The organism is Uruburuella suis, assembly GCF_004341385.1.
Lineage (GTDB): Bacteria > Pseudomonadota > Gammaproteobacteria > Burkholderiales > Neisseriaceae > Neisseria > Neisseria suis.
The window spans coordinates 1-42,923 of record NZ_SLXE01000024.1; the positions used below are offsets into that span (position 1 = coordinate 1).

A 42,923-nucleotide genomic window follows, 5' to 3' on the forward strand; every position below is an offset into this window, starting at 1 on the left:
GATAAGTATGTTTTGCTTGGCGACAAAAATTTTAACTTATCTGCCTTTCTTTTATCTGATTATTTTTATGACAAGTAATTGTCAGGACGCCCTAGGGAGAGGGCAACAAGCCAAAGGCTTGTTTGCCGGCATCTGAAAATGTTCAATATTTAATTGCCGAATCAATAGTTGATTTATGGATAGAAACAGCACGCTTTCCACAAGCCGGGTTTTATCCGCATTTATCTTTTCAGACGGCCTGTTTCCCTACCCGCAGCACCTGCGCCAACGTTTGCCAGCCGCGCCCGTTCACGGTAAAATTACGGATTCCAACCGAGGCAAACATCATGACCAAGTTTATCTTCGTAACCGGCGGCGTTGTATCTTCATTAGGTAAAGGTATCGCCGCCGCTTCTATGGCGACCATACTCGAATCAAGAGGCTTGAACGTTACCATGCTCAAGCTCGATCCCTATATCAATGTCGACCCCGGCACCATGAGCCCGTTTCAGCACGGCGAAGTGTTTGTCACCGAAGACGGCGCCGAAACTGACCTCGATCTCGGCCACTACGAGCGCTTTATCAATTCCACCATGCTCAAGCGCAACAACTTCACCTCAGGCCAAGTATACGAAGCCGTGATTGCCAAAGAGCGCCGCGGCGATTATCTGGGCGGCACCGTGCAGGTGATTCCGCACATCACCGATGAAATCAAGCGCAAAGTGCACGAAGGCGCGGCCGGCCATGATGTGGCCATCGTGGAAATCGGCGGCACCGTGGGCGACATCGAATCGCTGCCTTTTCTCGAAGCCATCCGCCAAATGCGCAGCCAGCTCGGCCGCAGCAATACTTTATTTGTGCATTTGAGCTATGTGCCCTATATCGCCGCTGCCGGTGAAATCAAAACCAAGCCCACCCAGCACTCGGTGAAAGAATTGCGCGAAATCGGCATTCAGCCCGATGTGTTGATCTGCCGCATGGATCGCCTGCTGCCCGAAGATGAAAAGCGCAAAATCGCCCTTTTCTGCAACGTGGAAGAGCGCGCCGTAATCGGCTGCTACGATTCCGACAGCATCTATAAAATCCCCCAAATGCTGCATGAGCAAGGCATCGACAACATTATCTGCGAGCAATTGCAGCTCAACATCCAGCAAGCCGACCTCACCGAGTGGAAAAAAATCGTTTATGCGATTGAAAACCCGAAACACACGGTGAAAATCGCCATGGTGGGCAAATATGTCGACCTCACCGAATCGTATAAATCACTCACCGAAGCCTTGAAACACGCCGGCATCCACACCGACACCGACGTGCAGATCACCTATGTCGACAGCGAAGCCATCGAAAAAGAAGGCATCGAAAGCCTGGCAGACAAAGACGCCATTCTGGTGCCCGGCGGCTTCGGCGTGCGCGGTGTGGAAGGCAAAATCGCCGCTGTGAAATATGCGCGCGAAAATAACATTCCCTATCTGGGCATCTGCTTGGGCATGCAAATCGCCCTGATTGAATATGCGCGCGATGTGGCCGGCCTGAAAAATGCCAATTCCACCGAATTCGACCTCAAAACGCCTTATCCCGTGGTCGGCCTGATTGATGAATGGCAAACGGCCGACGGCAGTGTGGAAATCCGCGATGCCGGCGCCGATTTGGGCGGCACCATGCGCCTGGGCGCGCAAGAAGTGGAATTGAAAGCCGGCAGCCTGGCCGCCAAAATCTACGGCAGCAACGAAATCAAAGAGCGCCACCGCCATCGCTACGAAGTGAACAACCATTTCCTGCCCGAGCTGGAGCAGGCAGGCTTGGTGATCGGCGGCGTGTCGGCCGGCCGCGAGCGGTTGGTGGAAACCATCGAGCTGCCGCAGCACCCGTGGTTTTTCGCCTGCCAGTTTCACCCCGAATTCACTTCAACGCCGCGCAAAGGCCATCCGCTGTTTACCGCTTATATCAAAGCTGCGTTGGCGAATAAAAAAGCCTGAGCCAAGGCCGTCTGAAAGCATACAGCCCGTTGCAATGCAGCGGGCTTTTTTATGCCCTATATAGCGGAATACATAAAAAAAGTGATACGGCGGATAGCTTGGGTTGCAAACCCAACAAATCCACAGGCCGTCTGAAACCTTGGATTTATCAACCCAGCCTACGCCATTACAGAAAGCGGTTTTGTGTCATTTTTTCTTGCATTTCACTTTAAGCCATGCATTTCCAACAATCCGCCCACACCGCCGCTTTCAGACGGCCTCTGATTTTTTATACCCGTTTTACAACACCATGGCCGCAACGGATGACAACATTCTTGCCACGGGGTAACATAAGCCTTTCCCCAACATCACCATCCCACCATGACCGCAATCGCCCCACCCAATGTGCTGGCCTCTGTTGATTTAGGCTCCAACAGCTTCCGTTTGCAAGTGTGTGAAAACATCAACGGCCAGCTCAAAATCATCGATTCTTTCAAACAAATGGTGCGCTTTGCCGCCGGCCTTGATGAACACAAAAACCTTGATCAGGCTTCGCAAGAGCGCGCGCTCAACTGCCTGGAAAAATTCGGCGAGCGGCTGCGCAAATTTCCGCCCGAGCAAGTGCGCGTGGTGGCCACCAACACCTTCCGCGTGGCGAAAAACATCAACGAATTCATCCCCAAAGCCGAAGCAGCGCTGGGCTTTCCCATCGAAGTGATCGCCGGGCGCGAAGAAGCGCGCCTGATTTACACCGGCGTGGTACACACGCTGCCGCCCAACGGCGACAAAATGCTGGTAATCGATATCGGCGGCGGTTCCACCGAATTTGTGATCGGCTCCGATTTGCAGCCCACCGACACCGAAAGCCTACCCTTGGGCTGCGTGACCTACAGCATGCGCTTTTTCCAGGGCAAAATAGGCCAAAAAGATTTTCAGGCCGCCACCACCGCCGCGCGCAACGAAATCCAGCGCATCAGCAAATTATTGAAACGCACCGGCTGGGATTTTGCCGTGGGCACCTCCGGCTCGGCCAAATCCATCCGCGATGTGATTGCCGCCGAATATGGTGATGACGAAGAAATCACCTATGCCGGCATGCAGAAAATCGCCGCACGCATTATTGAAGCGGGCGGCACCAAAAAAGCGCGCTTCGAAGGGCTCAAGCCCGACCGCATCGAGGTGTTTGCCGGCGGGCTGGCGGTGATGATGGCCGCATTTGAAGAGCTGGACATCAAAAAAATGATGGTTACCGATGCCGCTTTGCGCGATGGCGTGTTTTACGATTTTATCGGCCGCCAGCTCAATGAAGACATGCGCGACCAAACCACCGCGCAATTTCAGCAACGCTATCATGTCAGCCTCAACCAGGCCCGCCGCGTGGCCGACACCGCCCGCCAATTTATGGAAAGCATCTGCCTGGCGCACAACACACCGGTGCAGGAATTGGCTTATTGGCAGCAATATGTGAATTGGGCGGGGCTTTTGCACGAAATCGGCGTGGATATCGCCCACACCAGCTACCACAAGCATTCAGCCTATATTCTCGAAAATGCCGACATGCCGGGCTTTTCGCGCAAAGAGCAAACCATTTTGTCGCAGCTCGTGCTCGGCCATCGCGGCGATGTGCGCAAAATGAGCGAAATCATCGGCAATAATCAAATGATGTGGTTTGCCGTTTTATCGCTGCGCCTGGCCGCCCTTTTCTGCCGCGCGCGCCTGCCGGTCACGCTGCCGCCCTTCACCCGCCTGCGCCTCGAGCCGGGCAACAAAGGCTTTTCTTTGTGCATCAGCCAAAGCTGGCTCGATGAGCACCCCTTGGTGGCCGGCGCGCTCGAATACGAAAGCGAGCAATGGCAGAAAATCAATATGCCTTTTACCGTGGTGCCGCAATAAAATGATTTTCAAAGAGGCCGTCTGAAAAGGTTTCAGACGGCCTGTGTTTGTTTCCGCCCACATCAGCGATATTTTTCATGAACCAACCTGCCTCCGCCCATCCCGTTATCGAGCCTTTGCATGCCGGTGATTATGCCGCCCCGCGCAGCGACACCAGCAAAGTGCCCAAACAGGCCGTGCACCAAACGGTGTACACCGCCGACCACTATACCGAAGCCGATTATCTGTCCGCAGAAAACGGCATGCTCTATAACGCGGCCGATGGTGCAAACACGCCGCTTTCTCCGGCGCTGCTGCCGCGGCCTGAGGGTGAAAAAATCAACTGGCTGCATTTTGTCGGCATCAACGATGCCGATTTGCTCAAGGCCGCGCTTTCGCCCTATCACATTCACGAATTGGTGCTGGAAGATATTCTGAGCCGCAAACAGCGCCCGAAAATCGAAGATTACGACAGCTATCTTTTTATCGCCGCCCGCGTTTACCAATATGTTGACAACAAATTGCAGGCCGATCAGGTGTATTTGATTGTGGGCAGCAATTTCGTGCTCACTTTTCAGCAGCGGCCTTTGGGGCTTTTCAGCAAAATACGCGCCCACATGCGCCATGAGCGCTATGATGTGCGCAGCCAAGATGCCGCTTTTCTCGCTTATCGGATTGTCGACCGTTTGGTAGACGATTATTTCCTCACCCTCGACCAATACAACAACCGCGTAGAATTTATCGACAAAACGCTGTTTGCCGACAGCGCCGACAATAGCGACCTGCTCGGCCGCATCCACCGCCTCAAACGCGACGGCGTGCGCCTGCGCCGTACATTGCAGCCATTGCGCGATGTGCTCTCACAGCTGGTGCGCGGTGAATTCACCACGTTTCACGGCAAATCGCACGTTTATCTGCGCGACACCTACGACCACACCATGCAGCTGCTCGAATCGCTCGATGCCTCACGCGATATGGTGGTGAGCATGATGGATATTCATTTATCGTTTCAATCCAACCGCCTCAACCAGCAAATGCGCCGGCTCACCGCCATCACCATTCTGTTTATGCCGCTCACCGTCATCACCGGCATTTACGGCATGAATTTCGACTATATGCCCGAATTGCACTGGCATTACGGCTATTTCATGGTGCTCGGCCTGATGGCGCTGATTATCATCAGCCTGTTGTTGGCGTTTAACCGGCGCAAATGGCTTTAAGCGCCGCCATTTATCCATGCTTTCAGACGGCCTCCAAATTGAGGCCGTCTGAAAGCCCACCCGTCCATTTTTATAACAAGCGATTATGAACAATCTCAACAACCCCACACTCACCGATGCGCTGCCGCAACACGAATTGCAGATGTCGGTATTAATGACGCCCGACATGGCCAATTTCAGCGGCAATGTGCACGGCGGCGATTTATTGAAGCTGCTCGACCAAGTGGCCTATGCCTGCGCCAGCCGCTACAGCGGCCATTATGCCGTTACTCTCTCGGTGGACCAGGTGATTTTCAAAGAGCCGATACACGTTGGTGAATTGGTGACTTTTCTGGCCAGCATCAACCATGTCGGCCGCACCTCGATGGAAGTGGGCATACGCGTGGAAGCGCAAAACATCCGCCAACGCAGCGTGCGCCACACCAACAGCTGCTATTTCACCATGGTGGCGATAGACAACGGCAAACCCGCCGCCGTGCCGCCGCTGCCGCTCAACACCGACATGCAGCGCTGCCGCTTTGCCGCCGCAGAGCAGCGCAAAGCCCAACGCCTGCAAGCCGTGCACACACACCGCTGTGAAGCAGACGATAATAGTCAGAACTAGCGCCGGAAAAACGTTCAGTGCGTAGCGTGTGTGGCGCAAGCCACGCACGCGGTTTAAACGGTTTCTGCGTGTATGGCTTGCTACATACCACTTTTCATTCCATTATATATAGCGCCGGAAAAGCCTTCAGACGGCATCCGGCCGCACAGGCCGTCTGAACGCCTGCCGCAAAAATGCTACAATAACCCTCTTTTTTCCCATAAGGCTTGCCCATGTTTACCGGCATCGTACAAGGCATCGGTCGCATCAGCGCCGTGCATGCCCCCGCGCCCGATTTCCGCACCCACATCGTTGAATTGCCCGAAGCCATGGCGCATCAACTGCAAATCGGCGCATCGGTTTCCAACAACGGCTGCTGCCTCACCATCACCCGCATCAACGGGCGCGAAGTGGCTTTCGACCTGATGGCCGAAACGCTGGCCAAAACCAACCTCGGCGCCTTGCAGGCGGGCGACGAAGTCAACCTCGAGCGTGCCGCCCGCTTCGGCGACGAAATCGGCGGCCACCTGATGAGCGGCCACATCATCGCCACCACCACCATCACCCGCATTGATGAAAGCGCACACAACCGCACGCTTTGGTTTGCCCTGCCCGAAGCGCTCAAACCCTATATCCTCACCAAAGGCTTTGTCGGCCTAGATGGTTGCAGCCTCACCATCGGCGAAGTGAGCGCGAATGAATTCAATGTGCACCTGATTCCCGAAACCCTCGAGCGCACCTTGTTTGGCACACGTAAAGCCGGCGACATCATCAATATCGAAATCGACCCGCAAACCCAAGCCGTGGTCGACACCGTGGCGCGCGTGCTCTCGCAGCAGGCTTCCGCATAAAGCATAGCCGAAAGGCCGTCTGAAAAAGCTTTCAGACGGCCTTATAACCAAACCATCTTTGCATACAACCAAGCATTCTTTCCCTTTTTCAGACGGCATCGATAAAGTAGCGTATCTCATTTATTTCAGGATACCGCCATGCCTGCCCACCGCCTGCACCCCATCGCCGCCCTCGGCATCGCCGCCGCCCTAGCCGCCTGCTCGCCGCAAACCGATAAACATGCCGCCGCCTCTGCCGCCACGCCCGCCACAAACGGGCAAACCGTGAAGCTGCTCAATGTATCTTACGATGTGGCACGCGATTTCTATAAAGATTACAACCCCTTGTTTGAAAAAGAATATGCCGCCAAACATCCCGGCAGCAGCATTGAAATCCAGCAATCCCACGGCGGCTCCAGCAAGCAGGCGCTGGCCGTGGCCAACGGCTTGCAGGCCGATGTGGTCACCATGAACCAGCTCTCCGACATCGAATTGCTGGCCGATAAAGGCTTGGTGGCACAAAACTGGGCCGAACGCCTGCCCGATCACGCCGTGCCCTTCACCAGCACCACCGTGTTTCTCGTGCGCAAAGGCAACCCCCAGCAAGTGCGCGACTGGGCAGATCTCACCAAAGAAAACCTGAAAATCGTGATTGCCAACCCGAAAACCACCGGCAACGGCCGCTATGCCTTTCTCGGCGCCTACGGCTACGCGCTCAAAGCCAATAATGGCGATGAAACACGCGCCAACGATTTCACCCGCAAGCTTCTGGCTAACGTGCCCGTGTATGAAAACGGCGGCCGTGCCGCCACCACCACCTTCACCCAGCGCAACATCGGCGATGTGTTGATCACCTTTGAAAACGAAGCCAACTACGTCAGCCGCGTGCTCTCGCCCGACCAATTCGAAATTGTGTATCCCGGCTACACCATCTTGTCGGAAAGCCCCGTTGCCGTGGTGGATAGCGTGGTGGAGAAAAAAGCCACCCGCGAAGCAGCCACCGAATATCTCGAATATTTATGGAGCGAGCCCGCGCAAGAATTAGCCGCCAAGCTTTATCTGCGCCCGCGCAATGCCGAAGTGCTCGCCGCACACGCCGCCGATTTCCCTAAAATCGACACCTTCCGCCCCAACGATATTTTCGGCAGCTGGCCGGAAATCATGAAGAAATACTTCGCCGACGGCGGCCTGGTAGACCAGCTCTCACCCAAAAAATAACCGTGCATCCATAACAAAGGCCGTCTGAAAAGTTTTCAGACGGCCTTTGTTATGGATAATTGAATCAAGCCCGCACCGCATTTTTAGCACCACATCTTTAAAAAAAAAGTATCCCGCCACGGTAGTAGAGGATGGTGTTATCAATCTTGCTTATATCCTGCCATCAGGCCGTCTGAAACCCCAATCGGGTTTCAGACGGCCTTTTCTAAGCATGAAATCATGGAAAACGGCAATTTCAAATCCATAAAATGCTTAATGACTGTTTTATACCAATTCAAAAAAGTAAGCTAACAAGGCGGCGAGCCGCAGACAGTACAACTAGTACGGCAAGGCGAGACAACGAAGTTAGGTTATTTTTTTGGATTGGTATTACTCATCTGCCGTACTTTCCCATGCTTTTTATGTCCCTATTGTTTTTTGCATTTTTCTGAAATTTTATGTTATTTATAAAGATATGTTTTCATTAAAATTTATATTTTTGATGCAGTAGAGGTATAAAATTTTCTACACAGACACATTGAACCGCCTATAACGGTTTATGTATACTGTCATTTTTCTGTAATTTGCCGTAATAAAAATGCAAAGGGATCGGGCGTGAAAAAAATCGGAATATTGCATAATGAGTTGGCGCAAATGGTGGCTTCCATGGGGCACGGCGATCAATTGGTGATTGGTGATGCAGGTTTGCCCGTACCTCAAGGCGTGCCTTGCATTGATTTGGCCGTCACTTTCGGCACGCCGACGCTGCAAACGGTATTGGATACGGTGTTGGCAGAATTATGCGTTGAACGTGTCACGCTCGCGGTGCAAACGGAACATGCCAATGCGGCATTGTGGCAATCGGTTCGGCAATATGCCGATACTGAAAACTGGGCGGTAGATGTTTGCAGCCATGATGAATTCAAGCACCGCACACGAAATGCCTGCGCGGTGGTGCGCACGGGCGACAATATGCCTTACACCAATATCATTTTACATTCCGGAGTGCCCTTTTAATGAATAACGGGCGTGCCTTGGTTGATATGCGCGGTGTCAGTATTTCGTTTGGCCCCGTGAAAGTGTTGAATGGCGTGAATTTTGATATACGTGCCGGTGAGGTGCATGCGCTGATGGGTGAAAATGGCGCGGGCAAATCCACCTTGATGAAAATTCTGACCGGTATTTACCGTGCTGACAACGGCATACTGGAAATCGACGGCCGGCCGGCTGAAGTAAAATCACCGACAGATGCACAAAAACTAGGCATTGCCATCATCCATCAGGAATTGAATCTGCTGCCTGAAATGACGGTGGCCGAGAACTTTTTCCTTGGACGGGAATGGGTAAAAGGCGGTGTGCTGCAAAAAAATGCCATGCAAGATGCCGCCAACAAGCATTTACAGGCCTTGCAGGCGAATTTTACAGCGAATGACTACATCAAAGATTTATCGGTGGGCCAACAGCAATTGGTGGAAATCGCGCGGGCGCTGTCTGCTGATGCAAAAGTCATTATTATGGATGAGCCGACGGCTGCCTTAACCGAACCGGAAATCCAGCGTTTGTTTGTATTGGTGCGGCAACTGGCGACAAAAGGTGTCGGCCTGGTTTATGTGTCGCACCGCATGGAAGAAATTTTTCAGATTTGCCAAAGAATTACCGTATTGCGCGACGGCGTATCGGTGGGCACCGAAAATGTGGCCGATATTCACTTCAATGATGTCGTGCGCATGATGGTCGGCCGCGAGCTGACCGAACGCTTTCCCAAGCGCAAGGTGAAGCCCGGCGAAGTGAAATTGTCGGTAAATGATTTATCGGATGGCCATAAAATCCGGCATGTTTCATTTCAGGTGCGCTCAGGCGAAGTGCTGGCGTTTGCCGGCCTGATTGGTTCGGGGCGCACTGAAATTGCCAATGCATTATTCGGATTGTCGCGCAAAAGCAGTGGCGAAGTGCGTTTAAACGGTGAAGTATTGAACATCCGCTCCCCGAGCGATGCCATTGCCGCGAAAATCGCTTATGTTACCGAAGATCGCAAAGCCAAAGGTTTGATTTTGGATATGAGTGTGCGCCACAACAGCACACTGGTTCATTTGCCTTCTAAACACGGTGTGATTCAGGAATCGGCCGAAAAAAATTATATCCGCAGCGCTGTGGAGAAATTGAAAATCAAAGTGGCGGATACCGAAGACGCGGTGCGGCGTTTGTCAGGCGGCAATCAGCAGAAGGTGGTGCTGGCCAAATGGTTGAAAGAAATGCCTGAAGTGTTGATTTTGGATGAGCCGACGCGCGGTGTAGACGTGGGCGGGAAAGCGGAAATTTACCGCATCATCAATGAATTGGCCGGCGAAGACGTGGCAATTATCATGATTTCGTCTGAGTTGCCGGAAGTGCTGGGGGTATCCGACCGGATAGCGGTGATGTGCGAAGGCACTTTGATGGATATTTTGGATACGGCTGAAGCCACTCAGGAAAACATTATGGCTTTGGCCTCGGGAACGAATGAGAAATGAAAGGGATTTTTATGGGCGCCAGCCTGAAAAAAATGGGGCCGTTGTTTGGCTTGGTATTGTTGTCGATAGGCTTGAGTATTGCTTCCCCCAATTTTCTGACGCCTTCCAATTTGTTTAGCGTGTTGCGCCAAGTGAGTTATAGCGGCCTGATTGCTTTTGGCATGACGTTTATTATTTTGATAGGCGGCATTGATTTGTCGGTCGGCGCGATTTTGGCTTTAGTGGGCATCGTTACCGCCAGCCTGATTCAAGCGGGCATGGATCCGATATTGGCTTCATGTATCGGTCTGCTGCTTGGCGCCGCCTGCGGAGCGATAAACGGCTTGTTGGTGTCTTTCGGCCGTATCGCCCCGTTTATCGCCACGCTGGCCACCATGATTTTATTTCGCGGCATCGCGCAGGAATATTCTCAATCCAAACCGATAAGCATCAATGTGGATGGTTTTTTCAATGAAATCGGCTCGGGTTATTTGTTTGATACGATTCCCGTTCCGGTCGTTTTGATGCTGCTGGTGTATTTTATGTTGTGGTTTGTATTGAAGAAAACCCGCTTCGGCCGCCATGTTTATGCCTTGGGCGGTAGCGAAGATGTTGCCCGCATTTCAGGCTTGAAAGTGCGCAGTTTGAAATTGTGGGTTTACACTTTGTCGGGCTTGATGTCCGGTTTGGCGGCATTGGTCGTGACCAGCCGTTTATCATCAGCCAGCCCGAATGCGGGGGCGATGTATGAATTGGATGCCATTGCGGCTGTGGTATTGGGCGGCACCAGCCTTTCCGGCGGGCGCGGCTGGATTTTCGGCACTCTGGTCGGGGTGGTGTTGCTCGGCATATTGAGTAATGGTTTGAATTTATTGAATGTATCATCCAATTATCAATTGATTATCAAAGGCGTGGTCATTTTGTTTGCAGTGTTGCTTGATCGCAAAAACAGTTAAAATCTCACCCAACCCATTGTTATATTTATAATTCATTGTCACTCAGGAGAACACCATGACACTTATACGCAAAGCATCTGCTTTACTTGTCGGCAGCATGATTTTGGCCGCCTGCGGCCAACAACAGGCGCAAGCACCTGCCAACGCTTCAGGCAGCACCGCCGCCGCAACAGGCGATACCCTTGGCTTGGCGATTTCCACCCAAAACAATCCGTTTTTCGTCAGCCTGAAACAAGGTGCAGAATCGGAGGCGGAAAAATTGGGCTTGAAACTGGTGGTGGTCGATGCCGCCGATGATTCCGGCAAACAAGCGGCCGGTGTCGACGATTTGCTGCAGCAGAAAGTGAAAGTGCTGCTGATTAACCCGACCGACTCGGAAGCCGCAGCGGCTTCCGTAAACCGTGCCGCCAAAGCCGGGATTCCCGTGATTTCGATTGACCGCTCCGTACAAGGTGCGAAAGTGGCAGCGCATGTGGCTTCCGATAATGTTGCCGGCGGCCGTATGGCGGCCGAATTCATTGTCAAGCAGCTGGCCGGAGGCGGTGAAATGGTTGAGTTGGAAGGGATTCCAGGCTCTTCTGCAGCACGGGAACGCGGCCAAGGTTTCCATGAAGTGATGGACGCACAGCAAGCCGTGAAAATCGTAGCAAAACAACCTGCCGATTTCGATCGCACCAAGGGACTTACCGTGATGGAAAACATTCTGCAAAGCCATCCTAATGTCAAAGCCGTATTTGCGCACAACGATGAAATGGCTTTAGGTGCCGTTAGGGCTTTACAGGCGGCCAATAAAAAAGACGTTATCGTTGTTGGGTTTGATGCGACCGATGACGCACAAGCGGCCGTAAAAGCCGGCACAATGGCAGCTACCATTGCCCAAAAACCCGTTAAAATCGGTGAATTGGGGGTAGATACTGCATACAAAATCATCAACGGTGAAAAGGTTGAAGAAAATATTCCTGTTGAGCTGGAGTTGATCACGCAATAATGCGCGAATGATGCCGAAAAAGCTGCCCGATACCCATCCAAAAAAATAACCTGACTTCGTTGGATCGCCATCTTGTCAGCCTACTTTCTTTGAATGGGTATTATACCAATCCAAAAAAATAACCTAACTTCGTTGTCTCGCCTTGCCGTACTAGTTGTACTGTCTGCGGCTCGCCGCCTTGTTAGCTTACTTTTTTGAATGGGTATTATTTTGCCATACAGCAGAAAAGAAGGCCGTCTGAAAGATTTCTCAACATCAAAATCTTTCAGACGGCCTGTTTATCCACCATCATCGTAATTTATCCGATAACGGCTTGTTCCGTTTCAACCACAACCGGCTGTTTGGGCTTCAACACCGCATACAACACACCGGTGAGCAGGCTGTCCGCCGCAACCGCCAGTAAATTGAAGCAACCGACGATTTATTTTGAAGGCAGACTTACTGACGTAATCAAACTGTAGAATTTTGCATGGCACAGAATTTTGAACACCCTTCACACCAGCCCAAAGCGGCGTAATCGTACGCATGCCTTGCACACACAACATCCCCTTTGAATAAATGAGCAAACTTCTTGGCCGTCTGAAATCTTTCAGACGGCCTTTCATATAACCAAACCTAATTTAGTTACAACAAAGCATTCTTTCCCTTTTTCAGACGGCCTCGTTAAAGTAAGGCCACTTCATTTATCTTGCGTTGACATTATGCGATTGCTAAAAACCCCCAGCGTTTTGCCCGGCTTCAATCTCAGCCTGGGCCTCACTGTGTTGTGCTTGTCGCTGCTGGTGGTGCTGCCCTTTGCCATGATGGCTGCCAAGGCCGGTGAAATCGGTTGGGCGGCGTTTTGGCACACCATTTCGGAGCCTAATGTGCTTGCGGCGGTGTGGCTGAGCCTGCGTATGTCGTTTTATGCCATGCTCACCAATATCGTGTTCGGCACGCTGGTGGCGTGGGTGTTGGTGCGCTATGAGTTTCCGGGCAAAAATCTGGTCAATGCGCTGGTCGATCTGCCTTTTGCGCTGCCCACGGCGGTCACCGGCATTGCGCTGGCCACGCTTTATGCGCCCAATGGCTGGCTGGGGCGCTGGTTTGCGCCGTTTGACATCAAAATCGCTTTCACACCCATCGGCATCTGGATTGCGCTGGTGTTTGTGAGCCTGCCCTTTATCGTGCGCGCGGTGCAGCCGGTGCTGGAAGAATTGCCCGCCGAATATGAAGAAGCCGCCGCCACGCTGGGCGCCGGCCGCTTCACGGCGCTGCGCCGCGTGCTGCTGCCGGAAATCATGCCCGCGCTGCTCACCGGCTCGGGCATGATGTTTGCCCGCGCCACCGGCGAATATGGCTCGGTGATTTTTATTGCCGGCAATATCCCGATGGTGTCGGAAATTCTGCCGCTGATTATCACCGGCAAGCTCGAGCAATTCGATGTGCAGGGCGCATCGGCGGTGGCTTTATTTATGCTGATGATTTCTTTTGTGATTTTATTTGCACTCAATATCGGCCAATGGGCGCTGAGCAAACGGGCGGGAGCGAAAGCATGAGCCACAATATCAACCCCAATCTTGTTGAGCCGCGCTGGCTGCAAACCTTGCTGATTGCCGTGGCGCTGTTTTTTTTGCTGCTGATGCTGGTGATTCCGCTCACGGCGGTGTTTTACGAAGCCTTGCGCGGCGGCTGGCAGCTTTATCTGGCCTCGCTCAGCAGCGATGAAGCGCGCTCGGCCATCCGGCTCACGCTGCTCACTGCGGCGATTGTGGTGCCGGTAAACGCCGTGCTCGGCATCGCCATGGCCTGGCTGCTCACCCGCTTTGATTTTTACGGCAAGCAATTGCTCACCACACTTTTAGATTTACCTTTTTCGGTGTCGCCCGTGGTGGCCGGCCTGATGTTTGTGCTGCTTTTCGGTGCACACACCTTAATCGGCGGCTGGCTCGAAGCGCAAGGCATTCAGGTGATTTTTGCCATTCCGGGCATTATTTTGGCCACGCTGTTTGTGACCTTTCCTTTTGTGGCGCGCGAGCTGATTCCGCTGATGCAGGCGCAAGGCGACAGCGAAGAGCAGGCGGCGCTGATTTTGGGCGCTTCGGGCTGGCAGATGTTTTGCCGCATCACGCTGCCCAATATCAAATGGGCGCTGGTTTACGGTGTGATTCTCACCAATGCGCGCGCAATGGGCGAATTCGGCGCGGTGAGCGTGGTGAGCGGCCATATTCGCGGCGAAACCAACACCATTCCGCTATTGGTCGAAATTTTCTATAACGAATATAACTTTATCGGCGCTTTCGCCCTATCGAGCGTGTTGGCGCTGCTGGCGCTGGCCACGCTGGCGCTGCAAAACCTCATCACCCGCATTCAAGAGAAAAAACTCGCTGCCGCCGAAAGGAGCGCCGCATGAGCATCACCCTGCAACACCTCAACAAACATTTCGGCCATTTTCAGGCGCTGAGCAACATCAATCTGAATGTGCCCACCGGCAAGCTCACCTCGCTGTTGGGGCCTTCAGGTTGCGGCAAAACCACGCTTTTGCGCATCATCGCCGGGCTGGAGCATGCCGATAGCGGCACGATTTTATTCGACGGCCAAGATGTCACCACCAAGCATGTGCGCGAACGCAAAGTGGGCTTTGTGTTTCAACACTATGCCTTATTCCGCCACATGAATGTGTTTGACAACATCGCCTTCGGCCTTAGCGTGTTGCCCAAAGCCGAGCGCCCCGGCAAAGAGCAAATCCGCGCCAAAGTGGAAGAATTATTGAGTCTAGTGCAGCTTTCGCACCTGGCCAAATCTTATCCGCACCAACTCTCGGGCGGCCAGCGCCAGCGCATCGCCCTAGCGCGCGCGCTGGCGGTGTCACCCAAGCTTTTGCTGCTCGACGAGCCTTTCGGTGCGCTCGATGCCAAAGTGCGCAAAGAGCTGCGCACCTGGCTGCGCGACATCCACCACGAGCTGGGCATCACCAGCATTTTGGTGACACACGATCAGGAAGAAGCGCTGGAAGTGTCGGATGAAATTGTGGTGATGAACCACGGCAAAATCGAGCAAACCGGCAATGCCGACACGCTCTACCGCGCCCCCGCCAATGCTTTTGTTACCGAATTTTTGGGCGAAACCGATGCCTTCGAAGGCCGCATCGAAAAAGGCACCTGGCACTACAACGGCTTCAAATGGCCGCTGAGCCGCGCCCATGCCTGGCAGGAGCAAACCGCCACCGGCTATGTGCGCCCCCACGAATGGGCGCTCGCCGGCAGCGGCACGCCCATGCTCTTTGCACGCATCAGCAAAATCCATGCCGCAGGCCCCCTCACCCATTTGAGCGTGCAGCCGGGCAGCGGCAACGAAATTCATGTTACCTTTGCCGGCAGCGAAGCGGCGCAACACGGCTTTGCCATCGGCCAAAACATCGCCTTAAGCCCGAAGCAGATTTATATTTTTTCGCAAAACCAATTGATTGATTATGCCATTTAAGCTTCGTTGCAAAATCAGCATAATCAACAAGCAAGAGGCCGTCTGAAGCTTCAGACGGCCTTAAGCGTACAATCCGAGCCATAGCATTTTGTTTCAATACACACATCAATTAACAATACCTTTACACTTACAGCCGATTACATTTATACTGCCGAAATATTCCGCCGCTCAACTGCCGGAATATTTTTGACCCATCAACCCTATCACGATAACAAGGAGAGGCAATGACACGGAAAGACCAGCGCCCCGAAGATCCGCGCCCCGATAACGTCGAGCTGCTCAGCGCCCAATTACCGATCACCGATTTCAAAGGCTTGTTCATCACCCTGATAGCCGCCGTGCTCTGTTTCGGCATTTATCAGATTCTGCCCTACGACATCAATGCCAACAAAGGCATTGCCGTGTTGCTGTTTGTGGCCATTTTATGGTTTACCGAAGCCGTACACATTACCGTTACCGCGCTGATGGTGCCCGTGCTCGCCGCCGTAATCGGCATTCCCGAAATGAATGTCAAAACCGCGCTTTCCGGCTTTGCCGACCCGATTATCTATATTTTCTTCGGCGGCTTTGCGCTGGCCACCGCGCTGCACATGCAGCGGCTCGACCGCAAAATCGCGCTGTGGCTGATTTCGCTCTCGCGCGGCAACATGAAAATCGCCGTGCTGGCCATTTTCGGCGTAACCGCCTTTTTATCGATGTGGATCAGCAACACCGCCACCGCCGCCATGATGCTGCCGCTGGCCTTGGGTATGATGGATCACCTCGACCGTGAAAAAGAGCGCAAAACCTTTGTGTTTGTGCTTTTGGGCATTGCCTATTGCGCCAGCATCGGCGGCTTGGGCACCATCGTGGGCTCGCCGCCCAATGCCATCGCCGCCAAAGCGTTGGAGCTGGATTTTGTCGGCTGGATGAAAATGGGCTTGCCGATGATGCTGCTGATTCTGCCCCTGATGCTGCTTTCGCTCTACATTATTTTGCGCCCCAACTTAAGCGAGCGCGTGGAAGTGAAAGAAGAACACATTCCGTGGACGCTGCACCGCGTGTTGGCCATGCTGATTTTCCTGTGCGCCGTGGTGGCGTGGATTTTGGGCGATAAAATCAAAACCGTTTTCGGCATCACCAACCCCGACACCGTAGTGGCGCTGGCCGCTGCCGTGGCCGTGGTGGTGTTTGGCGTGACCCGTTGGAAAGAAATCGCCCGCAACACCGACTGGGGCGTGTTGCTGCTCTTCGGCGGCGGCATCGCCCTGAGCACCCTGCTGCAAAAATCGGGCGCTTCTTTGGCACTGGGCCAGCAGCTGGCCACCGCCTTTGTGTTGGCGCACCCGCTGATTGTGATTTTGGCCGTAGCCGCGTTTATCATCTTCCTCACCGAATTCACCAGCAACACCGCCTCTGCCGCCCTTTTAGTGCCGATTTTCGCCAGCATCGCCACCCAAATGGGGCTGCCCAAAGAAGTGTTGGTGTTTGTAATCGGCATCGGTGCCTCCTGCGCCTTTATGCTGCCCGTGGCCACCCCGCCCAATGCCATCGTGTTCGGCACAGGCTTGATCAAGCAGAGGGAAATGATGCGGGTGGGCATATTGCTCAATATTTTGTGTATTTTCCTGGTGGGCTTCTGGGCTTACGTGATGTTTGTTTAAACGCTCAAAGCCGGTTGGATTTGCAAAAATCCAACCGGCTTTTTTGCGCAATATCGTAGGTGCGCACGCTGCGTTTTTTGCAGCATAATCATCCGCATGAAACACAAATGCCGTCTGAAACCTTTTTTCAGACGGCATGGTTTTGCCCATTCAAGTAAGCCGCAGCTGCGATTAGCTTTACCCAAGCAAAGCGTCATCATGTGCACGACATACAAAGGCCGTCTGAAACCTTTTTTCAGACGGCCTTTTAATGACAAACAACTTCTTACCCGTCCGCCGCCGTGCGGCACACATCCACCGCTTCCTGCAAACTGGCCACGCCGAAAATTTCCAACCCCGGATATTCTTTCGCATTGCGCGGCATATTGGCCTTGGGCACAATGGCGCGCTTGAAGCCCAGCTTTTCCGCTTCCTTCAGGCGCTCCTGCCCGCGCGCCACCGGGCGCACTTCGCCGCTCAGGCCGATTTCGCCGAAAGCCACCATTTTTTCCGGCAGCGGCCGGTTGCGGAAGCTGGAGAGCATGGCCAGAATAATCGCCAAATCGGCGGCCGGCTCGTTGATTTTCACCCCGCCCACCGCATTCAAAAACACATCCTGATCAAAGCAGGCAATGCCGGCATGGCGGTTGAGCACGGCCAAGAGCATGGCCAGGCGGTTTTGCTCCAGCCCCACCGTGAGCCGCTTGGGCGTGAAGCCGTGCGCATCGTCCACCAGTGCCTGAATTTCCACCAGCAGCGGCCTCGAGCCTTCTTGTGTGACCAACACGCACGAGCCGGGCACATCATCGCGATAGCTCGCCAAAAAAATCGCCGATGGGTTAGACACGCCTTTCAATCCCTGCTCGGTCATCGCAAACACGCCCAGCTCATTGGCCGCACCGAAGCGGTTTTTCATCGCCCGTATCATGCGGTAATTGGAATGCTGGTCGCCCTCGAAATAAAGCACCGTGTCCACCATATGCTCGAGCACGCGCGGGCCGGCAATCGCACCATCTTTGGTAACATGCCCCACCAAAATCATCGAAATGCCCATCTGCTTGGCCATGCGCGTGAGCTGCGCCGCACATTCGCGCACTTGCGACACCGAGCCCGGCGCGGACGTGATTTGGTCGGAATACATGGTTTGAATCGAATCGATCACCACCACCGCCGGCTCGTGCTGCTTTAAGGCCGCTTGGATTGCTTCCATGCGGATTTCCGCCAGCAAATTCACACCTTCGCTGTGCAAGCCCAAACGTTGCGCACGCAAAGCCACTTGCTGCGCCGATTCCTCGCCCGACACATACAAAACCTTGCGGCTTTGCGCCATCAGCGCGATGGTTTGCAGCAAAAGCGTGGATTTGCCGATGCCCGGATCGCCGCCGAGCAAAATCACCGCGCCATCCACCAGGCCGCCGCCGAGCACCCGATCAAGCTCGCCCATGCCCGTGGGGCTGCGCGGCACTTCCATAGCCGTGACTTTCGATAAATCCTGCACTTGCGACACATCCGCCGCCCACGATTGAAAACGCGCATTTTTCGGCTCCGGCACCGCCAGGCTTTCCTGCAAAGTGTTCCACTCGCCGCAATGCGGGCATTTGCCCTGCCACTTGGGCGAAGTGCCGCCGCATTCGCTGCATTGATAAACCGTTTTCGGCGCTTTTGCCATCATTTTCCCCGTGCGTAAACAGGCCGTCTGAAAAGGCAGATTGTAGCACAGCAAACCTTTCAGACGGCCTTTCACACACATCCGCCGTTTTGTCGCAAATAATCTGCAAATCATCCTATCCGGCGTTAAAAAACGCAATATCAAACAAACATACATGCAGGCATGTTGATAAATCCGGCGCATTTAAGCATGATAAGCCGCATCACTTGCCAAGAAAGCCCATATGAAAGCCCTCGCCCTACTTTTCAGCGCCGCCGCCCTTTCTAGCTGCGTGGTTTATGACGACACCTATCCCTACAGCAGCAGCAACGTTTATTACCAAACCGGCTATGGCCACAGCAGCCGCTACAACCACGACTACTACTACCGCAACAACGAAGCCTACCGCCGCATGAACGAGCACGAGCAAGCCCGTTATCTGCACGAACAACACATGCGCATGGATGCGCAAAACCGCCGCATGCGCACCAACGAAACCCGCATGCGCCATGAAGAAATGCACCGGCAGCAACAGCGCTATCAGCAGCAACAACAGCAGCGTCGGCAAGAATTCGAGCGCCAACAGCGCATGCAAGACCAGATGCGCCTAGACCAGCGCCGCCAAAACCAACAACGCATGCAACAGCCGGGCAACCTCAGCCCGCGCCACAGCGCCCAGCCCATATCCGCGCCCGCCGGCCGCCCCGGCTTAAGCACATCATCCCCGCGATAGCCGACAATCTCCCCCCGCGAAAGCCGCCGCCGAACGCTTTTCAGTCAACCGGTCGATTGCCATATGCAAACACGCTGAAAGAAAAGGCTGTCTGATACCCATTTAAAAAAATAATATACAAACAGGCAGCCTGTAGGTCGGATTCTCGAATCCGACACTTGTTCGCAGAACAAGGCACGCACATCGCTTTGGCCGTTGGCCAAACGTCGGATTCAAGAATCCGACCTACGCGAATGATGCTGCCGAACTGCTTTTATTTTGTAAGGTTATTTTTTCGAATGGGTATTACAGGCCGCCTGAAACCTTTCAGACGGCCTAAGCAAACAACAAAAGCAAAGCCCGCTGAATCATCAGCGGGCTTTGCTTTTGTTGGTGGCGGAGAATGAGGGATTCGAACCCTCGATGCAGGTTTAAGCCCACATGCACCCTTAGCAGGGGTGTGCCTTCAGCCTCTCAGCCAATTCTCCGTTCATCAAGAGATGCGAACTATACCAACCGCCCCAATGCCTGTCAAGCCTTTGTCGGCAGATTTTCAGGCTTTCAGACGGCCTCGGAAATAAGCCGATGAAATTATGTTTGATTTAATAAAGTGCCCGTATTTCATCGCAGGCTTTTTCGCAAGCTTCCTGCTTTTTGTGCCGGCCGGCATGCCGCTGTTTCAGCGCACGTCTGTTTTTAAGCCAAACAAAGTCACGGCCACCCACGCTGGGCCGATCAGCAAAAATTGAATATCCTGAAAAAACGACGGCTTTTTGCCCTCCAGCTTGTGGCCGACAAATTGCCCGATCCACGCCAACACAAAAATCACCCAATAAAGCGCATAGCCCGGCGGCAAAAGCCACACCAACGCCCAGCAAACCGCCATAAAAAGCACCATCGCCACAGCCAAAGCGGCCGACAACCGCCGGTAAAACAACACCACCGCCAGCGTCAGCACCCCGGCCAGAGCGGCGTTCAGATTAATCAGCAAGCCCATGATGCTGAAAAAAATCGCCGGCACACACAGCCAGTGCAGCGCTTTGTTTTGCGGATGGCGGTGGCTTTCGCTATATTCTGCCAACCATTGTGCAAGGTTTTTTGAAGCGACCATGTTTTGCTCCTGTGTTAGATGTCGGTATTGGTTTATAGTATCAAGTGGCGCAGAAAAATCAAAGGCCGTCTGAAACCTGATGTTTCAGACGGCCTTTGCCTATTAGCCAGCGGCTCAGTCTTCTAAAATATAACCGTCTTCATCCCACAGCGTGCGCTTAATCAGATTGTCGTTTTGATACACGGCTTCCGATTTTTTGGCGCCGCTTTCATACCAATCAATCACAATGCCGCTGCGCTTGCCGTTGTTGATGCTCAATTCAGAGAGCAGCTTGCCCTGCTCGTTCCAGCTCACAATGCTCACCGGCGTGTCGTTGACCATGCTCATTTCGGTTTTCGGGCTGCCGTCGGGATACCATTGCTTCCAAGTGCCATTGGCTTTGTCGTTTTTAAACTGGATTTCACTCTCTTTGTTGCCATTGCGATAAAAGCGCGCGCCCAAGCCTTCGCTTTGGCCGTTTACATAAGGCATCACCGCCGATTTGCGGCCGTTGGCATACCAGTTGGTCCATTCGCCGTCGGGCTTGCCGTTTTTATAGCTGCCTGCCATTTTTTTCTGGCCGTTGAAATACCATAAAGTGAGCGTGCCGTTTTGCAGCGTGGGCACAAATTTTCTGATTTGCGCGGCGGCAACCTGATAAGGATCGGAATATTTTTTCAACGAGGGATAATAAAAATCCTGCACCTGTGCCACGCCGTTTTGCACCTGATAGCGCCGCTCGTAAGCCACCGCCGACATGGTGGCGGTGAGCTGCCCCTGCTGGTTGAAATACACTTTTTGTGTTTCTGCCGCCACCGATGCCAAAGGCGCTGCCGCCACCATTGCCGACACGCCATACCGCCACAATATATTCATATTTATTTCTGCCAATAAGATTTGACGTTCACAAATTCATACAACCCGAATTCCGAGAGCTCGCGCCCGTAGCCGGAAGCCTTCACGCCGCCGAAAGGCAGGCGCAGATCGCTGCTGGTATGGCGGTTGATAAACACCGCGCCGGTTTGCAGCTGCTCGGCATAATGCCAGGCTTGCGCCGCATCGGCCGAATAAATGCTGGCACCCAAGCCAAACGGGTTATCGTTGGCCAGCTCAACGGCATGCGCCTCATCGCGCGCGCGCAAAAGCACCGCCACGGGGCCGAACACTTCTTCGTGATACACGCGGCAGGCCGGCGTAACTTTATCCAACACGGTGGCGGGATAAAACCAGCCGCTGCCCTCGGGCAATTCGCCGCCACACAAGGCTTTGGCGCCATGCGCAAGCGCATCCTGCACCTGCGCATGCACGCGCAAGCGCAAATCTTCGCGGTGCAAAGGCGCCAGCGTGGTGGCCGCATCCATCGGGTTGCCCATTTGCAGCTTGGCGCATTCAGCCAAAAACAGCGGCATAAATTCATCGGCCACCGCTTCGGCAACAATAATGCGCTTGGCTGCATTGCACGATTGGCCAGCATCGCGGAAACGCGAATAGCAGGCTTCTTTCGCCGCCGCAGCCAAATCGGCATCGGGCATCACGATAAAGGCATTGCTGCCGCCCAATTCGAGCACCGATTTTTTCAGATGCTGGCCGGCATGGGCAGCCAAGCGGCGGCCGGTGGCGGTGGAGCCGGTAAACGCCATCGCATCGGTGTGCTCGATGGCGCGCAGGGTATCGTCATGGTCGAGCCAGGCCGCCTGAAACGGCAGGTGTTCACCCACCAGCTCAAACAAAGCCGCCGTTACCCGCGCCACACTCGGCGCCGGCTTCACCAGGCAGGCATTGCCGGCGCACAAAGCCGGCACGGCAAAACGCAACACCTGCCACACCGGATAATTCCACGGCATCACCGCCAGCACCACGCCGATGGGCTCGAAGCGCACCTGGCTCAAACTCGCTTGCGTGGCGATGGTTTTGTGTGCCAGCAATTGGGGCGCCAAGCGCGCGTAATAGCGGATAAGCGCCACCGATTTATCCAGCTCGGCCTCACATTCGCGCAGGCAGCGTCCCACTTCTTCACACACCATTTCGGCCAGCCGGCTGCGCGCTTGGGCGAGCTTGTCGGCCAAGTCGTGCAAAAGCGCCGCGCGCTCGATTACCGGCCGCGCGGCAAAAGCCTGCTGCGCCCGGCGCAATGCTGCCAGTTGCCGCTCAAAATCCGGCCATGCTTGCGCTTCTTTGCTGTATAAAATCCGGCCGCTGAGCACATCTACGCTATGAAACACTTTTCGCTTTCTTCGTGAGGCTTCAGACAGCCTGTTATACCCATTCTAAAAAATAACCTTACAAAATAAAAGCAGTTCGGCAGCATCATCCGCGTAGGTCGGATTCTTGAATCCGACGTTTGGACATCGGCCAAAGCGATGTGCGTGCCTTGTTCTACGAACAAGTGTCGGATTCGAAAATCCGACCTACAGGCTACTTCGTGAGGCTTCAGACAGCCTGTTATCACGAAAGACCGTCTGAATAAACGTTGACATTATGACATTTTTAACGGCATTTGCCTCACCATCTGCAAAAAGCGCAGGCAAACTACCCAGCTGTGATTTTTTGGTGTTGTGAAAAAGCGAATGATTAATCAGGTAACTGATTTTTATGAAAAACACCCTGCCTGATAATCAGACAGGGTGTTTGAATTGGCACGCCCACGGGGAATCGAACCCCGGTTACCGCCGTGAAAGGGCGATGTCCTAACCGCTAGACGATGGGCGCGGATACTTGATGGCGCACCCGGAGCGATTCGAACGCCCGACCCTCTGGTTCGTAGCCAGATACTCTATCCAACTGAGCTACGGGTGCGTGTTTCACTACGCTTTGTTAAGTGCCGTGAATCAAGAGAAGCGAATAATATAGAAAGCGGCTTTTGTTGTCCAGCCTTTAGGCGGCTTTTTTTTGACGATTGTTTTAATCTTTTGAATTCAATCTGTATTTAATTTCAGACGGCCTGCATGAATGATGCAAAGGCCGTCTGAAAAGCTTACACCATGCCGATGCCCGACAATTCGCGCGCCATACGGGCGGCGGCGTTGTCGGTCATGCCGCCGACAAAATCGAGTATTTTCATATAAGCCTCGTAGAGCGTGTCGTTTGCGGTTACCGGATTGTCGTGGTTAAGCAATTCGAGCGCCAGCGATTGGCGCACGCTCACCTGCCCTTCTGTAATCAACGCATGTGCGGCGGGCACCAGCAAATCGAGTATCGAGCCCAAGCAGGGAAACGAGGCGATTTCGGTCATCAGCTTGCTTTGGTGGCGGAAAATGCGTGTGCGCGCCAATTCTTTGGCTTTCTCAAGCGTGTTGCGCACTTCGGGGCTGCACAAAGAAAGCAAATCTTTGCCTTGGAAGCGGCCGTTGAGCAAATCCGATTGGTGCGTCATAAAGGTTTGCGCCACATCATCAATAGCCCGGCCGATGGCGATGCCGCGCAACATGGCGCAGCGCTGGCGGCTCGATTGCGCATGCCAGGTGGTTTCCACAAAAGTGAGCTCGGCCAATATGCTTTCCACTTCGGCATCGCCCAGCAAGCCGATTTCCACCGCGTCTTCCAAATCGAGCAAGGCATAGCAGATATCGTCGGCCGCTTCCATTAAATAAGACAAAGGGTGGCGCGCCCAGCGGTCGGGCTCGAGCTCGGGCAGGCCCAATTCTTGCGCCACGCGGCGGATATAGGCCAGCTCGGTTTGATAAATATTGAATTTTTTGCGGCCGTTGGGCGCCAGCGTGGTCCACGGATATTTCAGCAGTGTGCCGATGGTGGCGGCGGTGAGGCGCATGCCGCCGCGGTTGCAATACATTTCCAGGCTGGCCAGCAGGCGCAGGCTGTGGGCGTTGCCTTCGTAAGTTTGCACATCGTTGCGCTCGGCTTCGCTCAGGCCGGCCAGATAGCAGGCATGCGCGGGTTTGCGAAACCAGTCGCGCAGCGCTTCTTCGCCGGTGTGGCCGAAAGGCGGGTTGCCCAAATCGTGCGCGAGGCAAGCCACTTGCACCACGGCGCCGATGTCGCTCGGCGTGCTGCCCAGCGGCAGAAATTCGCCTGTTTGCATCATCACGCCCACGCGGTTGCCCAAGCTGCGGCCGACGCTGGCCACTTCCACACTGTGGGTGAGGCGGTTGTGGGTGTGGTCGTGCTCGGCAAAGGGGTGCACCTGGGTTTTGCGCCCCAAGCGGCGGAACGCGCCGGAAAACACCACGCGGTCGTAATCGATATGAAAATCGGTGCGCAAGGCATCGGCACCCTCTTGCGTGGAAGGCGTGCTGGTGGGCATGATTTCGCCGTCTTTGGGGCGGAAGCGTTGGGTGCTGAGCAATTGCTGCCAGTTCATTTTCGTGCTCATGGGCGGGGTTTCTTTCATGTGAAAAAGGCCGTCTGAAAAGTTTCAGACGGCCTTGTGTTTGATTATTTGCCGCGCATCAATTCAAAAAAGTCGTTGTTGTCTTTGGAATTTTTGAGCTTGCCCACCAAAAATTCGGTGGCCTCGATGTCGTCCATCGGGTGCAGGAATTTGCGCAGCAGCCACATGCGCTGCAATTGGTCGTTGGGCACGAGCAATTCTTCGCGGCGGGTGCCGGATTTGTTGATGTTGATGGCGGGGAACACGCGTTTTTCGGCCAAGCGGCGGTCGAGGTGCAATTCCATATTGCCGGTGCCTTTGAATTCTTCGAAAATCACGTCGTCCATGCGGCTGCCGGTTTCCACCAGCGCAGTGGCGATGATGGTGAGCGAGCCGCCCTCTTCGATATTACGCGCGGCGCCGAAGAAGCGCTTCGGGCGGTGCAAGGCATTGGCATCCACGCCGCCGGTGAGGATTTTGCCTGATGCGGGCACCACGGTGTTGTAGGCGCGCGCCAGGCGGGTGATGGAATCGAGCAGAATCACCACGTCTTTTTTGTGCTCCACCATGCGCTTGGCTTTTTCAATCACCATTTCAGCCACTTGCACATGGCGCGTGGCCGGCTCGTCGAAAGTGGACGACACCACTTCGCCGCGCACGGAGCGGGTCATTTCGGTCACTTCTTCCGGGCGCTCATCGATCAGAAGCACAATCAGCTCTACTTCGGGATTGTTGGCGGTGATGGCGTGGGCGATGTTTTGCAGCATCACGGTTTTGCCGGATTTGGGCGGCGCCACCAGCAGGCCGCGCTGGCCCATGCCGATGGGCGACACCAAATCGATGGCGCGGCTGGTGATGTTTTCTTCGGCTTTGATGTCGCGCTCGAGCTTGAGCTGACGAGTGGGAAACAGCGGCGTGAGGTTTTCAAACAGAATTTTGTGTTTGCACACTTCGGGCGGATCGTCGTTGATTTTATCGAGCCGCACCAGCGCGAAATAGCGCTCGTTGTCTTTAGGCACGCGCACGCTGCCTTCGATGGTGTCGCCGGTGTGCAGGTTAAAGCGGCGGATTTGGTTGGGCGACACATAAATATCGTCGGGGCCGGCCAAATAAGAGGTGTCGGAGCTGCGCAAAAAGCCGAAGCCGTCGGGCAGAATTTCGAGCGTGCCCGAGCAGGTAAAGGCTTCGCCCTGCTTCATCATTTGGCGCACAATCGCAAAAACCAGGTCTTGCTTGCGCAGGCGGTTGGCATTTTCAATGCCGTGCTGTTCGGCCATTTCCAAAAGCTTGGAAATGTGCTGGGTTTGTAGTTCGGAAACGTGCATATTTTTCAGTTTTATATATGTATGAGTTAGGCGCAGACGCGCAAAAAGGCCGTCTGATATTATCGGGAATCTGTTGTGGCGATGGAGCGGGATGTTACGGCAGATGATGCCGGCATATAAGAACGACAAAGTGCTTGTCAGGCGCTGATTGTAGGCATTTGGCGCAGGATTGTCAACTTTTTGGACAAGCGCTGCGATAAAGCCGCCTTCTGGAAAAAGGCCGTCTGAAAACAATCTGCTTTCAGACGGCCTTTGTTGACTGCGCTACTCTTTCGCCTGCCAAGTGTCTTTCAAAGTAACTGTGCGGTTAAACACGGTGTTGTCCGGCGTGTGGTCGTGGCGGTCGGTCACGAAATAGCCCAGGCGCTCAAATTGATAATGGCTTTCAGGCGCCAGTGCGGCGGCGGCAGGCTCCACCCACGCGCTGATTTCGGTGACCGATTCGGGGTTGAGAAAATCGGTAAACGGCAGGTATTCGCCATCGGCGCCGCGCACGGCATCGGGGCGGGCTTCGGTAAAGAGGCGCTCGTATTGGCGCACGGTGGCGGGCACGGCATGCTCGGCCGAGAGCCAGTGAATCACGCCTTTTACTTTGCGCCCTTCCGGCTTTTTGCCCAAGGTGTCGTGATCGATGCTGCATTTGAGCGACACCACGCGCCCATCTGCATCTTGCACCACTTCTTCGCATTTGATCACATAGCTGTAGCGCAGACGCACTTCGCCGCCGGGGGTGAGGCGCTGCCAGCCTTTGGGCGGATCGACGGCAAAATCGTCTGCTTCGATATAGATGGTTTTCGCAATCGGCACTTCGCGCTCGCCGAATTCGGGATGATGCGGGTGGTAAGGCGCGCTGCGGCTTTGCGTGAGCGCCTCATCATAATTCACCAATTCGACTTTAATCGGGTTGAGCACGGCCATCATGCGCGGGGCGGAATCTTCCAGCACTTCGCGCACCGCACCTTCGAGCACGCTCATGTCCACCACGTTTTCGCTTTTGGAAATGCCCACGCGTTTGGCAAACAGGCGCAAGCCTTCGGGTGTGTAGCCGCGGCGGCGCATGCCGGAAATGGTGGGCAGGCGCGGGTCGTCCCAGCCTTTCACATGGCCTTCGCTCACCAATTGGTTGAGCTTGCGTTTGGAGGTGATGGAATAAAGCAGCTCCAGCCGCGAAAATTCGTATTGGCGCGGGTGGTTGTCGATGGGGATGTTGTCGAGCACCCAGTCATACAGCGGGCGGTGCGCTTCAAATTCGAGCGTGCACAGCGAATGGGTGATGTGTTCGATGGCATCGGAAATGGCGTGGGTGTAGTCATACATCGGGTAGATGCACCATTTGTCGCCGGTGTTGTGGTGATGCACGCGGCGGATGCGGTAAATCACCGGGTCGCGCATATTGATGTTGCCCGAGGCCATGTCGATTTTCAGGCGCAGGGTTTTGCTGCCGTCGGGAAATTCGCCGGCTTTCATGCGCATAAATAAATCGAGGTTTTCTTCGATGCTGCGCTCGCGATAAGGGCTGTTTTTGCCGGGCTCGGTGAGCGTGCCGCGGTATTCGCGCATTTCTTCGGCGTTTAAATCGTCCACATAAGCTTTACCGTCTTGAATCAGGCCCACGGCATAATCAAACAATTGGTCGAAATAATTCGATGCAAAACGCGGCTCGCCCAGCCATTCAAAGCCCAACCATTGCACGTCTTCTTTAATCGCACGCACATATTCGTCGGATTCTTTTTCGGGATTGGTGTCGTCGAAGCGCAAATTGCACACGCCGTCATAAGCATAAGCAAGGCCGAAATTGAGGCAGATGGATTTGGCGTGGCCGATGTGCAGATAGCCGTTGGGCTCGGGCGGAAAGCGGGTGTGGATGCTGCTGTGTTTGCCGCTGGCGAGGTCTTCGTCAATCACGTTGCGGATAAAGTGATTGTCGGCAAATTGTTCTTTGTTCATCATAATAAATGCGGGCCGTGTGGAAAGATTGGTGTTTCAGCGGGCTGATGGTGCAGGCCGTCTGAAAAAGAGAAAGCAAGATATGGTGTATTGTACCTGAAAATTCAAGTGCCGTTTCAGACGGCCTCTAAGAGCCTGTTTACACGCTTTTATTGTGCCGGTTTTATACCAATTCAAAAAAATAACCTTACAAAATAAAAGCAGTTCGACAGCACCATCTGCGTAGGTCGGATTCTTGAATCCGACGTTTGGCCATCGGCCAAAGCGGTGGCGTGCCTTGCTCTGCAAACACAGAGGCCGTCTGAACGATTCAGACGGCCCGGCTTTATCCGGCGTGCTTATTTGCTCTCGCCCGATGCGGCTTTTTGTTGCGCACCACCAAACCATTTATCATAAATTTTCTGGTAAGTGCCATCGGCTTTGATGGCGGCAATGCCGGCGTTGATTTTAGACAGCAATTCATCGCTGCGGCCTTTTTTCACGGCAAAGCCGTAGTATTCTTTTTCAAAAGCCGGGTCGCTGATGGTGTTGAGCTTCACACCAGGGTTGTTATTGACAAAGTTTTGAATCACACCGTTGTCGCCCACGGAAGCGTCCACGCCGCCGGTGAGCAGCTCTTTAAGCGCCAAGGGCATGGTGTCGAAGCGCTTGATGTTGGCGCTGGTGCCGCCCTGCTGCTTTTGCAGCACCAAATCGCCCGTAGTGCCGGTTTGCACGGAGGCGGTGTGGTTTTTCAAATCGGCGAATGATTGGATGCCGCTGCCTTTTTCGCCGGTAACAATCAATTGCGATGCTTCAAAATAGGGGTCGGAAAAATCCATCTGCCCTTTGCGCTCATCGGTGATGGTGACGCTGGAGGACACAATATCGCTGTCGCCCTTGCCCAGCGTGGCGAAAATGCCTTCCCACGGCGTGTTGGCAAAGTTGAATTTAATGCCTTGGTTGGCGGCAATCGCCTCTAAAATATCTTTGGAAAAGCCCACCACCTGATTATCGTCGAGGTATTCAAACGGCGCATAAGTGGCATCGGTGGCCACCACATAGGCTTTTTCGGCAGCCGGCGCAGAGGCGGCCGCTTGGCTGCTGTCGCTTTTGGAGCAAGCGCCCAGCATCAGGGCGGCGGCAATGGCGGCAGCCAACACGGTGGTTTTCTTCAACATACAGGTTTCCTTTAATATAGTTAGCTTGTGTAAATTACATTTACCGAATCATACACAAGTTCAGCCGCAAGCAGCAAAATTGTTAACAATAGCGTTTTTCGTGCCGACCATGCTTTTTCGGCGGCACAATATTTTTCATTGCTAAAATAATTTAAAACTTACGCAAACGAATCAGGCCGTCTGAAACATAATCTTTCAGACGGCCTGCAAGCAAATGGCATTTAAAATTTCACGCCTTTATGCAGCGCCACCACGCCGGCGCTCATATTGTGGTAATCCACGCTATCGAAGCCGGCATCGAGCATCATTTGCTTGAGCGTTTCCTGATCCGGATGCATGCGGATGGATTCGGCCAGATATTGATAGCTGTCGGCATCTTTGGCGATAAATTTGCCCATCAGCGGTAGCAGTTTAAACGAATACACATCGTAAACCGGTGCCAAAGGCTTGAACACTTTGGAAAATTCGAGCACCAGCAAAGTGCCGCCGGGCTTGAGCACGCGATACATTTCCTTGAGCGCCGCCTCTTTGTGGGTCATGTTGCGCAGGCCGAAAGCCACGGAAACAAGGTTGAAATAATTATCGGGAAAGGGCAGCTTTTCAGCATCGGCCAGCGACACCGGCAAAATCACGCCTTCGTTGAGCAGGCGGTCGCGCCCTACGCCGAGCATGGAAGAATTGATGTCGGTGAGCCACACCTCGCCGGTTTTGCCCACCCGCCGGGCCCAGCCGCGCGACAAATCGCCGGTGCCGCCGGCAATATCGAGCACTTTATCGCCCTTATTCAGGCGTGCGGTGTTGATGGTGAAATGTTTCCACACGCGGTGCAGGCCGCCGGACATCACATCGTTCATGATGTCATAATTTTTCGCCACCGAGTGGAACACCTCGGCCACTTTGCCGGCTTTTTCTTGTTCATCAACGGTTTGATAGCCGAAATGGGTTTTATTGTCGCTCATGTTTTTTTCCTGAAAACAGCATTTAATGTTTGCCGCAACCGCCGGTGCCGCAGCCGCTTTTGGCCGGCACGGCATCTTGCGGCGAAGCGGTGCGCGATGCGCCGGCCGCCTCGATTTTGCGCAGATAATCGGCCCACATTGTATCGTATCCGTGCGCCAGATTATATAAATAGTCCCAATCATAAAGGCCGCTGTCGTGGCCGTCTGAAAAGATGATTTTCAAGGCATATTGCCCCACCGGCTCGAGGCCGGCAATGGTGACGCCCGCTTTGCCGGTTTGCAGCGTTTCCTGCCCCGGCGCATGGCCGCGCACTTCGGCGCTGGGCGAATACACGCGCAAAAATTCGGCCGGCAGCGATTGGGCCGCGCCGCCATACACCAGCGTGAGCGCCGCGCGGCCTTGTTGCAGGCGGATTTCTTCAGGCATATCGTGTTTCATCAATGGGCTCCTGATTGGGAAAACAGATTAATCACCAACACACCGGCGATAATCAGCGCAATGCCTGCCATCGCGGCCGCATCGAGCTTTTGGTTCATAAAAAACCAGCCGATAAGCGAAATGCCGATAATGCCCACGCCCGACCACAAAGCATAAGCAATGCCCACCGGCAGGCTGCGCAAAATCAGCGAAAGCAGGTAAAACGAAAAGCTGTAGCAAACCAGCGCGCCGATGGCCGGCAGCAGACGGCTGAAGCCGTCGCTCACTTTTAAAAGGCTGGTGCCGCAAATTTCCAGCATAATCGCCAGCACCAACAACAACCAAATCTTCATTGCCCCAACCTTTTGCGCAGCCAAGCCACGCGCACACTGAAAGCCCCGCCCAGCAAAGCAAACGCCACCAGCACATATAAAATAATGCGCACCGCCCACACCTGCTGCGCACCGCTCAAGCCCCAAGGCAGCAGCATCACCAGCACAAACAGCACAAAAGCCAGCATCATCAAGGCGATAAACACAAAAGCCATGCGGGTAGCAAATTTTATTTTAGCGTTGGCACTCATGGCAGCAGCCCGAAATAAAACCGCATTGTAACAGAAATCGCGTTTCAGACGGCCTCAATGCCACAGCAGCAACACCAGCGAAATCGAGAAAAAAGAAGCGATGGTGGTTACCAGCATCGCCGCCGCCGTGCGCTGCTCAAAGCCGTATTGGCGGCCAAACAAAGGATACATGCTCGCCATCGGCACGCTGGCCAAAAGCGCGCCGGCAAACACCGTGTCATGATCGGCGCCGAAAAGCCACAAGCAACCCACCACCAGCGCCGGAAACAGCAGCAATTTGCCCGCCACAATCACGCTGATATCGGCCATGCCGCCGCGGATGCGCAAGCCGTAAAGGCCGCCGCCGATCACAAACAGCGCCAGCGGCGAAGCCGCCGAAGCCAGCATCGCCGCCACTTTTTCCGCCACCGCCGGCACCGGAATCCGGCACAGGGCAAACACCAGCGCCAACAGCAGCGAGCCGATAATCGGGTTTTTCAGCAGATTTTTCACCACCCGCCAAAGCGTGGTGCTGATTTTACCGCTGCCGCCCCGGGCCACATCAATCAAAATAAACATCAGCGGCAGCACCAAAATATTTTCCAGCAGCGCATTCATCGCCAAATAGCCGCCCGCCTGCGGCCCTATCACCATCGCCAAGAGCGGGTAGCCGATAAAGCCCGTGTTCGACATGCCGGTGGCCAGGCCGTTGAGCGCCGAGAGCGTGGCATCCTGGCCGCGGCGGCGGCTCAAGCCCCAGCCCGCAAAAAATGCCAGCAGCGAAGCGAGCCCGTAGCCATAAAGATAATTCAAATTGATTACATCGCTCAGCGGCCGTGTGGTGATGGCGTGAAACACCAACATGGGCAGGCCGATGCGGATCACAAATTTGCCGATGCCCGCCAATTGCACTTCGGTGAAAAAATCAAAGCGCACCGAAAAATAGCCCATCGCCATAATGATGAAAATCGGCATGGTAATCGTTAAAATGGCAAGCATAAAACACTCGGGGCAAAGGCCGTCTGAAAAAACGTTAATATTTTAAACCTTAACCGGCGCCCTGTCGCCCTGTTTGCCGCCAAAATCGCCGCGCCGCCTTTCAGACGGCCTCAAATCGCGCTATATTAATGTTTTACCGCCCTCTTCAAGCCTGCCGAAAGGAAACTTCATGCAAACCCAAGCCGTGATCGAACACATTACCCAATGGTTGAAAAGCTATGCCGAGGGCGCGCGCGCCAAAGGCTTTGTGGTGGGCGTGTCCGGCGGCATCGATTCGGCGGTGGTGTCGGCTCTGGCCGCCCGCACCGGCCTGAACACCCTGCTTTTGGAAATGCCCATCCGCCAAAAAGCCGACCAAATCGACCGCGCACAGCTGCATATCGAAAACCTGCAACAGCGCTTTGCCAACGTGTCCGGCCTGCGCGTGGATTTAACCCCCACGTTTGAGCAATTTGCCGCCACAGTTGATGTAAACGAAGCCGATTTCACCGCCAAACAGCTGGCGCTGGCCAACGCGCGCTCGCGCCTGCGCATGGTCACACTTTATTACTACGGCCAAATCAACGGCCTTTTGGTGACTGGCACCGGCAACAAAGTGGAAGATTTCGGCGTGGGCTTTTTCACCAAATACGGCGACGGCGGCGTGGACATCAGCCCGATTGCCGGCCTGCTCAAAACGCAGATCTACACCCTGGCCGAAGCGCTTGATGTAAGCGAATCCATCCGCCAAGCCACGCCCACCGACGGCCTGTGGGACACCGAGCGCACCGACGAGCAGCAAATGGGCGCAAGCTACCCCGAATTGGAATGGGCGATGAGCGTGTATGGCAAAGCGCCGCCCGAAGCGTTCAGCGGCCGTGAGCGTGAAGTGCTGGAAATCTACACCCGCCTGCACCGCGCCATGCAGCATAAGGTTAACCCGATTCCGGTGTGTGAAATTCCGCCGCATTTGCTCGCTTAGGTTTTGTTGTGCTTAATGGCGGCTTTAAATGACCAAGGCCGTCTGAATATAAAAGTTTCAGACGGCCTGTTTGTTTTGGGTTGAGGCAGCGCTGGTAGCGCGGGCTTTGCCCACGAAATCCAACAAAGTGAACAAATAATACCCATTCAAAAGAGTAAGCTAACAAGGCGGAAGCCTGCGACAGTGCAGATAGTACGGCAAGGAGAGACAACGAAGTTAGCTTATTTTTTTGGATTGGTATAAGCGCTGCGCCGGTATTTTGTGCTGCCCAGTACGCCAGTTTGGTTCGCAGGCAAAGCCCACGCTGCGCGGTTTAATGAGCAAGGCCGTCTGAAACTTTTTTCAGACGGCCTTTATTGTGATACCCCCAAAAAAAGCAAGCTATCTGCTTCAGAATGCGCCTCAAGCGCGTTTTCCGCTAAAATAAGCGCTGTTTCTTTTCAGACGGCCTCAAATCATGCAAATTTATCTTGTTGGCGGCGCTGTACGCGATGCCTTGCTGGGGCGGCCGGTGGCCGATCGCGATTGGGTGGTGGTGGGCGCCGATGCCGATGCCATGCTCGCGGCGGGCTATCGGCCGGTGGGTAAAGATTTTCCGGTGTTTCTGCATCCGCAAAGCCACGAAGAATACGCGCTGGCGCGCACCGAGCGCAAAACCGCCAAAGGCTATGCCGGCTTTGCTTTCCACGCCGCGCCCGATGTCACGCTGGAGCAGGATTTGGCGCGGCGCGACCTCAGCATCAACGCCATGGCGCAAAACGCCGACGGGCAGATTATCGACCCTTTCAACGGCCGCCGCGATTTGCAGCTGGGCCTGCTGCGCCATGTGTCGCCCGCTTTTGCCGAAGACCCGGTGCGCATTTTGCGCACTGCCCGCTTTGCCGCCCGCTATGGTTTTGCCGTTGCCCCCGAAACCCTGCAATTGATGCGCAACATGGTGGCCGCCGGCGAAGCCGGTGCGCTCGTGGCCGAGCGTGTGTGGCAGGAGCTGGCCAAAGGGTTGATGGAGCCGCAGCCGCACATCATGATAGAAGTTTTGCGCGATTGCGGCGCGCTCAAGGTGATTTTGCCTGAAATCGACGCCCTCTTCGGCGTGCCCCAACGCGCCGACTACCACCCCGAAATCGACAGCGGCATCCACACATTAATGGTGTTGCAACGCGCCGCCGCCATGAATTTAAGCCTGTCCGAGCGCTACGCCGCGCTGCTGCACGACTTGGGCAAAGCGCTCACCCCCGCCGCAATTTTGCCGCGCCACCACGGCCACGACATCGCCGGCGTGGCACCGGTTCGCGAAGTCAACCGGCGCCTGCGCGCGCCCAAAGCCTGCGCCGAACTGGCCGAATTGGTGTGCCGCTGGCATATTGTGTTTCATTCCGTGGGCGAATTGCGCGCGCAAACCGTGCTCAAAAAGCTCAAGCAAACCGATGCCTTCCGCCGCCCCGAACGCTTTCAGACGGCCTTAAACGTGTGCGTGGCCGACACGCAAGGCCGCTTGGGCAAAGAAAGCGCGCCCTATCCGCAACGCGCCCACTGGCTCGCGCTGCTGCACGCCGCCACCGAAATCGACACCGCCGCCATCGCCGCCGCCCACCAAGATGCCCCGCAACGCATTGCCGAAGCCATCGACAAAGCCCGCATCGAAAAAATCACGCCGCTGCAAAATGCCTATAAACAACAGCACGGACGCACGCATTAAGCGCATCCGCTTCAATGCATCAGCCAAGCAATGGCTCATCCGCGCAGCTTGGCTTAGCCGCAGGCATAACCCAAAAACTCAAACGGCCTTATCAAATCAATCGGTTGGAAAACAAACATTGGGTTACGGCCTTGGCAGCCCAATCCAACCCGACCGTCTTTCAGACGGCTTTTTTATGAATTTATATTCACGGTGTTTGCATCTTTTTTTTAAAGGCGCAAACGCAAACTTACTTTTTTGAATGGATATTGAAATACAACAATCAAACAGGCCGTCTGAAAGCCTTTCAGACGGCCTGTTTATTTCAATTAATTTAATCACAATCAATACTGACTATCATTTATAATCAATAGAATATTCACTCAACCCCACCACCACAGGAGCCGCCGATGAACACCCGCATCGAAACCGACACCATGGGCGAAGTGGCTGTGCCCGCCGAAGCCTATTGGGGTGCGCAAACCCAGCGCAGCCGCGACAATTTCAAAATCGGCGGCGAAACCCTGCCCGCGCCCTTGATACGCGCGATGGCGCTGGTGAAAAAAGCCGCCGCGCAAACCAACGCCGCGCTCGGCAGGCTTGATGAAGCGCGCAAAAACCTGATTATGCAGGCTGCCGATGAAATCTTGGCCGGCAAGCTGGCCGACCAGTTTCCGCTGGTGGTGTGGCAAACCGGCTCAGGCACGCAATCGAATATGAACATCAACGAAGTGCTGGCCAACCGCGCCAACGAATTGGCCGGGCAGCCGCGCGGCAGCTATGCGCCGGTGCACCCCAACGATCACGTTAACCAAGCCCAATCCACCAACGACAGCTTTCCCACCGCCATTCATGTGGCCGCCGCCATCGAAATCAAACATTTTCTGATGCCCAATGTGCAGGCGCTGCGCGACACCTTGCAGCAAAAATCGGCCGCATTCGACCACATCATCAAAATCGGCCGCACCCATCTGCAAGACGCCACCCCGCTCACGCTGGGGCAGGAATTCAGCGGCTATGTGAGCCAGCTGGATCACGGCTTGCAGCGCCTCGAAGCCGCCTTGCAAGGGCTTTACGAGCTGCCTTTGGGCGGCACGGCCGTGGGCACAGGCCTCAACAGCCACCCTGATTACGCCCAAAAAGCCGCCGCCGCGTTGGCCGAATTATCCGGCTTGCCTTTTGTAAGCGCACCGAATAAATTCGAAGCGCTCGCCGCCCGCGATGCCGCCGTGTTTGCCAGCGGCGCACTCAAAACCTTGGCCGTAAGCCTCAACAAAATCGCCAACGATATCCGCTGGCTCGCCAGCGGCCCGCGCTGCGGCTTGGGCGAATTGCGCATTCCCGAAAACGAACCGGGCTCGTCTATCATGCCGGGCAAGGTCAACCCCACCCAAAGCGAAGCGCTCACCATGGTGGCCGCGCAAGTGTTGGGCAACGACACCACCATCGGCATCGCCGGCGCTTCAGGCAATTTCGAGCTGAATGTGTTTATGCCGGTGATTGCCTACAATTTGCTGCAATCCATCCGCCTGCTCGGCGACGCCTGCGACAGCTTCAACCGCCATTGCGCCGCAGGCATCAAGCCTGTGCCCGAAAAAATCGATCATTTCCTGCACGATTCGCTGATGCTCGCCACCGCACTCAACCGCCACATCGGCTACGAAAACGCCGCCAAAATCGCCAAAACCGCTTATCGGGAAAACAAAACTCTCAAGCAGGCGGCGGCAGAATTAAACCTCGTCAGCGCCGAAGAATTCGATGCCTGGGTGCAGCCCGAAGAAATGGTGCGACCGAAATAAAACGCAAAGCCAAACGAAGCTTATCAGGCCGTCTGAAACGTTTCAGACGGCCTCTCCAACGCGCTTTTAAAGCAAGCGCTCTTTAAATCTGCCGTTTGCCCCTCATTTTGCCCACTTACCACCAAACCCCAGCCACCAAAGAAAAACCATGCCCGAATTGCCCGAAGTCGAAACCACCCTACGCGGCATCAGCCCGCATATCCACGGCCAAACCGTTGCCAATACCATTATTCGCCAACCCAAGCTGCGCTGGCGCATTCCCGATGATTTGGCACACACCTTGGCAGGCCAAACGGTGCTCGAATGCACGCGCCGTGCCAAATATCTGCTGATTCGTTTTGCCACCGGCATTGTGCTGATTCACTTAGGCATGTCGGGCAGCCTGCGCATTTTTACCGCCGGCGATGCCCGCATTTCCTCCCCCGACAAACACGACCATGTGGATATCGTGTTTGCCGACGGCACCGTGCTGCGCCTGCACGACCCGCGCCGCTTCGGTGCCGTGCTGTGGTTTGCCGGCGCGCCCGAGCACCACCCTTTGCTGGCCGCGCTCGGCCCCGAGCCGCTCTCGCCGCAATTTAATGCCGATTATCTTTACGAAAAGCTGCGCAAACAAAAGCGCGCGGCCAAGCTTGCGCTGATGGACAACGCTGTGGTGGTGGGCGTGGGCAATATTTATGCCAACGAATGCCTGTTTAAAGCCGGCGTTTCCCCCATGCGGGCCGCCAATCAAATCACCCGCCAAGAATGCGCTTTATTGGTGGAAACCATCCAGGCCGTGTTGCAGCGCGCCATCGCCACCGGCGGCAGCACCTTGCGCGATTTTGTCAACAGCGACGGCAAAAGCGGCTATTTCCAACAGGAATACACCGTGTATGGCCGCCACAACCAGCCCTGCCTGCAATGCGGCGACTTAATACACAAAGCCGTTATCGGCCAACGCGGCACGTTTTATTGCACACGTTGCCAAAAATAATTCAGACGGCCTGCTGCTTTTTAACCGCCGCACCGATAAACTGCCATCCTGCGCCCAAGCTTTCATTCAACAAACCCTGCCGCCTTGCGGCCACCATTGCCAATCATGTCGCTTATCACTTTTCAAAAACCCGGCGAGCTCGCCGCCCTGCCGCCTTTATCGCTTTATATCCACATTCCGTGGTGCGTGCGCAAATGCCCGTATTGCGATTTCAATTCCCATCAAGCCAAAAGCGATTTGGCCGAAGCCGCCTATATCGATGCGCTGCTGCTTGATCTGCAAACCGAGTTGCCCAATATTTGGGGGCGACCGGTGGAAACCGTCTTTATCGGCGGCGGCACGCCCAGCCTGTTTCAGGCGGCTTCCATCGAACGCCTGCTCAGCGGCGTGCGCGCGCTCGTGCCCTTGCAGCCGCAAGCCGAAATCACGCTCGAAGCCAACCCGGGCACGTTTGAAAAAGAAAAGTTTCGCGGCTTTAAAGATGCCGGCATCACCCGCTTGTCTATCGGCGTACAAAGCTTCAACGATCAGGCGCTGCAAGCGCTCGGCCGCATCCACAGCCGCCATGAAGCGCTGGCCGCCATCGATGCGGCGCAGGCATTGTTTGAGCGGGTAAACATCGATTTGATGTATGCCTTGCCCCGCCAAAATATGGAATCGGCGCGGCAAGATGTGCACACCGCCCTCGCCACCGGCGCAGGCCACATCAGCGCCTACCACCTCACCATGGAGCCCAACACGCCCTTCGGCCACACGCCGCCTTCCGGCCTGCCGCATGACGATGCCGCACAAGATATTGAAGATGCCGTGCACCAAGCCTTGGCCGATGCCGGCTTTGACCACTATGAAACTTCCGCCTTTGCCCGCCCCGGCCAAGCCTGCCGCCACAACCTCAATTATTGGCAATTTGGCGATTATCTGGGCATCGGTGCCGGCGCCCACGGCAAAATTTCCTATCCCACCCATATCGAGCGCACCACCCGCCGCCGCGGCCCCAACGATTATCTGGCCGCCATGCAGGGCAAGCCGGCAGAGGCCATCGAGCGCAAACGCATTGCCGCCGAAGATTTGGCGTTTGAATTTATGATGAACGCGCTGCGCCTGCACGAAGGCGTGCCTGCCACCCTGCTGCAAGAGCGCACCGGCATCGCGCCCGCCCGCATCGCCGCGCAAATTCAAGCCGCCCAGCAAAAAGGCCTGCTCGATCAAGACCCGCTCTATTTCAGGCCGTCTGAACACGGCCGCCGCTTTTTAAACGATTTGCTGCAATGCTTTTTATAAGCCTGCATCCGTTATGTTTTTCGGATATGTTTTTCAGACGGCCTCAGCCGCACAGGCCATCTGATACCCATTCGAAAAAATAAGATAACAAGGCGGAAGCCTGCGACAGTACACTTAGTATGGCTAGGTGAGCCAACGCAGTTAGGTTATTTTTTCGAATGGGTATGAGCATAGCCAAAAGCCTTTATCTATAAGATAATCCTTTTTCCAATCTATATTCATCAGGAGCGCCACATGAGCAAAACCATCATCCACAGCAACCACGCCCCCGCCGCCATCGGTGCCTACAGCCAAGCCGTGCGCAGCGGCGACACCGTTTACATGAGCGGCCAGATTCCGCTCGACCCGCAAAGCATGAACGTGGTTGGCAACGGCGATTTTGCCGCCGAAGCGCATCAAGTGTTTAAAAACCTGCGCGCCGTGGCACAAGCCGCCGGCGGCTCGCTCGACGACATCGTCAAGCTCAACGCCTACCTCACCGATTTGGGCAATTTCGCCGTGTTTAACGAAGTGATGGCCGAATATTTCACCCAGCCCTATCCCGCCCGCGCCGCCATCGGCGTGGCCGCCCTGCCCAAAGGCGTGCAAGTGGAAGCCGATGCCGTGCTGGTGCTCGATTTGTAATATTTCCCGTTTATCCTTTTTCAGACGGCCTCAACTCAAGGCCGTCTGAACACATATCTGAATCCTATGGCACACTACGCAATCGGCGATCTGCAAGGCTGCTACAACGAGCTCGATGCCTTGCTGCACAAAATCGGTTTCAACCACGGCACCGACACCCTCTGGCTCACCGGCGACATTGTCAACCGCGGCCCCCAATCCCTGCAATGCCTGCAATTTGCCCGCCAACACGAAAGCAGCGTGCGCACTGTGTTGGGCAATCACGACCTGCACCTGCTCGCCGTGGCGCACGGCCACGGCAGGCTCAAGCGGGGCGACACGCTCGACGATATTCTCAACCACCCCGAGCGCCGCACCCTGCTCGACTGGCTGCGCACCCAGCCCTTGATGCTGAGCAACAACGAATATGTGCTGGTGCACGCCGGCTTGCTGCCGCAATGGAGCATTGCGCAGGCGAACACGCTGGCCGAAGAAGTGGCACACGAATTGCGCCACCGCCCCGATGCCTATTTCGCCCATATGTATGGCAACAAACCGCGCGCCTGGAGCGCCCAACTGAGTGGTTATGACCGGCTGCGTGTGATTACCAACGCGTTTACCCGCATGAGAGCGCTCACTTATGCAAACGAAATCGACTGCGATTTCAAAGCCGGCTTAGCCGACATACCCAACGGCCTGCGCGCCTGGTTTGAAGCGCCCGAGCGCCAAAACCTCAGCCACACCATCGTGTTCGGCCATTGGTCGGCGCTGGGCTTTTTCGACCAATGCGGCGTGCTCGCGCTCGACACCGGCGCCTTATGGGGCGGCCCGCTCACCGCCGTGAATCTGGCCGACCGCCAAATCAGCCAAGTCGAATCCGGCAGCCGCCTACATTGGCAAACCACGCTGGCCTGAGCCGAAGCTGAGGCCGTCTGAAACTTTCAGACGGCCTCAAAAATGATGTTGAACAAAATATTTGCCGAAATTACCAATATACATACAACACTTTTAAAAATATAAATAATTGATTTAAAATACAATTATTAAAAATATACCAAATTTTACAGCCTGGCGGCCACAAAAACTATAGTATTACTCTAATTTTGAATACAGTTAGAGTATAATTTCTAAAGTCGGCCGGGCAAACAAGCGCCGATGCACATGCAAAGCCGCCTGCCCGACAAACCCACAACGATTAAAACACCGCCGTTTTCCACACACACCCGCATTCATTACAAAGGAAACACCATGCAACACCCTTTCGACCCCTTGATTATCCGCGGCAAATCGCTGATACCGATTGTGCAGGGCGGCATGGGCGTAGGCATATCCGCATCCAGCCTCTCCAGCGCCGTGGCGCGTGAAAACGGCGTCGGCACCATTGCCAGCGTAGATTTGCGCCACCTGCACGACGATTTGCTGGCCGAATCCAAAATCAACCCCACCGAAGCCAAATACGACAAACTCAACCGCATCGCGCTCGACCGCGAAATCACCAAAGCCAAAGCCGATTCAGAAGGCCGCGGCATGATTGCCGTCAACGTGATGAAAGCGGTGAAAGACCACCAAGCCTTGGTGCGCCAGGCCTGCGAATCCGGCGCCGATGCCATCGTGATGGGTGCCGGCCTGCCGCTGGACTTGCCCGAAATGGCCGAAGGCTACCCCGATATCGCGCTGCTGCCGATTTTATCGGAATCGCGCGGCATCAATATCGTGCTCAAACGCTGGATGAAAAAAGGCGTGCTGCCCGATGCCATCGTGATCGAGCACCCCGCCCACGCCGCCGGCCACCTCGGTGCCATGACGGTAGATGGTGTAAACGATGCCAAATTCGAATTCAAACGCGTGATTGAAGAAACCTTCGAAGTGTTTAAAAAGCTCGGCCTCGAAGGCGAAAAAATCCCGCTCGTGCTCGCCGGCGGCATGGCCAATTTTCAAAAAATCCACACCGCGCTCAAAGAATGGGGCGCATCGGCCGTGCAAATCGGCACCGCTTTTGCCGTCACCCACGAGGGCGATGCCCACATCAACTTCAAGAAAACCCTTGCGGGTGCCGACACCGAGCAAGTGGTGGAATTCATGTCTGTGGCCGGCCTGCCCGCCCGCGGCGTGAAAACCAAATTTCTCGAAAGCTATATGAAGCGCGAAAGCGTGCTGCAAGCCAATGCCAAGGCCGACCAGCGCCGCTGCACCCAAGGCATCAACTGCCTCTCCGTGTGCGGCCTGCGCGACGGCTTGGAAAAAGTCGGCCAATTCTGCATCGACCTTAAACTCGCCGCAGCCTGGCGCGGCGAAGTGGACAAAGGCCTCTTCTTCCGCGGCAAAGATCCGCTGCCCTTCGGCAAAACCCTGCACAGCGTGCAAGAAACCATTCATTATCTGCTCAGCGGCGAAATGCCATTGGTGATGCCCTTGCAAAAGCAGGCTTAATCAACGCATTGCCAAACCAGGCCGTCTGAAAACATTTTGTTTTCAGACGGCCTTTTATACCCATTTTATACCCATTCGAAAAAATAAGATAACAAGACGGAAGCCTGCGACAGTACACCTATAGTGAAATGCAAGAAAAAGTGACACGAAATGCACTCTGAAACAGCGTAGGTTGGGTTGCCAAACCCAACGTTTCAGACGGCTTGTGGATTTGTTGGGTTTTCAACCCAACCTACCCGCCGTATCACTTTTTTATGCATTCCACTATAGTATGGCTAGGGTCTGTTCACATTTCATCACGCGGCAATATTTTGGCTCAAAAACGCGCCTGCTGCGTTGAAAATGCTCGCAAGGTGTCCAACCTTGCTGTGCTTTTCGCCTTGCAGCCACGCTTTTGCGCTCAAAATCTTACTCGCAGATGAATTGTGAACAGACCCTAGGCGAGCCAACGCAGTCAGGTTATTTTTTCGAATGGATATTAAATGACGTTTGCGCATCGTTTCATACATGCTTATGGTTTATAATAACAGCCGCACACATTTGCACCGGCATAGCTTTTCAGACGGCCTGCATTAAAAATTCAGCAACAAAACCAAATAAAACTATACTTTTTCTTATTTTATGAGACAATAGCTAAGATAATTCTTAGTTTACATACGAGAGCCCTTATGTCAGACGAAAAAAGCAAAGCCCTGGCCGCCGCCCTAGCCCAAATTGAAAAACAATTCGGCAAAGGCTCCATCATGAAAATGGACGGCAGCCACAAAGACGAAAACCTCGAAGTCATCTCCACAGGCTCGCTCGGCCTCGATTTAGCCCTCGGCGTCGGCGGCCTGCCGCGCGGGCGCGTGGTGGAAATCTTCGGCCCCGAATCTTCCGGCAAAACCACCCTCTG

General features: G+C 54.7%; 36 protein-coding genes, 3 tRNA genes and 1 pseudogene. 24 read left to right on the forward strand and 16 right to left on the reverse strand.

Annotated elements, in window-relative coordinates; genetic code table 11:
* Nucleotides 1–326 precede the first annotated feature (326 nt).
* The 14 genes from EV680_RS08800 (at nucleotide 327) to EV680_RS08865 (ending at nucleotide 17,174) form a co-directional block, all read left to right on the forward strand.
* Nucleotides 327–1,955 (forward strand): CTP synthase, encoded by a 1,629-nt coding sequence (locus tag EV680_RS08800; protein ID WP_132954375.1) that lies wholly within the window; start codon nucleotides 327–329, stop codon nucleotides 1,953–1,955.
* Nucleotides 1,956–2,315: 360 nt separating this feature from the next.
* Nucleotides 2,316–3,827, forward strand: a complete 1,512-nt coding sequence (gene ppx / locus EV680_RS08805) for an exopolyphosphatase (protein ID WP_132954376.1) — start codon at nucleotides 2,316–2,318, stop codon at nucleotides 3,825–3,827.
* A 77-nt stretch (nucleotides 3,828–3,904) separates the two neighbouring features.
* Nucleotides 3,905–5,026 carry a magnesium/cobalt transporter CorA gene (gene corA, locus EV680_RS08810; protein WP_132954377.1) on the forward strand — a complete coding sequence of 374 codons (1,122 nt, stop codon included), beginning with the start codon at nucleotides 3,905–3,907 and terminating at the stop codon, nucleotides 5,024–5,026.
* Between the two features lie 85 nt (nucleotides 5,027–5,111).
* Nucleotides 5,112–5,630 (forward strand): acyl-CoA thioesterase, encoded by a 519-nt coding sequence (locus tag EV680_RS08815; RefSeq protein ID WP_132954378.1) that lies wholly within the window; start codon nucleotides 5,112–5,114, stop codon nucleotides 5,628–5,630.
* A 212-nt stretch (nucleotides 5,631–5,842) separates the two neighbouring features.
* A complete protein-coding gene (locus EV680_RS08820; protein WP_132954379.1) occupies nucleotides 5,843–6,460 on the forward strand; it encodes a riboflavin synthase subunit alpha in 618 nt (205 codons plus the stop codon).
* A gap of 138 nt (nucleotides 6,461–6,598) precedes the next feature.
* Nucleotides 6,599–7,657, forward strand: coding sequence for a sulfate ABC transporter substrate-binding protein (locus EV680_RS08825; RefSeq protein WP_132954380.1), 1,059 nt, complete (start codon nucleotides 6,599–6,601; stop codon nucleotides 7,655–7,657).
* Between the two features lie 594 nt (nucleotides 7,658–8,251).
* Nucleotides 8,252–8,653: a D-ribose pyranase gene (gene rbsD / locus EV680_RS08830; RefSeq protein WP_132954381.1), complete on the forward strand. Its 402-nt coding sequence runs from the start codon at nucleotides 8,252–8,254 to the stop codon at nucleotides 8,651–8,653.
* Entirely contained in the window at nucleotides 8,653–10,146 is a 1,494-nt protein-coding gene (locus tag EV680_RS08835; RefSeq protein WP_132954382.1) for a sugar ABC transporter ATP-binding protein, read from the forward strand. Before rbsD ends, EV680_RS08835 begins: the two co-directional genes overlap by 1 nt.
* The gene (locus tag EV680_RS08840) at nucleotides 10,143–11,081 is read left to right on the forward strand and encodes an ABC transporter permease (RefSeq protein ID WP_132954383.1); all 939 of its coding nucleotides are present in this window, start codon (nucleotides 10,143–10,145) and stop codon (nucleotides 11,079–11,081) included. The genes EV680_RS08835 and EV680_RS08840 overlap by 4 nt, the downstream gene beginning before the upstream one ends.
* A 97-nt stretch (nucleotides 11,082–11,178) precedes the next feature.
* Nucleotides 11,179–12,069 carry a ribose ABC transporter substrate-binding protein RbsB gene (rbsB, locus tag EV680_RS08845; RefSeq protein ID WP_243650378.1) on the forward strand — a complete coding sequence of 297 codons (891 nt, stop codon included), beginning with the start codon at nucleotides 11,179–11,181 and terminating at the stop codon, nucleotides 12,067–12,069.
* 701 nt (nucleotides 12,070–12,770) lie between these two features.
* Nucleotides 12,771–13,607 carry a sulfate ABC transporter permease subunit CysT gene (gene cysT / locus EV680_RS08850; RefSeq protein ID WP_132954385.1) on the forward strand — a complete coding sequence of 279 codons (837 nt, stop codon included), beginning with the start codon at nucleotides 12,771–12,773 and terminating at the stop codon, nucleotides 13,605–13,607.
* Nucleotides 13,604–14,461 (forward strand): sulfate ABC transporter permease subunit CysW, encoded by an 858-nt coding sequence (gene cysW, locus EV680_RS08855; protein WP_132954386.1) that lies wholly within the window; start codon nucleotides 13,604–13,606, stop codon nucleotides 14,459–14,461. The genes cysT and cysW overlap by 4 nt, the downstream gene beginning before the upstream one ends.
* Complete coding sequence (locus EV680_RS08860) at nucleotides 14,458–15,531, forward strand: sulfate/molybdate ABC transporter ATP-binding protein (RefSeq protein ID WP_132954387.1); 1,074 nt, start codon at nucleotides 14,458–14,460, stop codon at nucleotides 15,529–15,531. The genes cysW and EV680_RS08860 overlap by 4 nt, the downstream gene beginning before the upstream one ends.
* Before the next feature lie 224 nt (nucleotides 15,532–15,755).
* The gene (locus tag EV680_RS08865) at nucleotides 15,756–17,174 is read left to right on the forward strand and encodes an SLC13 family permease (RefSeq protein WP_132954388.1); all 1,419 of its coding nucleotides are present in this window, start codon (nucleotides 15,756–15,758) and stop codon (nucleotides 17,172–17,174) included.
* A 265-nt stretch (nucleotides 17,175–17,439) separates the two neighbouring features.
* Here EV680_RS08865 and radA read toward each other — a convergent pair whose 3' ends face one another.
* Nucleotides 17,440–18,822, reverse strand: coding sequence for a DNA repair protein RadA (gene radA, locus EV680_RS08870; protein ID WP_132954408.1), 1,383 nt, complete (start codon nucleotides 18,820–18,822; stop codon nucleotides 17,440–17,442).
* A 223-nt stretch (nucleotides 18,823–19,045) separates the two neighbouring features.
* Between radA and EV680_RS08875 the strand changes: the two genes are divergently transcribed.
* Nucleotides 19,046–19,534, forward strand: a complete 489-nt coding sequence (locus EV680_RS08875) for a hypothetical protein (RefSeq protein ID WP_132954389.1) — start codon at nucleotides 19,046–19,048, stop codon at nucleotides 19,532–19,534.
* 373 nt (nucleotides 19,535–19,907) lie between these two features.
* On the opposite strand, the gene EV680_RS08880 is transcribed toward EV680_RS08875, so the two are convergent.
* From EV680_RS08880 to EV680_RS08950, 15 genes are all read right to left on the reverse strand, one after another.
* A tRNA-Ser gene (locus EV680_RS08880) sits at nucleotides 19,908–20,001 on the reverse strand.
* Between the two features lie 191 nt (nucleotides 20,002–20,192).
* Nucleotides 20,193–20,624 carry an Mpo1 family 2-hydroxy fatty acid dioxygenase gene (locus EV680_RS08885; RefSeq protein ID WP_132954390.1) on the reverse strand — a complete coding sequence of 144 codons (432 nt, stop codon included), beginning with the start codon at nucleotides 20,622–20,624 and terminating at the stop codon, nucleotides 20,193–20,195.
* Nucleotides 20,625–20,738: 114 nt separating this feature from the next.
* Nucleotides 20,739–21,446, reverse strand: coding sequence for a toxin-antitoxin system YwqK family antitoxin (locus tag EV680_RS08890; protein WP_207894325.1), 708 nt, complete (start codon nucleotides 21,444–21,446; stop codon nucleotides 20,739–20,741).
* 35 nt (nucleotides 21,447–21,481) lie between these two features.
* Nucleotides 21,482–22,825 carry an aldehyde dehydrogenase family protein gene (locus EV680_RS08895; protein ID WP_132954392.1) on the reverse strand — a complete coding sequence of 448 codons (1,344 nt, stop codon included), beginning with the start codon at nucleotides 22,823–22,825 and terminating at the stop codon, nucleotides 21,482–21,484.
* Between the two features lie 412 nt (nucleotides 22,826–23,237).
* A tRNA-Glu gene (locus tag EV680_RS08900) sits at nucleotides 23,238–23,312 on the reverse strand.
* A gap of 10 nt (nucleotides 23,313–23,322) precedes the next feature.
* Nucleotides 23,323–23,399: transfer RNA gene (locus EV680_RS08905), tRNA-Arg, on the reverse strand.
* A 178-nt stretch (nucleotides 23,400–23,577) separates the two neighbouring features.
* Nucleotides 23,578–24,933 (reverse strand): deoxyguanosinetriphosphate triphosphohydrolase, encoded by a 1,356-nt coding sequence (locus EV680_RS08910; RefSeq protein WP_207894322.1) that lies wholly within the window; start codon nucleotides 24,931–24,933, stop codon nucleotides 23,578–23,580.
* 62 nt (nucleotides 24,934–24,995) lie between these two features.
* Nucleotides 24,996–26,255, reverse strand: a complete 1,260-nt coding sequence (gene rho / locus EV680_RS08915) for a transcription termination factor Rho (RefSeq protein WP_132954393.1) — start codon at nucleotides 26,253–26,255, stop codon at nucleotides 24,996–24,998.
* 264 nt (nucleotides 26,256–26,519) lie between these two features.
* The gene (locus tag EV680_RS08920; protein WP_132954394.1) at nucleotides 26,520–28,205 is read right to left on the reverse strand and encodes a glutamine--tRNA ligase/YqeY domain fusion protein; all 1,686 of its coding nucleotides are present in this window, start codon (nucleotides 28,203–28,205) and stop codon (nucleotides 26,520–26,522) included.
* A gap of 335 nt (nucleotides 28,206–28,540) precedes the next feature.
* Entirely contained in the window at nucleotides 28,541–29,362 is an 822-nt protein-coding gene (locus EV680_RS08925) for a basic amino acid ABC transporter substrate-binding protein (RefSeq protein WP_132954395.1), read from the reverse strand.
* A 221-nt stretch (nucleotides 29,363–29,583) separates the two neighbouring features.
* A complete protein-coding gene (gene ubiE, locus EV680_RS08930; RefSeq protein ID WP_132954396.1) occupies nucleotides 29,584–30,321 on the reverse strand; it encodes a bifunctional demethylmenaquinone methyltransferase/2-methoxy-6-polyprenyl-1,4-benzoquinol methylase UbiE in 738 nt (245 codons plus the stop codon).
* Between the two features lie 22 nt (nucleotides 30,322–30,343).
* Nucleotides 30,344–30,760 carry a gamma-butyrobetaine hydroxylase family protein gene (locus EV680_RS08935; protein ID WP_132954397.1) on the reverse strand — a complete coding sequence of 139 codons (417 nt, stop codon included), beginning with the start codon at nucleotides 30,758–30,760 and terminating at the stop codon, nucleotides 30,344–30,346.
* Complete coding sequence (locus EV680_RS08940; protein WP_132954398.1) at nucleotides 30,760–31,092, reverse strand: DMT family transporter; 333 nt, start codon at nucleotides 31,090–31,092, stop codon at nucleotides 30,760–30,762. The genes EV680_RS08935 and EV680_RS08940 overlap by 1 nt, the downstream gene beginning before the upstream one ends.
* Nucleotides 31,089–31,322: a cytochrome b6 gene (locus EV680_RS08945; RefSeq protein WP_132954399.1), complete on the reverse strand. Its 234-nt coding sequence runs from the start codon at nucleotides 31,320–31,322 to the stop codon at nucleotides 31,089–31,091. The genes EV680_RS08940 and EV680_RS08945 overlap by 4 nt, the downstream gene beginning before the upstream one ends.
* A gap of 54 nt (nucleotides 31,323–31,376) precedes the next feature.
* Nucleotides 31,377–32,300 (reverse strand): AEC family transporter, encoded by a 924-nt coding sequence (locus EV680_RS08950; protein ID WP_132954400.1) that lies wholly within the window; start codon nucleotides 32,298–32,300, stop codon nucleotides 31,377–31,379.
* 169 nt (nucleotides 32,301–32,469) lie between these two features.
* Here EV680_RS08950 and nadE point away from each other — a divergent pair, with 169 nt between their 5' ends.
* The 9 genes and pseudogenes from nadE to EV680_RS08995 form a co-directional block, all read left to right on the forward strand.
* The gene (gene nadE, locus EV680_RS08955; protein ID WP_132954401.1) at nucleotides 32,470–33,261 is read left to right on the forward strand and encodes an NAD(+) synthase; all 792 of its coding nucleotides are present in this window, start codon (nucleotides 32,470–32,472) and stop codon (nucleotides 33,259–33,261) included.
* Nucleotides 33,262–33,718: 457 nt separating this feature from the next.
* Nucleotides 33,719–34,960, forward strand: a complete 1,242-nt coding sequence (locus EV680_RS08960) for a multifunctional CCA addition/repair protein (RefSeq protein WP_132954402.1) — start codon at nucleotides 33,719–33,721, stop codon at nucleotides 34,958–34,960.
* 389 nt (nucleotides 34,961–35,349) lie between these two features.
* Nucleotides 35,350–36,738 (forward strand): class II fumarate hydratase, encoded by a 1,389-nt coding sequence (fumC, locus tag EV680_RS08965; protein ID WP_132954403.1) that lies wholly within the window; start codon nucleotides 35,350–35,352, stop codon nucleotides 36,736–36,738.
* Between the two features lie 148 nt (nucleotides 36,739–36,886).
* Nucleotides 36,887–37,714 (forward strand): bifunctional DNA-formamidopyrimidine glycosylase/DNA-(apurinic or apyrimidinic site) lyase, encoded by an 828-nt coding sequence (gene mutM, locus EV680_RS08970; protein WP_132954404.1) that lies wholly within the window; start codon nucleotides 36,887–36,889, stop codon nucleotides 37,712–37,714.
* Nucleotides 37,715–37,819: 105 nt separating this feature from the next.
* On the forward strand, nucleotides 37,820–38,995 hold the full coding sequence (hemW, locus tag EV680_RS08975) for a radical SAM family heme chaperone HemW (protein ID WP_132954405.1): 1,176 nt from the start codon (nucleotides 37,820–37,822) through the stop codon (nucleotides 38,993–38,995).
* Between the two features lie 234 nt (nucleotides 38,996–39,229).
* Nucleotides 39,230–39,619, forward strand: a complete 390-nt coding sequence (locus tag EV680_RS08980; RefSeq protein WP_132954406.1) for a RidA family protein — start codon at nucleotides 39,230–39,232, stop codon at nucleotides 39,617–39,619.
* Nucleotides 39,620–39,685: 66 nt separating this feature from the next.
* Nucleotides 39,686–40,513: a symmetrical bis(5'-nucleosyl)-tetraphosphatase gene (locus tag EV680_RS08985; RefSeq protein ID WP_132954407.1), complete on the forward strand. Its 828-nt coding sequence runs from the start codon at nucleotides 39,686–39,688 to the stop codon at nucleotides 40,511–40,513.
* A gap of 333 nt (nucleotides 40,514–40,846) precedes the next feature.
* Nucleotides 40,847–42,028: an NAD(P)H-dependent flavin oxidoreductase gene (locus EV680_RS08990; RefSeq protein ID WP_132954410.1), complete on the forward strand. Its 1,182-nt coding sequence runs from the start codon at nucleotides 40,847–40,849 to the stop codon at nucleotides 42,026–42,028.
* A gap of 668 nt (nucleotides 42,029–42,696) precedes the next feature.
* Nucleotides 42,697–42,923, forward strand: a pseudogene (locus EV680_RS08995) (DNA recombination/repair protein RecA); the annotation flags it as partial.

What these genes read in the sequence shown, in the direction of transcription:
- EV680_RS08800 (WP_132954375.1), top strand. Translation starts at nt 327, where the DNA reads ATGACCAAGTTTATCTTCGTAACCGGCGGCGTTGTATCTTCATTAGGT.
- ppx (WP_132954376.1), top strand. Translation starts at nt 2,316, where the DNA reads ATGACCGCAATCGCCCCACCCAATGTGCTGGCCTCTGTTGATTTAGGC.
- corA (WP_132954377.1), top strand. Translation starts at nt 3,905, where the DNA reads ATGAACCAACCTGCCTCCGCCCATCCCGTTATCGAGCCTTTGCATGCC.
- EV680_RS08815 (WP_132954378.1), top strand. Translation starts at nt 5,112, where the DNA reads ATGAACAATCTCAACAACCCCACACTCACCGATGCGCTGCCGCAACAC.
- EV680_RS08820 (WP_132954379.1), top strand. Translation starts at nt 5,843, where the DNA reads ATGTTTACCGGCATCGTACAAGGCATCGGTCGCATCAGCGCCGTGCAT.
- EV680_RS08825 (WP_132954380.1), top strand. Translation starts at nt 6,599, where the DNA reads ATGCCTGCCCACCGCCTGCACCCCATCGCCGCCCTCGGCATCGCCGCC.
- EV680_RS08835 (WP_132954382.1), top strand. Translation starts at nt 8,653, where the DNA reads ATGAATAACGGGCGTGCCTTGGTTGATATGCGCGGTGTCAGTATTTCG.
- EV680_RS08840 (WP_132954383.1), top strand. Translation starts at nt 10,143, where the DNA reads ATGAAAGGGATTTTTATGGGCGCCAGCCTGAAAAAAATGGGGCCGTTG.
- rbsB (WP_243650378.1), top strand. Translation starts at nt 11,179, where the DNA reads ATGATTTTGGCCGCCTGCGGCCAACAACAGGCGCAAGCACCTGCCAAC.
- cysT (WP_132954385.1), top strand. Translation starts at nt 12,771, where the DNA reads ATGCGATTGCTAAAAACCCCCAGCGTTTTGCCCGGCTTCAATCTCAGC.
- cysW (WP_132954386.1), top strand. Translation starts at nt 13,604, where the DNA reads ATGAGCCACAATATCAACCCCAATCTTGTTGAGCCGCGCTGGCTGCAA.
- EV680_RS08860 (WP_132954387.1), top strand. Translation starts at nt 14,458, where the DNA reads ATGAGCATCACCCTGCAACACCTCAACAAACATTTCGGCCATTTTCAG.
- EV680_RS08865 (WP_132954388.1), top strand. Translation starts at nt 15,756, where the DNA reads ATGACACGGAAAGACCAGCGCCCCGAAGATCCGCGCCCCGATAACGTC.
- radA (WP_132954408.1), bottom strand. Translation starts at nt 18,822, where the DNA reads ATGGCAAAAGCGCCGAAAACGGTTTATCAATGCAGCGAATGCGGCGGC.
- EV680_RS08875 (WP_132954389.1), top strand. Translation starts at nt 19,046, where the DNA reads ATGAAAGCCCTCGCCCTACTTTTCAGCGCCGCCGCCCTTTCTAGCTGC.
- EV680_RS08885 (WP_132954390.1), bottom strand. Translation starts at nt 20,624, where the DNA reads ATGGTCGCTTCAAAAAACCTTGCACAATGGTTGGCAGAATATAGCGAA.
- EV680_RS08890 (WP_207894325.1), bottom strand. Translation starts at nt 21,446, where the DNA reads ATGGTGGCGGCAGCGCCTTTGGCATCGGTGGCGGCAGAAACACAAAAA.
- EV680_RS08910 (WP_207894322.1), bottom strand. Translation starts at nt 24,933, where the DNA reads ATGAGCACGAAAATGAACTGGCAGCAATTGCTCAGCACCCAACGCTTC.
- rho (WP_132954393.1), bottom strand. Translation starts at nt 26,255, where the DNA reads ATGCACGTTTCCGAACTACAAACCCAGCACATTTCCAAGCTTTTGGAA.
- EV680_RS08920 (WP_132954394.1), bottom strand. Translation starts at nt 28,205, where the DNA reads ATGATGAACAAAGAACAATTTGCCGACAATCACTTTATCCGCAACGTG.
- EV680_RS08925 (WP_132954395.1), bottom strand. Translation starts at nt 29,362, where the DNA reads ATGTTGAAGAAAACCACCGTGTTGGCTGCCGCCATTGCCGCCGCCCTG.
- ubiE (WP_132954396.1), bottom strand. Translation starts at nt 30,321, where the DNA reads ATGAGCGACAATAAAACCCATTTCGGCTATCAAACCGTTGATGAACAA.
- EV680_RS08935 (WP_132954397.1), bottom strand. Translation starts at nt 30,760, where the DNA reads ATGAAACACGATATGCCTGAAGAAATCCGCCTGCAACAAGGCCGCGCG.
- EV680_RS08940 (WP_132954398.1), bottom strand. Translation starts at nt 31,092, where the DNA reads ATGAAGATTTGGTTGTTGTTGGTGCTGGCGATTATGCTGGAAATTTGC.
- EV680_RS08945 (WP_132954399.1), bottom strand. Translation starts at nt 31,322, where the DNA reads ATGAGTGCCAACGCTAAAATAAAATTTGCTACCCGCATGGCTTTTGTG.
- EV680_RS08950 (WP_132954400.1), bottom strand. Translation starts at nt 32,300, where the DNA reads ATGCTTGCCATTTTAACGATTACCATGCCGATTTTCATCATTATGGCG.
- nadE (WP_132954401.1), top strand. Translation starts at nt 32,470, where the DNA reads ATGCAAACCCAAGCCGTGATCGAACACATTACCCAATGGTTGAAAAGC.
- EV680_RS08960 (WP_132954402.1), top strand. Translation starts at nt 33,719, where the DNA reads ATGCAAATTTATCTTGTTGGCGGCGCTGTACGCGATGCCTTGCTGGGG.
- fumC (WP_132954403.1), top strand. Translation starts at nt 35,350, where the DNA reads ATGAACACCCGCATCGAAACCGACACCATGGGCGAAGTGGCTGTGCCC.
- mutM (WP_132954404.1), top strand. Translation starts at nt 36,887, where the DNA reads ATGCCCGAATTGCCCGAAGTCGAAACCACCCTACGCGGCATCAGCCCG.
- hemW (WP_132954405.1), top strand. Translation starts at nt 37,820, where the DNA reads ATGTCGCTTATCACTTTTCAAAAACCCGGCGAGCTCGCCGCCCTGCCG.
- EV680_RS08980 (WP_132954406.1), top strand. Translation starts at nt 39,230, where the DNA reads ATGAGCAAAACCATCATCCACAGCAACCACGCCCCCGCCGCCATCGGT.
- EV680_RS08985 (WP_132954407.1), top strand. Translation starts at nt 39,686, where the DNA reads ATGGCACACTACGCAATCGGCGATCTGCAAGGCTGCTACAACGAGCTC.
- EV680_RS08990 (WP_132954410.1), top strand. Translation starts at nt 40,847, where the DNA reads ATGCAACACCCTTTCGACCCCTTGATTATCCGCGGCAAATCGCTGATA.